This window comes from Streptomyces sp. P17, from assembly GCF_032436805.1.
Lineage (GTDB): Bacteria > Actinomycetota > Actinomycetes > Streptomycetales > Streptomycetaceae > Streptomyces.
Map to the genome: position 1 here is coordinate 54,995 of NZ_JAVRBF010000006.1, position 55,105 is coordinate 110,099.

The 55,105-nt window shown below is 70.9% G+C and carries 53 protein-coding genes and 5 pseudogenes (1 of these 58 only partly in view); 33 read left to right on the top strand and 25 right to left on the bottom strand.

All coding sequences use genetic code 11. The annotated features are described in order from the left end of the window. The 7 genes in view from RMT89_RS05430 to RMT89_RS05460 are tightly spaced (each overlapping or abutting the next) and all read left to right on the top strand, a layout consistent with a single transcriptional unit that may run on beyond the window. Nucleotides 1-144, top strand: partial view of a gas vesicle protein GvpG gene (locus RMT89_RS05430; protein ID WP_315882757.1) — the 3' portion only. 84 nt of this gene lie to the left of the window's left edge; 144 of the gene's 228 nt are visible here — the last part of the coding sequence; its start codon lies beyond the left edge, outside the window; its stop codon occupies nt 142-144. Further along, nucleotides 141-815, top strand: coding sequence for a DNA primase (locus RMT89_RS05435; RefSeq protein WP_315882758.1), 675 nt, complete (start codon nt 141-143; stop codon nt 813-815). The genes RMT89_RS05430 and RMT89_RS05435 overlap by 4 nt, the downstream gene beginning before the upstream one ends. After that, on the top strand, nt 812-1,819 hold the full coding sequence (locus tag RMT89_RS05440) for an SRPBCC family protein (RefSeq protein WP_315882759.1): 1,008 nt from the start codon (nt 812-814) through the stop codon (nt 1,817-1,819). Before RMT89_RS05435 ends, RMT89_RS05440 begins: the two co-directional genes overlap by 4 nt. Beyond that, complete coding sequence (locus RMT89_RS05445) at nt 1,816-2,139, top strand: gas vesicle protein (protein WP_315882760.1); 324 nt, start codon at nt 1,816-1,818, stop codon at nt 2,137-2,139. Before RMT89_RS05440 ends, RMT89_RS05445 begins: the two co-directional genes overlap by 4 nt. Beyond that, entirely contained in the window at nt 2,139-2,921 is a 783-nt protein-coding gene (locus tag RMT89_RS05450) for a GvpL/GvpF family gas vesicle protein (RefSeq protein ID WP_315882761.1), read from the top strand. Before RMT89_RS05445 ends, RMT89_RS05450 begins: the two co-directional genes overlap by 1 nt. Further along, complete coding sequence (locus RMT89_RS05455) at nt 2,918-3,106, top strand: gas vesicle protein (protein ID WP_315882762.1); 189 nt, start codon at nt 2,918-2,920, stop codon at nt 3,104-3,106. The genes RMT89_RS05450 and RMT89_RS05455 overlap by 4 nt, the downstream gene beginning before the upstream one ends. Continuing rightward, nucleotides 3,103-3,384 (top strand): gas vesicle protein K, encoded by a 282-nt coding sequence (locus RMT89_RS05460; protein ID WP_315882763.1) that lies wholly within the window; start codon nt 3,103-3,105, stop codon nt 3,382-3,384. Before RMT89_RS05455 ends, RMT89_RS05460 begins: the two co-directional genes overlap by 4 nt. 12 nt (nt 3,385-3,396) lie before the next feature. Here the strand turns inward: RMT89_RS05460 and RMT89_RS05465 are convergent, their stop codons facing one another. The 3 genes from RMT89_RS05465 to RMT89_RS05475 all read right to left on the bottom strand — a co-directional run bounded on the left by RMT89_RS05465 (nt 3,397) and on the right by RMT89_RS05475 (nt 6,017). After that, nucleotides 3,397-3,567: a hydrophobic protein gene (locus RMT89_RS05465; protein ID WP_315882764.1), complete on the bottom strand. Its 171-nt coding sequence runs from the start codon at nt 3,565-3,567 to the stop codon at nt 3,397-3,399. Between the two features lie 43 nt (nt 3,568-3,610). Continuing rightward, nucleotides 3,611-4,432: a methyltransferase domain-containing protein gene (locus tag RMT89_RS05470; RefSeq protein WP_315882765.1), complete on the bottom strand. Its 822-nt coding sequence runs from the start codon at nt 4,430-4,432 to the stop codon at nt 3,611-3,613. A gap of 91 nt (nt 4,433-4,523) precedes the next feature. Next, nucleotides 4,524-6,017, bottom strand: a complete 1,494-nt coding sequence (locus tag RMT89_RS05475) for a phosphatase PAP2 family protein (protein WP_315882766.1) — start codon at nt 6,015-6,017, stop codon at nt 4,524-4,526. A gap of 60 nt (nt 6,018-6,077) precedes the next feature. On the opposite strand from RMT89_RS05475, the gene RMT89_RS05480 reads away from it, so the two are divergent. Both RMT89_RS05480 and RMT89_RS05485 read left to right on the top strand, forming a co-directional pair. Beyond that, entirely contained in the window at nt 6,078-6,734 is a 657-nt protein-coding gene (locus RMT89_RS05480; RefSeq protein WP_315882767.1) for a histidine phosphatase family protein, read from the top strand. Nucleotides 6,735-6,776: 42 nt separating this feature from the next. Beyond that, complete coding sequence (locus RMT89_RS05485) at nt 6,777-8,396, top strand: ATP-binding cassette domain-containing protein (RefSeq protein WP_315882768.1); 1,620 nt, start codon at nt 6,777-6,779, stop codon at nt 8,394-8,396. A 12-nt stretch (nt 8,397-8,408) separates the two neighbouring features. Here the strand turns inward: RMT89_RS05485 and RMT89_RS05490 are convergent, their stop codons facing one another. Further along, nucleotides 8,409-9,500 carry a Vms1/Ankzf1 family peptidyl-tRNA hydrolase gene (locus RMT89_RS05490; RefSeq protein ID WP_315882769.1) on the bottom strand — a complete coding sequence of 364 codons (1,092 nt, stop codon included), beginning with the start codon at nt 9,498-9,500 and terminating at the stop codon, nt 8,409-8,411. A 91-nt stretch (nt 9,501-9,591) separates the two neighbouring features. Between RMT89_RS05490 and RMT89_RS05495 the strand changes: the two genes are divergently transcribed. Beyond that, complete coding sequence (locus RMT89_RS05495; protein WP_315882770.1) at nt 9,592-9,840, top strand: DUF6158 family protein; 249 nt, start codon at nt 9,592-9,594, stop codon at nt 9,838-9,840. A gap of 17 nt (nt 9,841-9,857) precedes the next feature. On the opposite strand, the gene RMT89_RS05500 is transcribed toward RMT89_RS05495, so the two are convergent. From RMT89_RS05500 to RMT89_RS05525, 6 genes are all read right to left on the bottom strand, one after another. After that, entirely contained in the window at nt 9,858-11,990 is a 2,133-nt protein-coding gene (locus RMT89_RS05500; protein WP_315882771.1) for a catalase, read from the bottom strand. Then, nucleotides 11,990-12,532: a type 1 glutamine amidotransferase domain-containing protein gene (locus tag RMT89_RS05505; RefSeq protein ID WP_315882772.1), complete on the bottom strand. Its 543-nt coding sequence runs from the start codon at nt 12,530-12,532 to the stop codon at nt 11,990-11,992. Before RMT89_RS05505 ends, RMT89_RS05500 begins: the two co-directional genes overlap by 1 nt. A 6-nt stretch (nt 12,533-12,538) precedes the next feature. Next, nucleotides 12,539-13,174, bottom strand: coding sequence for a diguanylate cyclase (locus RMT89_RS05510; protein ID WP_315882773.1), 636 nt, complete (start codon nt 13,172-13,174; stop codon nt 12,539-12,541). A gap of 4 nt (nt 13,175-13,178) precedes the next feature. Then, entirely contained in the window at nt 13,179-13,598 is a 420-nt protein-coding gene (locus RMT89_RS05515) for a CBS domain-containing protein (RefSeq protein WP_315882774.1), read from the bottom strand. 15 nt (nt 13,599-13,613) lie between these two features. Then, nucleotides 13,614-13,988 (bottom strand): DUF2795 domain-containing protein, encoded by a 375-nt coding sequence (locus RMT89_RS05520; RefSeq protein ID WP_315882775.1) that lies wholly within the window; start codon nt 13,986-13,988, stop codon nt 13,614-13,616. 237 nt (nt 13,989-14,225) lie between these two features. Further along, nucleotides 14,226-16,019: a thiamine pyrophosphate-requiring protein gene (locus RMT89_RS05525; RefSeq protein WP_315882776.1), complete on the bottom strand. Its 1,794-nt coding sequence runs from the start codon at nt 16,017-16,019 to the stop codon at nt 14,226-14,228. 242 nt (nt 16,020-16,261) lie between these two features. Here RMT89_RS05525 and RMT89_RS05530 point away from each other — a divergent pair, with 242 nt between their 5' ends. The 4 genes from RMT89_RS05530 to RMT89_RS05545 all read left to right on the top strand — a co-directional run bounded on the left by RMT89_RS05530 (nt 16,262) and on the right by RMT89_RS05545 (nt 20,265). Then, on the top strand, nt 16,262-17,053 hold the full coding sequence (locus tag RMT89_RS05530; protein ID WP_315882777.1) for an RNA polymerase sigma factor SigF: 792 nt from the start codon (nt 16,262-16,264) through the stop codon (nt 17,051-17,053). 163 nt (nt 17,054-17,216) lie between these two features. Then, entirely contained in the window at nt 17,217-17,912 is a 696-nt protein-coding gene (locus RMT89_RS05535; protein ID WP_315882778.1) for a hypothetical protein, read from the top strand. Between the two features lie 41 nt (nt 17,913-17,953). Continuing rightward, nucleotides 17,954-19,192, top strand: coding sequence for an aminotransferase class I/II-fold pyridoxal phosphate-dependent enzyme (locus RMT89_RS05540; protein WP_315882855.1), 1,239 nt, complete (start codon nt 17,954-17,956; stop codon nt 19,190-19,192). Further along, nucleotides 19,189-20,265, top strand: coding sequence for an MBL fold metallo-hydrolase (locus RMT89_RS05545; RefSeq protein ID WP_315882779.1), 1,077 nt, complete (start codon nt 19,189-19,191; stop codon nt 20,263-20,265). Before RMT89_RS05540 ends, RMT89_RS05545 begins: the two co-directional genes overlap by 4 nt. Here the strand turns inward: RMT89_RS05545 and RMT89_RS05550 are convergent. Then, complete coding sequence (locus RMT89_RS05550; RefSeq protein ID WP_315882780.1) at nt 20,219-20,839, bottom strand: VTT domain-containing protein; 621 nt, start codon at nt 20,837-20,839, stop codon at nt 20,219-20,221. The two genes, RMT89_RS05545 and RMT89_RS05550, sit on opposite strands and share 47 nt — an antisense overlap. Beyond that, nucleotides 20,836-21,609 (bottom strand): MBL fold metallo-hydrolase, encoded by a 774-nt coding sequence (locus RMT89_RS05555; protein WP_315882781.1) that lies wholly within the window; start codon nt 21,607-21,609, stop codon nt 20,836-20,838. Before RMT89_RS05555 ends, RMT89_RS05550 begins: the two co-directional genes overlap by 4 nt. An 85-nt stretch (nt 21,610-21,694) precedes the next feature. Here RMT89_RS05555 and RMT89_RS05560 point away from each other — a divergent pair, with 85 nt between their 5' ends. The 8 genes from RMT89_RS05560 (at nt 21,695) to dnaK (ending at nt 31,881) form a co-directional block, all read left to right on the top strand. After that, nucleotides 21,695-22,096 carry a hypothetical protein gene (locus RMT89_RS05560; protein ID WP_315882782.1) on the top strand — a complete coding sequence of 134 codons (402 nt, stop codon included), beginning with the start codon at nt 21,695-21,697 and terminating at the stop codon, nt 22,094-22,096. A 74-nt stretch (nt 22,097-22,170) separates the two neighbouring features. Then, on the top strand, nt 22,171-24,237 hold the full coding sequence (locus tag RMT89_RS05565; RefSeq protein WP_399497621.1) for an alkaline phosphatase family protein: 2,067 nt from the start codon (nt 22,171-22,173) through the stop codon (nt 24,235-24,237). 109 nt (nt 24,238-24,346) lie between these two features. Beyond that, nucleotides 24,347-25,408 (top strand): MoxR family ATPase, encoded by a 1,062-nt coding sequence (locus RMT89_RS05570; protein WP_315882784.1) that lies wholly within the window; start codon nt 24,347-24,349, stop codon nt 25,406-25,408. 53 nt (nt 25,409-25,461) lie between these two features. Then, on the top strand, nt 25,462-27,195 hold the full coding sequence (locus RMT89_RS05575; RefSeq protein WP_315882856.1) for a DUF2201 family putative metallopeptidase: 1,734 nt from the start codon (nt 25,462-25,464) through the stop codon (nt 27,193-27,195). Nucleotides 27,196-27,259: 64 nt separating this feature from the next. Then, nucleotides 27,260-27,688, top strand: a complete 429-nt coding sequence (locus RMT89_RS05580; RefSeq protein WP_315882785.1) for an OsmC family protein — start codon at nt 27,260-27,262, stop codon at nt 27,686-27,688. Nucleotides 27,689-27,788: 100 nt separating this feature from the next. Then, nucleotides 27,789-29,171, top strand: a complete 1,383-nt coding sequence (locus RMT89_RS05585; protein WP_315882786.1) for a CorA family divalent cation transporter — start codon at nt 27,789-27,791, stop codon at nt 29,169-29,171. 6 nt (nt 29,172-29,177) lie between these two features. After that, on the top strand, nt 29,178-29,927 hold the full coding sequence (locus RMT89_RS05590) for a glycerophosphodiester phosphodiesterase family protein (protein WP_315882787.1): 750 nt from the start codon (nt 29,178-29,180) through the stop codon (nt 29,925-29,927). A gap of 100 nt (nt 29,928-30,027) precedes the next feature. After that, nucleotides 30,028-31,881, top strand: coding sequence for a molecular chaperone DnaK (gene dnaK / locus RMT89_RS05595; RefSeq protein WP_315882788.1), 1,854 nt, complete (start codon nt 30,028-30,030; stop codon nt 31,879-31,881). On the opposite strand, the pseudogene RMT89_RS05600 reads toward dnaK, so the two are convergent. From RMT89_RS05600 to RMT89_RS05620, 5 genes and pseudogenes are all read right to left on the bottom strand, one after another. Beyond that, a pseudogene (locus tag RMT89_RS05600) lies at nt 31,882-32,450 on the bottom strand (respiratory nitrate reductase subunit gamma). A gap of 13 nt (nt 32,451-32,463) precedes the next feature. Then, nucleotides 32,464-32,958, bottom strand: coding sequence for a nitrate reductase molybdenum cofactor assembly chaperone (gene narJ, locus RMT89_RS05605; protein ID WP_315882789.1), 495 nt, complete (start codon nt 32,956-32,958; stop codon nt 32,464-32,466). Then, nucleotides 32,958-33,509, bottom strand: a pseudogene (locus RMT89_RS05610) (hypothetical protein); the annotation flags it as partial. The pseudogene RMT89_RS05610 and the gene narJ, both read right to left, overlap by 1 nt. Before the next feature lie 281 nt (nt 33,510-33,790). Further along, nucleotides 33,791-34,241, bottom strand: a pseudogene (locus RMT89_RS45865) (SAM-dependent methyltransferase). Next, nucleotides 34,153-35,016, bottom strand: coding sequence for a helix-turn-helix transcriptional regulator (locus RMT89_RS05620; protein WP_315882790.1), 864 nt, complete (start codon nt 35,014-35,016; stop codon nt 34,153-34,155). Before RMT89_RS05620 ends, RMT89_RS45865 begins: the two are co-directional and overlap by 89 nt. A 235-nt stretch (nt 35,017-35,251) precedes the next feature. On the opposite strand from RMT89_RS05620, the gene RMT89_RS05625 reads away from it, so the two are divergent. Beyond that, on the top strand, nt 35,252-35,677 hold the full coding sequence (locus RMT89_RS05625; RefSeq protein ID WP_315882791.1) for a hypothetical protein: 426 nt from the start codon (nt 35,252-35,254) through the stop codon (nt 35,675-35,677). Here RMT89_RS05625 and RMT89_RS05630 read toward each other — a convergent pair. Beyond that, nucleotides 35,659-36,459, bottom strand: a complete 801-nt coding sequence (locus RMT89_RS05630; protein WP_315882792.1) for a helix-turn-helix transcriptional regulator — start codon at nt 36,457-36,459, stop codon at nt 35,659-35,661. The genes RMT89_RS05625 and RMT89_RS05630 overlap by 19 nt on opposite strands. Nucleotides 36,460-36,589: 130 nt before the next feature. Here RMT89_RS05630 and RMT89_RS05635 point away from each other — a divergent pair, with 130 nt between their 5' ends. Both RMT89_RS05635 and RMT89_RS05640 read left to right on the top strand, forming a co-directional pair. Then, nucleotides 36,590-36,895 carry a 4a-hydroxytetrahydrobiopterin dehydratase gene (locus RMT89_RS05635; protein WP_315882793.1) on the top strand — a complete coding sequence of 102 codons (306 nt, stop codon included), beginning with the start codon at nt 36,590-36,592 and terminating at the stop codon, nt 36,893-36,895. A 7-nt stretch (nt 36,896-36,902) separates the two neighbouring features. Beyond that, nucleotides 36,903-37,646 (top strand): class I SAM-dependent methyltransferase, encoded by a 744-nt coding sequence (locus tag RMT89_RS05640; RefSeq protein WP_315882794.1) that lies wholly within the window; start codon nt 36,903-36,905, stop codon nt 37,644-37,646. On the opposite strand, the gene RMT89_RS05645 is transcribed toward RMT89_RS05640, so the two are convergent. Together RMT89_RS05645 and RMT89_RS05650 are read right to left on the bottom strand one after the other, a co-directional pair. Continuing rightward, nucleotides 37,615-38,091 (bottom strand): hypothetical protein, encoded by a 477-nt coding sequence (locus RMT89_RS05645; RefSeq protein ID WP_315882795.1) that lies wholly within the window; start codon nt 38,089-38,091, stop codon nt 37,615-37,617. The two genes, RMT89_RS05640 and RMT89_RS05645, sit on opposite strands and share 32 nt — an antisense overlap. Further along, entirely contained in the window at nt 38,091-38,567 is a 477-nt protein-coding gene (locus RMT89_RS05650) for a hypothetical protein (protein ID WP_315882796.1), read from the bottom strand. The genes RMT89_RS05645 and RMT89_RS05650 overlap by 1 nt, the downstream gene beginning before the upstream one ends. A gap of 40 nt (nt 38,568-38,607) precedes the next feature. On the opposite strand from RMT89_RS05650, the gene RMT89_RS05655 reads away from it, so the two are divergent. Together RMT89_RS05655 and RMT89_RS05660 are read left to right on the top strand one after the other, a co-directional pair. Continuing rightward, nucleotides 38,608-39,546, top strand: a complete 939-nt coding sequence (locus tag RMT89_RS05655) for a YafY family protein (protein ID WP_315882797.1) — start codon at nt 38,608-38,610, stop codon at nt 39,544-39,546. Nucleotides 39,547-39,587: 41 nt separating this feature from the next. Further along, nucleotides 39,588-41,462 (top strand): rhamnogalacturonan lyase, encoded by a 1,875-nt coding sequence (locus tag RMT89_RS05660; protein WP_315882798.1) that lies wholly within the window; start codon nt 39,588-39,590, stop codon nt 41,460-41,462. A 56-nt stretch (nt 41,463-41,518) separates the two neighbouring features. Here RMT89_RS05660 and RMT89_RS05665 read toward each other — a convergent pair whose 3' ends face one another. The 3 genes from RMT89_RS05665 to RMT89_RS05675 form a co-directional block, all read right to left on the bottom strand. Further along, nucleotides 41,519-42,127, bottom strand: coding sequence for a hypothetical protein (locus RMT89_RS05665; RefSeq protein ID WP_315882799.1), 609 nt, complete (start codon nt 42,125-42,127; stop codon nt 41,519-41,521). 131 nt (nt 42,128-42,258) lie between these two features. Beyond that, nucleotides 42,259-44,919 (bottom strand): cellulose binding domain-containing protein, encoded by a 2,661-nt coding sequence (locus tag RMT89_RS05670; protein WP_315882800.1) that lies wholly within the window; start codon nt 44,917-44,919, stop codon nt 42,259-42,261. Nucleotides 44,920-45,087: 168 nt separating this feature from the next. Next, a complete protein-coding gene (locus tag RMT89_RS05675; RefSeq protein WP_315882801.1) occupies nt 45,088-48,003 on the bottom strand; it encodes a glycoside hydrolase family 48 protein in 2,916 nt (971 codons plus the stop codon). A 251-nt stretch (nt 48,004-48,254) separates the two neighbouring features. Between RMT89_RS05675 and RMT89_RS05680 the strand changes: the two genes are divergently transcribed. From RMT89_RS05680 to RMT89_RS05690, 3 genes are all read left to right on the top strand, one after another. Further along, complete coding sequence (locus RMT89_RS05680; RefSeq protein ID WP_315882802.1) at nt 48,255-49,739, top strand: cellulase family glycosylhydrolase; 1,485 nt, start codon at nt 48,255-48,257, stop codon at nt 49,737-49,739. A gap of 29 nt (nt 49,740-49,768) precedes the next feature. After that, nucleotides 49,769-51,475: a glycoside hydrolase family 6 protein gene (locus RMT89_RS05685; protein WP_315882803.1), complete on the top strand. Its 1,707-nt coding sequence runs from the start codon at nt 49,769-49,771 to the stop codon at nt 51,473-51,475. 132 nt (nt 51,476-51,607) lie between these two features. Beyond that, nucleotides 51,608-52,501 (top strand): class I SAM-dependent methyltransferase, encoded by an 894-nt coding sequence (locus RMT89_RS05690; RefSeq protein ID WP_315882804.1) that lies wholly within the window; start codon nt 51,608-51,610, stop codon nt 52,499-52,501. Nucleotides 52,502-52,561: 60 nt separating this feature from the next. Here RMT89_RS05690 and RMT89_RS05695 read toward each other — a convergent pair whose 3' ends face one another. Continuing rightward, entirely contained in the window at nt 52,562-52,900 is a 339-nt protein-coding gene (locus RMT89_RS05695; protein WP_399497628.1) for a hypothetical protein, read from the bottom strand. On the opposite strand from RMT89_RS05695, the pseudogene RMT89_RS45870 reads away from it, so the two are divergent. The 3 genes and pseudogenes from RMT89_RS45870 to RMT89_RS05700 all read left to right on the top strand — a co-directional run. Further along, nucleotides 52,793-53,044: pseudogene (locus tag RMT89_RS45870) on the top strand (hypothetical protein); the annotation flags it as partial. The gene RMT89_RS05695 and the pseudogene RMT89_RS45870 overlap by 108 nt on opposite strands. Then, nucleotides 52,974-53,216 (top strand): annotated as a pseudogene (locus RMT89_RS45875) (hypothetical protein); the annotation flags it as partial. The pseudogenes RMT89_RS45870 and RMT89_RS45875, both read left to right, overlap by 71 nt. Before the next feature lie 159 nt (nt 53,217-53,375). After that, complete coding sequence (locus tag RMT89_RS05700) at nt 53,376-54,077, top strand: SDR family NAD(P)-dependent oxidoreductase (RefSeq protein ID WP_315882857.1); 702 nt, start codon at nt 53,376-53,378, stop codon at nt 54,075-54,077. 125 nt (nt 54,078-54,202) lie between these two features. Here RMT89_RS05700 and RMT89_RS05705 read toward each other — a convergent pair whose 3' ends face one another. Continuing rightward, nucleotides 54,203-55,039, bottom strand: coding sequence for an aldo/keto reductase (locus RMT89_RS05705; protein ID WP_315882806.1), 837 nt, complete (start codon nt 55,037-55,039; stop codon nt 54,203-54,205). Nucleotides 55,040-55,105 lie beyond the last annotated feature (66 nt).

Sequence of the window (55,105 nt, forward strand, 5' to 3'; positions counted from 1 at the left end):
GCGGAGCGCATCTACTACGACCCGGCCACGGTGCGGGCCGAACTCGCCCGCCTGGAAGAGCAGTTGGAGACCGGAGAGATCGACGAGGAGGAGTTCGACCGCCGTGAGGACGAACTCCTCGACAGGCTGGAGACACCACGATGAACAGAGCGGGACTGGGCCTCGCCGTAGGGGCCGGATATCTCCTCGGACGGACGAGGAAGCTGAAACTGGCGTTCGCCGTCGGCACGCTCGTGGCCGGCAAGCGCCTGCATCTGAGCCCGCGGGCGCTCGCGGACCTGGCCTCCCAGCAACTGCGGGACAACCCGCAGTTCAAGGAGATCGGGGACCAGTTGCGCGAGGACCTGCGCGGGGTCGGCAAGGCCGCCACCGGTGCGATGGTCGAGCGCCGGCTGGACGCGTTCGCCGACCGGCTGCACGGGCGTACCGCCGAGGTGCGTGACCGGCTGGCGGGCGTGGTGCCGGAGGTCGGTTACGAGGAGTACGAGGAGGAGGACGCGGAAGACGCGGACGAGGCCGAGGAGTACGACGAGGACGAGGCCGCGGGTTACGACGAGGACGAGGCCGACGAGGAGGCCGCCGAGCCGGAGCGACGGGCGCCGCGGAAGAAGGCGGCGCCCGCGAAAAAGGCGGCGGCGAAGAAGGCGGCCCCGGTGAAGAAGGCGGCGAAGAAGGCGGCTCCCGCCAAGAAGAAGGCACCGGCCGCCAGGACCGCGTCCGGCGGAAAGAAGGCCGCCCGCAAGGCCGTGACCAAGAAGGCGACAGCCGCCCGCGGTGCCCGCTCCCGTCTTCCGAAGGGCGGTGACGGGCGATGACCGGGAACCTCGGACCCGCGAGCTCCCTGGCCCGCAGCGAGGCCGGTGAACGGCTCAAGGCGGAGATTCAGGAGTACCTCGCCGTACAGGCCCAGAGCCTGCTGATCGGCGCCGGACGCAAGCTCGGCGAGACCACGCTGAAACTGAACGACATCGCCGAGGGCAAGAGCCCGGGCTTCGCCCGCCTCGCCCTCGACGGCGGCCGCAAGCTCGCCGAGGGCAAGGGGCCGCTGCGCAGCGCCCTGGAGATCGGCGCCTCACGCGCCAAGGAGAACGTGACCGAGGCGCTGCGCAACCTCGGCGGCAAGGGCGGGCGCAAGGGCGGAGCGGGCAAGAAGCCCACCGTCGTCATCGAGTACGCCGATGTCGGCGTACCGCTGCGCACCGCGTACGACCAGTGGACCCAGTACCAGGACTTCAGCTCCTTCGCCAAGGGCGTGCAGAGCGCGAACCGCGCCGACGACACGACCTCCGACTGGCGGCTGAAGATCTTCTGGTCCAGCCGCAGCTGGAAGGCGCACACCACCGAGCAGGTGCCGGACGACCGGATCGCCTGGACCTCGGAGGGCGCCAAGGGCACCACGAAGGGCGTCGTGTCCTTCCACCGGCTCGGCGACAACCTCACGCGCGTGCTGCTGGTGATCGAGTACTACCCCAAGGGGCTGTTCGAGAAGACCGGCAACCTCTGGCGCGCCCAGGGCCGCCGGGCCCGCCTGGACCTCAAGAACTACGTCCGGTACGTCACGCTGAAGGGCGAGGCCGAGGAGGGCTGGCGCGGCGAGATCCGCGACGGCGAGGTCGTCGTCAGCCACGAGGACGCGGTCGCCGAGGAGGAGGACGAGGCGGAGGACCGCTACGAGGACGACAATGAGGAAGAGGCGGAGGAAGAAGAACCGGAGGAAGAAGAACCGGAGGGAGAAGAACCGGAGGGAGAAGAAGAGGCGGCGGACGAGTACGAGAGCGAGCCGGAGGACACGTACGCCGAGACCGGGGACCGCCGATGACGACCCCCAGCCGGCTCCCCGAGCCGTACGGCCAGGGTGGCGGCGCCAACCTCGCCGACATCCTGGAGCGCGTCCTCGACAAGGGCGTGATCATCGCGGGTGATATCCGGATCAACCTTCTCGACATCGAACTGCTCACCGTCAAACTGCGTCTGATCGTCGCCTCCGTCGACAAGGCGCGGGAGATGGGCATCGACTGGTGGGAGGACGACCCGGCGCTGTCCTCGCGGGCCCGGCGCGACGAACTCGCCCGGGAGAACGCCGAGTTGCGTGAGCGGCTGGCCCAACTGGAGCCCGGCCGCTCACAGGAGGAGGCCTGATGCCAGGACTGCGCTATGTGTACGCCGTCTGCCGGCCCTTCCGGTCGGCCCTCCAGTCCCAGCTCACCGGGGTCGCCGGACAGCCGCCGCGGCAGCTGACGCACCACGGCCTGATCGCCGTCTACAGCGTCGTGCCGGAACGGGACTTCGCCGAGGAGCCGCTGCGCGCCCATCTGGAGGACCTGGACTGGCTCACCGCGACGGCCAGGGCCCACCAGGGGGTCATCGACGCGCTCACCGTCGTCACCACCCCGCTCCCGCTGCGGCTCGCCACCGTCTTCCGGGACGACAGCGCCCTGCGCATCATGATGGAGTCCCGCGAGGAGTACTTCCTGCGCACCCTCGACCGGCTGGAGGGCCGGGTGGAGTGGGGTGTGAAGGTCTACGTCGACCCGCGGCCCGAGGACACCGAGGCCCCGGCCGGAAAACCCGCGTCGGGACGGGACTACCTGCGCCGGCGGCGACAGAGCGTCCGCAACCATGAGCACACCTGGCAGGAGGCGACGGAATTCGCCGGCCGCCTGCACGCGACGCTTTCCTCCTACGCGGAGGATTCCCGGCTGCACGATCCGCAGAGCTCGGCGCTTTCCGGAGCCGCGGGACAGAACGTGCTGAACGCCGCCTATCTGGTGCCGCGCGGCGAATCCGAGGAATTCGTGGAACTGGTGGACCGTACGAAGGACGAGGCCCAGGGAATGCGCGTGGAACTCACCGGACCCTGGGCGGCCTACTCCTTCACCGGCGAGGAGACGGACGTGCAGAGGGGGGACGAGGCCACGTGACCGTCATAGAACGCCGTGAGGTCGCGCTGGTGGACCTCCTGGACCGGCTGCTGGCCGGCGGGGTGGTCATCACCGGCGACATCACCCTGCGCATCGCGGACGTCGACCTCGTACGCATTGACCTCAACGCGCTGATCAGCTCGGTGAACGCCAATGTCCCCTCGCCCTTCGAGGAGCTGACGTGAGCGCCCGCAACCGGCTCGACCTCGACCCCGACACCGTGGAGCGCGACCTCGTCAAGCTGGTGCTGACCGTGGTGGAACTGCTGCGCCAGCTCATGGAGCGCCAGGCGCTGCGCCGCTGCGACGAGGGCGCTCTCAGCGAGGAGCAGGAGGAGCGGATCGGGCTCACGCTGATGCTGCTCGACGAGCGGATGACCGAACTGCGTGAGCGCTACGGACTGCGGCCCGAGGACCTCAATCTGGACCTCGGGCCGCTCGGACCGCTGCTGCCCCGGGAATAGTCCCGGAGCCTGTCACCACCTGTACCAGCGGCCCCTGCTCCCGGCAGCCGTCGTGCCGCGCACCAGGAATCCCAGCAGCCACAGAACGAGAACTATGGCCGCAATCCACCAGAGCAATTCCACTGCGAATCCGGCACCGAACAGAATCAGCGCCAGAAGCAGCACCACCAGCAACGGAACCATAATGTGAACCTCCCTGCCGACCGAGTTACCAGAAACTCGGATTTCAGCCGTCCTTACGGCACAGAATTTCTCCGTGCAGCACGCTGAACCAGCCGTCCTCCCGGACGCCCCACTCCCGCCAGGCGTCCGCCACGGCACGCAGCTGCTCCTTCGTCGCGTGGCCGCCCTCGACGGCCCGGTCGGCGTACGCCGAGGCCACGGTCCGGTCCGCCCACAGCCCGCTCCACCAGGCCCGCTCCTCGGCGGAAGCGAAGGTCCAGGTGGCCGAGGTGGCCGTGATGTCGGTCAGTCCCGCCCGCAGCGCCCAGGACTTCAGCCGCCGCCCGGCGTCCGGCTCACCGCCGTTGGCGCGGGCCACCCGCCGGTACAGGCTCAGCCAGTCGTCCATCCCCGGGGACTCCGGGTACCAGGTCATGGCGGCGTAGTCCGAGTCGCGGACCGCGATGAACCCGCCCGGCCTGGTCACCCGCTTCATCTCGCGCAGCGCCCGCACCGGGTCGCCGACGTGCTGGAGCACCTGGTGGGCGTGGACCACGCAGAAGGTGTCGTCCGGGTAGTCCAGCGCGTGCACGTCGGCGACCGCGAAGTCCACGTTGGCCAGGCCCCGTTCGGCGGCCGTGGCGCGGGCCTGCTCCAGGATGCCCGGCGCGTGGTCGACACCGGTGACATGGCCGTCCGGCACCACCGCCGCCAGATCGGCGGTGATGGTGCCGGGCCCGCAGCCGATGTCCAGGATCCTCATGTGCGGCTTGAGTGAATCCAGCAGGTAGGCCGCGGAGTTGGCGGCGGTGCGCCAGGTGTGCGAACGCAGCACCGACTCATGGTGCCCATGCGTGTATACGGCGGTCTCACGCGGCTGCGACATGGCGTTCCCCTCGTCTCGTCGTGGTGGCGCCACCGTACGCCCGCATGTCGAATAATGAGACCCGCGTTCTGCATTCTGGACTGACGGGATGTCACTTCCCGGGCAGCGGCCGGTAGACGGTCAGGGCCTCCGGCAGCTTCTCCAGCGTCACCTCGCCCTCCACCTCGGTGACTTCGCCGTCGTAGGCGAGCAGCGAGTGCGGGGCGACGCCGGTCAGGCGCAGCCGCCCGACCTGGACCGCCGCATGGACGGGGGAGCGGGTCAGCGGGCCCGCCACGGCCGCGGCCAGCAGGCGGATCGCGGGGCGGCGGCCGCCGTGCACGACCCGTACGTCCAGCACGCCGTCGGCGAGGTCGATCCGGCGGCCGGGGGCCAGGCCCATCCGGTGGTAGGTGCCGTTCCCGGCGAACAGCAGCCACAGCGGCCGGGTGGAGGCGCCGATCCTCGCCTCCAGCGGGTGTCCGTCGGTGCGCAGGACGCGCAGGGCGGCGAGCACACCGGCCGGCCAGCCGCCGATCCGGTGCGACCAGCGGTCCCGCTCACGCACCAGCTCCGGGTACATGCCCAGGCTGCAGGTGTTGAGGAACACGCCCCGCTGCATGCCGCAGCGGTACTGGCCCACGTCCACCCGCACCCCGTGCCCGCGCACCAGCGCCCGGGTCAGATCGCGCACGTCCTCCACGCCCAGGTCGTAGGCGAAGTGGTTGAGCGTCCCGCCGGGCAGGACCGCGAGCGGCAGTCCGTGCCGCAGGGCGACCGCGGCGGCGGTGTTCACCGTGCCGTCGCCGCCGCACACCCCGAGCACCCGCGCGCGGCCCGCCGCCTTCTCCAGCTCCGCCCGCACCTCGGCCGGTTCGCACTCCACGACCTCGGCCTGGGGCAGGACGTCCAGCAGGGTGCGCACCCGGTCGGCGGTGCCCGAGGCGGTGTTCGCCACCAGGACCAGGCCCTCGCCCTCGGTCAGCACCGGCACCTCGGCGCGCGGCCGGGCCGGCGGGCGGAGCTGGGCGCGGGTCGGCACCAGGCCCCGTACGGCATACGCGGCGCAGGCGCCGAGGGCCGCGCCCGCCAGCACATCGCTCGGGAAGTGGACCCCGGTGTAGACCCGGGACAGCGCCACCGACCAGGCGGCCGGGGCCACCGCGGCCCCCCAGGCCGGTGACTCCAGCGCGACTCCGGTCGCGAAGGCCGCCGCCGACGCGGAGTGACCGGAGGGGAACGAGGTGGTGATCGGCTGCCGCTTCAGCTGCCGCACCAGCGGTACGGGGTCCAGGACCGGCCGGGGCCGGCGCACCGAGCGCTTGCCCAGCGTGTTGATCGTCAGCGAGGCGAGGCTCAGCGAGGCGAGACCGCGGACGGCGGCCCGGCGGGCCCGCGGGGTGCGGGTCGCCGCCATGAAGGCGCCCGTCGCGAACCACAGCACGCCGTGGTTCGCGCTCCGGCTCAGCCGGGGCAGCACCCGCTCGGCTCCGGGCCAGTGCTGCTCGGCGGCGAACTCGAAGAGTCGGAAGTCGAGGGCGAGGAGCCGGTCCCGCAGTACATGGCGGCCCGGCTTCGGCACAGTGAGGTCCACATCAGGGCTCATGGGGTCACGGGTACCCTGAAGTGGCTGTTTCTTGTCCGGTCCCGTCCCGGAGGGCCCTTGATGCGTCTGCTCCTCGTCCGCCACGGCCAGACCCCCACGAACGTCGACTACCTGCTCGACACCGCCGTCCCGGGACCAGGTCTGACCGCACTCGGCGAGGCCCAGGCGGCCGCGCTCCCCGAGGCCCTCACCGGCGAGGACATCGAGGCGCTGTACGTCTCCACGCTCCTGCGCACCCAGCTCACCGCCGCTCCGCTGGCCGCCGCCCGCGGACTCGACGTGATCGTCCGGGACGGCATCCGGGAGATCGCCGCCGGCGACCTGGAGATGCTGCCCGGCGACACCGATCAGGGCGAGCTGTACATGCGTACGGCGTTCTCCTGGGCCGCCGGGGACACAGGCCTGCGGATGCCCGGAGGCGAGAGCGGCGCGGAGTTCCTCGCCCGCTACGACGCCGTGATCGAGGAGGCCGCGCGCAGCGGCGCAGGCACCGTCGCGATGGTCAGCCACGGCGCGGCCATCCGTTCCTGGACGGCGGCCCGCGCGGACAACGTGGACATCGCCTTCGCCGCCGCGCACCGGCTGGACAACACCGGTGTGGTGGTCCTGGAGGGCTCGCCGACCGACGGGTTCAAGGCGCTGTCGTGGGCGGGCGCGAGCGTGGCGCCCGCGGGTGAGGGCGGTCCGACGGGCGAGGCGCTGGACGCAGCCGGATAACGGTTTGCCGCATCGGGCGGCCGACCCGCAGAATTCCACCCCATGGGACATCTGGAAGCCGCGCACCTGGAGTACTGCCTCCCCGAGGGGAGGCCACTGCTCGGCGATGTGTCCTTCCGGGTGGGCGAAGGGTCCGTGATGGCCCTGGTCGGGCCGAACGGCGCGGGCAAGACGACCCTGCTGCGGCTGATCTCCGGCGAGCTGAAACCGCACGGCGGCTCGGTCACGGTCAGTGGCGGCCTCGGGGTGATGCGCCAGTTCGTGGGGTCCGTACGCGACGAGACGACCGTACGGGACCTGCTGGTGTCGGTCGCGCCGCCGCGTATCCAGGAGGCCGCGCAGGCCGTCGACGCCGCCGAGCACGCGATCATGACGGTCGACGACGAGGCGGCCCAGCTGAAGTACGCGCAGGCGCTCGCCGACTGGGCCGAGGTGCGCGGGTACGAGGCGGAGACGCTGTGGGACATGTGCACCATGGCCGCCCTGGGCGTGCCCTACGAGAAGGCGCAGTTCCGGCAGGTGCGGACGCTGTCCGGCGGTGAGCAGAAGCGGCTGGTGCTGGAGGCGCTGCTGCGCGGCACCGACGAGGTGCTGCTGCTCGACGAGCCGGACAACTATCTGGACGTGCCCGGAAAGCGCTGGCTGGAAGAACGCCTGAAGGAAACCCGCAAGACGGTCCTCTTCGTCTCCCACGACCGGGAACTCCTGGCCCGCGCCGCGGAGAAGATCGTCTCGGTCGAGCCCTCGCCGACGGGCGCGGACGCCTGGGTGCACGGCGGCGGCTTCTCGACGTACCACGAGGCCCGGCGTGAGCGCTTCGCCCGCTTCGAGGAGCTGCGCCGCCGCTGGGACGAGAAGCACGCGCAGCTGAAGAAGCTGGTCCTGACGCTCCGTCAAGCCGCCGCCGTCAGCCATGAGATGGCGTCCCGCTACGCCGCGGCCCAGACCCGCCTGCGCAAGTTCGAGGAGGCCGGCCCGCCGCCGGAGCCGCCGCGCGAGCAGGACATCAGGATGCGTCTGAAGGGCGGCCGGACGGGGGTCCGCGCGGTCACCTGCGAGGGCCTGGAGCTGACGGGCCTGATGAAGCCGTTCTCCCTGGAGGTCTTCTACGGCGAGCGGGTGGCGGTCCTGGGCTCGAACGGCTCGGGGAAGTCGCACTTCCTGAGGCTGCTGGCCGGGGAGGAGGTGGCGCACACGGGCGCGTGGAAGCTGGGCGCGCGCGTGGTGCCGGGCCACTTCGCCCAGACGCACGCCCACCCGGAACTGGCGGGCCGCACCCTGCTGGACATCCTGTGGAAGGAACACGCCCAGGACAAGGGCGCGGCCATGTCCCGGCTGCGCCGCTACGAGCTGACCCAACAGGCCGAACAGACCTTCGACCGCCTCTCGGGCGGCCAGCAGGCCCGCTTCCAGATCCTGCTGCTGGAACTGGAAGGGGCGACGGCCCTCCTCCTGGACGAGCCCACGGACAATCTCGACCTGGAGTCGGCGGAAGCCCTCCAGGAGGGCCTGGAGGCCTTCGACGGAACGGTCCTGGCAGTCACCCACGACCGCTGGTTCGCGCGTGCGTTCGACCGCTACCTGGTCTTCGGCTCGGACGGCCGCGTCCGGGAGACGGCGGAGCCGGTGTGGGACGAACGGAGGGTGGAGCGGGCCCGCTGACGGGGGTGTCCGCTACGGCCACCGCAGCAGCGCACCCAGGCCCCCCACCGGCGCCTCGGCCGTCCCCACGGCCACCGCCTCCGCCCCCGTGGCCACCGCCGACCGCATCAGCGCGTCGTCCGCCCGCGCGGCCCACGACCGCTGCTCACCGAGAGTCTTCAGATCGGTGCGCCGGACCGCCACCTGGTCCGGATCCTCGCCGATCCACACCTCCCGGTGCGCGTCCGGCGAGTCCAGCCGGATCAGCAGCTCATCGATCCGGTGCTCGCGCGCCGCCTCGACCAGCGCCGGCACCCCCTCCACGGCCCGGCCGCCCTCGCCCGGATCCCGGGCCGCCAGGAACCGCGAGAGCTCCCGCTCCGCACGCTGCCGTACATGCGCCTGACGGACCGACTCCACGTCCTCGTCCAGCAGCCTGCTCCCGCCGCCGTGCGGCGCCTCGACCACCAGATCGTGCAGCCGCCGCGGCAGCCGTTCGTGCACGGCCCGCCGCTCCCGGTCCTCACCGACCAGAATCAGCAGGTCGGCCTGGGTCTCCTCCTGGCAGACGGTGAGCGCGTCGGCGATCTCGGCCGCGTTGTGCTCCCAGGTGTTCTCGACCTTCAGCTGGAAGTGCCGCTCCGACCAGTCCGCCGTGCTCGTCCGGTGCACCGGCCACTGCCGCCCGGTGACCCCGCCGGCATCCTGCCGCCCCAGCGCGGTGCGCAGCACGAAGTGGGCACCCCTGCGGTCGACGTAGGCCACCACGCACACGGGATCCTCCCCGGCCAGCTCCAGCAGCGGCGCGGTGTGCGGCAGCGGAGCCCAGTCGGCGCTGTCCCGCAGCGGTGGCCGGGCGAGCGGCGGATCCAGTACGACCTCGCCGGCCCGCGCGAACAGGGCCCGGCCGTGCGGCTCCGAGGAGTGCTCCAGTTCCTCCAGCGCATGCCGCACCGCCCGGCAGGTCGCCTCGTCGGCGCCCCGGTCGGCGAGGTCGCGGGCGAGCGCCTGTGCCGTCAGGTGCCGCTCGTGAGGGGTGTCCTCCGTGTGGCGGGAGGTGTCGACGTACACGGAGGCCCAGGGCCCCGGATGTTCGTAGAGTGGATGCAGAAAGGCGAGATCCATGGTCCCTCCCGGATGTCGCTCGGGGGTAGTGCTCACAGGGCGGGTACCCGGACCGCGGACTCGGACACGGATACGACGAGCGGGGCACACGATGACCGGAGTCGAACCCAGCCGGCTGGACGACCAGCAGCTCATGAAAGAGCTGGAGACCATCCACCGCACGCGCCACGACGCGCTCCTGCACGGCTCGAACGACGCGCTGCGGGCCCACAACGAACGCATGGCCCAGCTGGAGGGCGAGTACCTCCGCCGCAACCCACGCCGCCCCGTGGCCGCGGGCCGCACCCGCGAAGGCGCCCGGGACCGCGGCTCCGGCGAAACCGCGACCCCGGACACCTGACAGGTCCCGCGCCCCGGTCAGCGGCGCAGCGGCGGCCGGTCCCAGTGCCGGTGCGCCGCCAGCGCCGACACGAAGGCCCGGCAGAACTCCTCGCCGGCCGCCCCCGGCGAGGTGTCCGTCACCACGCCCTGGTCGTCGACCACCCGGTGGAACTCGGTGGAGACGTCGAGGCCCTCCGGCTCCAGCGCCGAAAGGATCACCACGCCCGAGCCGAGCGCGCCGACCGGCTTGCCGTGCCGGTAGGCGTCCCGCACGAAGCGCAGGACGTCCGGATCCTCCGCGCTCGGCGGTGTGCCCACCGGCCCCCCGGGCAGCAGTACCGCGTCGTACAGCACCGACGCCATGGTCGGCAGCGCCCGGTCCACGGCGACCCGCTCGCCGTTCGCGCCCGCGACGGTGCCGTCGGTGGGCGCGAGCGCCTCGACGACCGCGCCCTCGGCGGTCAGACTCTCGCGCAGTGACGTCAGCTGGTCGGCGTCGACGCCGTCGGTGACGAGGGCCGCGATCCGCCGGGTGCGGACGGAGCCGTCGCCGCGCAGTGACTCCAGGCTCAGCGCGGGGGAGAGCACCTTGTTGGTGGCCTCCGTGGCCCCGGAGGGCTCCGGAACACCGATCCCACGTGCCACCTCGGACGCCAACTCACCGTTCACCTTGGCCAGTTGCTCCACCGTCCGGGTGCGTACGGCCATCGTCCCCACCTTGCCGAGCTCGAACCGGAAGGCCGCGACGATGTGCTCCCGCTCCCAGTCCGCCATGCTGTGCCAGAACAGCGCGGGCTGGCTGTAGTGGTCCTGGAAGCTCGGGCTGCGCCGGCGGATCTTCGCGCCGTCCACGCGTTCGGCGAAGGGGGTGCCCCCGCGCGAGTCTGGTCGAGTGTGGGGGAGCGTGAACGCGCTGCCGTCGACGCCCGCGTGTGCGGGGCAGCCGCCGCCGAGGGAGTTGGGGAAGTAGTTCGTACCGCTGTGGATCGCGCTCTGGCCGTAGCCGTCGCGCTGGTTGGTGCGGACCGGGGCCACGGGCCGGTTCACCGGCAACTGGGCGAAGTTGGGGCCGCCCAGCCGGATCAGCTGGGTGTCGAGATAGGAGAAGTTACGGGCCTGGAGCAGCGGGTCGTTGGTGAAGTCGATACCGGGCACGACATTGGCCGTGTGGAAGGCGACCTGCTCGGTCTCGGCGAAGAAGTTCTCCGGATTGCGGTCCAGCACCATCCGGCCGATCGGCCGCACCGGCACCTGCTCCTCCGGGATGATCTTCGTGGCGTCCAGCAGATCGAAGTCGAACGCGAACTCGTCCTCCTCCGGCACGAGTTGGACGCCCAGCTCCCACTCCGGGTACTCGCCCGCCTCGATCGCGTCCCACAGATCACGCCGGTTGAAGTCCGGATCGCGGCCCTGGCACTCCTGCGCCTCGTCCCACACCAGCGAGTGCACACCGAGCCGGGGCTTCCAGTGGAACTTCACGAAGGTGCCGCGTCCTTCGGCGTTCACGAACCGGAAGGTGTGCACGCCGAAGCCCTGCATCATGCGGTAGCTGCGCGGGATGGCCCGGTCCGACATCAGCCACATGATCGCGTGCAGGGTCTCGGGCTGGAGCGACACGAAATCCCACAGGGTGTCATGGGCGGACGCCCCGGTCGGGATGTCGTTGTGCGGCTCCGGCTTCACCGCGTGCACGAAGTCCGGGAACTTGATGCCGTCCTGGATGAAGAACACCGGGAAGTTGTTCCCGACGAGGTCGTAATTGCCTTCCGAGGTATAGAACTTGGTCGCGAAGCCGCGCACGTCACGTACGGTGTCCGCCGATCCGCGGGGCCCCTGCACGGTCGAGAACCGCACGAAGACCGGGGTCCTGACCGACGGATCCTGGAGAAAGGCGGCGCGGGTGAACTCCGCGCAGGACTCGTACGGTTCGAAATAGCCGTACGCGCCCGCGCCCCGCGCGTGCACCACCCGCTCCGGGATCCGCTCGTGGTCGAAGCGGGTGAGCTTCTCCCGGAAGTGGAAGTCCTCCATCAGGGTCGGCCCGCGCTCGCCGGCGGCCAGTGAGTCGTCGGTGTGGTCGACCGTCACGCCCTGGTCGGTGGTGAGCGGCCCGCCCGTCGGGTCGTCCGCCCGAAACCTGTCGCGCTGCTGCTGCTTGCGGTCCTCCATCAGCCGGCCTCCTTCGCGAACACATCCAGGAAGGTCTCGCAGAACGCCTTCAGATCGCCCGGTTTGCGGCTGGTGATCAGCTTGTTCGGGCCGTGGTCGCAGACCTTCACCTGCTCGTCGACCCAGGTCCCGCCGGCGTTGCGGATGTCGGTGCGCAGGCTCGGCCACGAGGTGAGGACCCGGCCCCGCACCACGTCCGCCTCCACCAGCGTCCACGGGGCGTGACAGATCGCGGCGACCGGACGGCCCTGCTCGAAGAAGGCGCCGACGAAGGAGACGGCCTTGTCGTCCATCCGCAGGAAGTCGGGGTTGGCCACACCGCCGGGCAGGACGAGTCCGCCGTAGGAGTCGGCCGACGTCTGGCCGACGACCGCCTGCACCGGGAAGGTGTCCGCCTTGTCGAGGTGGTGGAACGCCTGGATCTTCCCCGGCTTCGTCGACACCAGCACGGGTTCGTGACCGGCGTCCACCGCCGCCTGCCAGGGCTCGGTGAGTTCGACCTGCTCGACGCCCTCGGGCGCGGTGAGAAACGCGATGCGCATGATGGTTCAGCTTCCTTTCTTCTCGCGTCGAGTCTTCTTCCTGCGCCGAGCCGCCCGCCGGCACCGCACCAGCTCCTCGCCGTACGGCAGCAGCACACAGGTGCCGATCGCGGCGGCGATGCCCGCGAGATACGCGGGGGACAGCGGGCGCCGGCGCGGCACCAGACGCCAGGCCTGCGGATCGCCCCGGCCGCCGCGCAGCAGGGACTTGACCTGGTCGGCGTGCAGACACATCAGTGAGGCCAGCGCCCCGAACGGCAGCGACTCCAGAAAGCTGTGGATGTGCTGCTCGATCGGCTTGACCTCACGGCCGCTGTCCTCGGCCGTGCGCACGTCCCACAGCGCGGTCGCCTCATGAGCCGCGGTGCTGGAGAGCTGCACGGCGAGCAGCATCGGGTTGACCTCATAGCGCAGGGTCAGCGCGATGGGCACGCCGACCTCGGCCATCATCAGGGAGTGGATGAGTGATTCCTTGGTGCCGGCGGTCTCCTCGATGCGGGTGCGCCGGTGCATCGCCCAGTCGGCGAGGCCGGGCAGAAACCAGCTCGGCAGCAGTCCGTACAGCAGATAGCGGACGGTCGCGTCAGCGACATCGACAGTGACGCCGGTGGAGGCGATCTCCGCCGCCTGATCCCGACCCATGCGCTCACCCGTCCTGCGCGGCACGGCTGATGTCGGCCAGCGCCGAGTCGGGGTCCTGGGCCTCGGCCAGATCACCGAGGCTCACCACACCGACCGGCAGGCCGTCCTCGACGACCGGCAGCCGGCGTACGGCGTGCTTCCGCATCAGCGCCACGGCGGCCACCACCGGGTCCTGCGGGGCGACCATCACCGGATCATGGGTGCACACCGACTCGGCGCTCACCGTCAGCGGGTCGAAGCCCTCCGCGACCGCGCGCACCGCGATGTCACGGTCGGTGAGTACACCGACGATCCGCTGGCCGTCGGCCACCAGCACATCGCCGATGTCCTGGGCGCGCATCAGCTGCGCCGCCTCGACCAGCGAGGCGTCCGGGCGGACGGCGACCGCGCCCGGGGTCATCACATCCCTCACGAAATCAGCCATCACGGTCCTTCCTGGCTAGCGGCGGGTGAGGGCTTCGGCGAGCTCCTGGACCGTGGCGTAGCGCGCCGAGCGGGGCAGCCGCTCCAGCGGCTCCACCAGGGCGTCGGGCGCGTATCCGCGGCGCAGGGCGCCCGCCAGCTCACGCGGGCCCGCCGGGAACACGCTGCGGCTCAGGTACCGCGCCAGCGCCTGGCGCACCGCCGCCAGCGAGGCCGTACCCCCGCCGGGTGCCACCGGGCCGCCCGCGACCTGCAAGTCGTCGTCGGCGCTCGGCTCGGGATCGTGCCACTCCTCGGTCCGCGTCGGATGACCGGACCTGAGCAGGCCCTGGAGTTCGTGTTTCATCTCGTCGTCGCGGTGGACGTTCAGCCGGTCGCTGCCTCGCTGCATGACTCCCTCCAGATCTTCGGGTGCGCACCGCGTACCCGAAGACCCGGCGCCGACACAGTCCGGCCGGGTTTGCCCTGCGTGTGCCGGGAGACCCGGTTTGCGCCCCCCCGCGTTTCTTCTCCGGGGAAGGACCGGCCATGGTGTTGCTCGCGGTGATCATTCCGTTGCTCATGCTCGGCGTCCTGCTGGCTCTGGGCCGCTACGAGGAGCTCCTGCTCCCCAAGGAGCCGAGCGAAGCTACTTCTTCTCACGCCCCGGCAGGAACTCCTGCATCTTCGCCTTGAAGCCCTGCTTGATCATGGAGCCGCGGTCCGCGTCGCCCTTGAGGATCGAGGCGGCCGTGGCCTCCATCTGGTCCCAGGTGGCGTGCGGCGGGACCGGCGGGACCGCGGGGTCGGTGAGGAACTCGATCACGGCGGGACCGTCCGCCTCCAGGCCGGCGCGCCAGCCCGCCTCCACGTCCTCCGGCTTCTCCACCCGGATCCCGGTCAGGCCCAGCGAGCGGGCGAAGGCGGCGTACTGCACGTCCGGGATCTCCTGCGAGGGCAGGAAGGACGGGGCGCCCTCCATGGCCCGCATCTCCCAGGTGACCTGGTTGAGGTCGTGGTTGTTCCACACGCCGACCACCAGCCGCGGATCCTCCCACTGATCGCGGTACTTCGCCGCCGTGATCAGCTCCGCCATCCCGTTCATCTGCATCGCCCCGTCCCCGACCAGCGCGATCGCGGGCCGGTCCGGGTGCGCGAACTTCGCGCCGATGGCGTACGGCACCCCGCACCCCATCGTGGCGAGCGTGCCGGAGAGCGAGGCGCGCATGCCGGGCCGCATCGACAGATGCCGGGCGTACCAGTTCGCCGCCGAGCCCGAGTCCGAGCTGATGATGGCGTTGGCGGGCAGCAGCGGGCTCAGGACATGGGCGACGTACTCCGGATTGATCGGATCGGCCGACAGGCTGGCCCGCCGCTCCATCACGTCCCGCCAGCGCATCACGTTGTCGCACACGGTGTCGTACCACTCGCGGCCCCGCTCGGGGTCGATCATCGGGATCAGGCGTTCCAGGGTCGCCCGCGCGTCGCCGACGAGATTCACCTCGTACGGATAGCGCATCCCGACCATGTGCGGATCCAGGTCGATCTGCACGCCCCGCGCCGAGCCGAAGTCCGGCAGGAACTGCGTGTAGGGGAAGGAGGATCCGATCGTCAGCAGCGTGTCGCAGTCCCGCATCAGCTCGTACGAGGGACGCGTGCCGAGCAGTCCGATCGCGCCCGTGACGTACGGGAGTTCATCGCTGAGGACGTCCTTGCCGAGCAGCGCCTTGGCGACGCCCGCGCCGAGCACCTCGGCCATCCGCTCCACCTCGGCCCGCGCTCCCGCGGCGCCCTGACCGACGAGGATCGCCACCTTGTCACCGGTGTTGAGGACCTCCGCGGCCCGCTCGATCGACTCCTGCGAGGGAATCGCCGTCCAGGAACTGCGGTCCAGGCTGGAGGGCACCATCTTGAACTCGTGCGTGGGCGGCGTGTAGTCCAGCTCCTGCACATCGCCGGGGATGATGATCGCGGTGGGGCAGCGCCGCGCGTACGCGGTGCGAATCGCCCGGTCCAGCACGTTCGGCAGCTGCTCGGGGACCGTCACCGTCTCCACGAAGTCCGAGGCGACGTCCTTGAAGAGGGTGTGCAGATCGACTTCCTGCTGGTACGAGCCGCCCATCGCCGTCCGGTGCGTCTGACCGACGATCGCCAGCACCGGGACATGGTCCAGCTTGGCGTCGTACAGACCGTTCAGGACATGGATCGCGCCAGGACCGGAGGTCGCCGCGCACACTCCGACACGGCCGCTGAACTTGGCGTAACCGACGGCCTGGAACGCCGACATCTCCTCGTGCCGGGACTGGATGAAACGCGGCTGGTTCTCCGCCCGGCCCCAGGCCGCGAGCAGGCCGTTGATGCCGTCGCCGGGATAGCCGAAGACATGGTCGACCCCCCACTCGCGCAGCCGCTGCAGTACGTGATCGGAGACCTTGGTGCTCATGCCGGACCTCCCGGACGAGATGAATGGGCAGCAGCACTACGAGTCACCCTGCGCGCCTGCCGAAAACCTGAGCAGGTGTTTGCGCCCCGGGGTCACGGGCAGGCGAATCCTCAGTGCTTCGGACAGGAGGCACGTCCGTGGGAGAGGCGAACCGTCGACACGGCTGCGTTCCGTCCGGTTCCGCCGCGCGCTCCCACGGTGACCGTCCAACCCAGAGCACAAGCAAGGGAGTTGCATCGCACATGCCCACACGAGTGAGCGCGAAGCACCACCCGCATGATGACGCCCCCGACACCGCGGAGGCGTTCCGCAAGCTCAACAAGCTGCCGGCGGGCCAGCAGCGCGACACACTCCGCGAGCAGATCGTGGAGGCCTGGCTGCCGATGGCGGACCGGCTCGCGGGACGGTTCCGCAGCCGCGGTGAGAGCTTCGAGGACCTCCGTCAGGTCGCCGCCCTCGGCCTGGTCAAGGCCGTCGACCGGTACGACCCCGAGCGCGGCAACGCGTTCGAGAGCTACGCCGTGCCGACCATCACCGGCGAGATCAAGCGGCACTTCCGGGACCACATGTGGACGCTGCATGTGCCGCGTCGGGTGCAGGATCTGCGGAACCGTGTGCGCTTCGCAGTGCAGGACCTTCAGACCGTGTCGGGGCGCAGGCCCACCGTGGCGGAGATCGCCGAACACGCGGACATGAGTGAGGACGACGTCAAGGTCGGTCTGGAGGCGCTGGAGAGTTTCACGGCGCTGTCCCTGGACGCCGAGCTGCCCGGCAGCGAGGACGGCTACTCGCTGAGTGACGCGCTGGGGTCCCCGGATCCCGCGCTGGACACGGTCGTGGACCGGGAGGCCGTGAAGTCGCGCCTTGCCGCGCTGCCCGAGCGGGAGCGGGCCATTCTCTACATGCGGTTCTTCGGGGACATGACGCAGAGTCGGATCGCCGAGCAGCTGGGGATCTCGCAGATGCATGTGTCACGGCTGATCAGCCGGTGTTGCGGGCGGGTCCGGGAGCAGGTGCTCCGGGACGTGGCGTAGTTCCTGCAACGGGGGACGCCCCTTCCCGGGGTTTCACCCGCACGGCCGCCTTTCGTCCCGCTAATGGTGTCCGGCCGCGCGCGGGTCTTCGCCGGGCGGGCTGTGATGGCTGCGGGGCGCGTGTCCGCGCGTCCCGCAGTCGTCCGGCTGAGGAGCCCGCGCCATGCGCCGTCGCGTCCGTGTCCTGTCCGCTCTCGCCCTGGGGGGTGTCCTCCTGGGGTTCGCCGCCTCGTCGGCCTTTGCGGAACCGGCCGCGGAGGTCAGCCCCAACAGCACTCGTCCGGGCGGGAGCATCACCGTCTCGGTCACCTGTGATCCCACCGGGGGGCCCGCGCCCGCCACCCTGGACGCCACCTCGCAGGCCTTCGAGGAGGGCACCGTCGCCCTGGCCAAGGTCGCCGGCGACCTTGGCCAGGGCGACGGTGCCGCCGGGCCCGCCTACCGGGGCACCGCTCGGATCGCCTCCGCCGAGGAGCTCGAAGGCGGTGTCGAACCCGTGGGACCGGACACCGCGTGGACCGTCGACGGGACCTGTCCTGCCGCGCCCGGGGGCCAGGGCAAGCAGTGGAGCGCGACCTTCACCGTCGCCAAGGGCGGTGACACCACCCCGCGGCCGTGTGTGACCGAGGAGGACCGGGAGTCCTGCCCGCCGGCGGTCGTCAGCCCGCGGCCCTGCATGACCGAGGAGGACCGGGAGTCCTGCCCGCCCGCGGTCGTCCAGAAGGGTGTACGGGCTGGGGAGGGGGGTACCTTCACCGACTCCGTGCCCGCCCTGGTCGCCGGCGGGGTGCTGATCGCGGGCGCGCTGGGAGGTGCCGGGTACCGGCTGCGGCGCAAGGGATCAGCGGCCCGCGTCTGATCTCGTACCGTACGTACCAGGAGGGAGTCAGGGTGGCGCGGATGGTTCCCGAGAGCCATGGCCCCGTCCGGTACGGGCCGCCGCTGCCCGGGGACGGGCTGCCCGTGCTGCCCGAGCTGTCCGCCGTGCTGGCCGCTGCCGCCGCCCGCGCCGAGAGCGAGCCCGTCGGCGGGGGAGGGGCCCTGATCGACGCCGCCTGCGGCCACTGGGACCGGCGTGGGCTGCCCGCCGTGCCCGACCGTGTGGTCGCCGCCCCGGGCGCGCCCGCCCTGCTGCTCGCGCTGACCGCCGCGCTCGGCGGCGACGTCCTGGTGCCCCGGCCCTGCGCGGCCTGGTGGGCGCCGTACGCACGCCTGTTGGGCAGACCCGTCTTCCATGTCGCCACCCCGGCCGAGTGCGGCGGGGTGCCCGATCCGTACGCCCTGCTGGAGACCGTGCGCCGGGTCCGCGCCGAGGGCGGTGATCCGCGGCTGCTGGTGCTGTCGGTCGCCGACGATCCCACCGCCACCGTGGCGCCGCCCGAGGTGCTGCACGAGACCGTCGAGGCCGCCGCGGGCGAGGGCCTGCACCTGGTCAGCGACGAGACCTGGCGGGACACCCGGCACGCCCCGCACGACTCCGTGCTGCTCAGCCCCGCCGAGATGCTGCCGGAGCGGGTCACCGTCGTCACCGACCTGGCTGGCGCCCTGCTGCCGCCGGGCTGGCCGGCCGCGGTCGCCCGGTTCCCCCCGGGCGACGTCGGCGAAGGCCTGCACGCGCGTGTGCTCGACGTGCTCACCGCGCTCGGCGCCCGGGTCGCGGGCCCCGTCGCCGCCGCGGCCGGGTACGCCCTCACCGAGCCCGAGCCGGTCACCGCACGCCGGGCGGCCGCCGTACGCCTGCACGCGCGCATGGCCGCCGCCCTGCACACGACCGTCGTCGACGCGGGAGCCGTGGCCCGCCCCCCGCAGGCCGGCCGCCATCTCTACGTCGATCTGGGCCCCCTGCGCACCGCGCTCGGCGCGCACGGCGTCGGGGACGCCCAGGATCTGGAGGACTTCCTCACCGCCCGGCTCGGCATGCCCGCGCCCGGCGGTCATCGCTTCGGCGACGACCTCGGGGCACCACGCGTGCGGCTGTCCACCGGGGATCTGCTGGGCGGCACGGACGAGGAACGCGCGGAATGCCTCGATTCACCCGCGCCGTTGGAACTGCCACATGTGCACCGCGCGTTGATCCATGTGAAGTCGGTCTTCGACGATCTCCGCGACGACGCTCAGCGATGGGAGTCTCCTCGATGACGCAGCAGTCCGAGTCGACCACGAAGGAAGTCGACAGCCCCGCGCCCACATCACCGTTTCCGCCGCTCGCCGCACCCCGCCCGCTGGGCGAGCGACGGGTGTGGCCGCGCACCTTCCACGACCGGCTGACCGCCCCGCTGCCCGGCCTGAAGGCCATGGCCCGGTTCGCCCGCGAGGGCGCCGTGCGCCCCGGCCGCGAAGGCCTCGCCGACCTTCCTCTGCTGCCCTTCGAACCCGGTCCACTGCCCCGCGTCGATGCCCGCGCGGTCGCCGTCTCCTGGGCGGGGCACGCCAGTTGGGTCATCCGGATCGGCGGACTCACCGTCCTCACCGACCCGGTCTGGTCCCGTCGCATCATCGGCACCCCGGCCCGTATCACCCCGGTCGGCATCGACTGGGACGCGCTCCCGCGCGTGGACGCGGTCGTCATCAGCCACAACCACTACGACCATCTGGACGCCCCCACCCTGCGCCGACTCCCGCGCGACACCCCCGTGTTCGTGCCCGCCGGCCTCGCCCGCTGGTTCCACCGCCGCCGGTTCACCTCCGTCACCGAACTGGACTGGTGGGAGGCGTCCGAACTGAACGGCGTCCGCTTCGACTTCGTCCCCGCCCACCACTGGTCCAAGCGCAGCCTCACCGACACCTGCCGCAGCCTGTGGGGCGGCTGGGTCCTCACGGCCCCCAAGGGCCGACGCGTCTACTTCGCGGGCGACACGGGCTACGGCCACTGGTTCGCCCGCATCGGCCGCCGCTACCCCGGAATCGACCTGGCCCTGATGCCGATCGGCGCCTATGACCCCCGCTGGTGGCTGAGCGACGTCCACTGCGACCCGGAGGAGGCGGTGAGGGCCACGCTGGACGTGGGGGCGCGCAGGATGGCCCCGATGCACTGGGGCACGTTCGTCCTGTCCGCGGAGCCGGTACTGGAGCCGCTGAAGAGGGTGCGGGCGGCATGGGAGAGGGCGGGCTTGGAGCGGGGGGACCTGTGGGACCTGCCGGTGGGCGGCTCACGGGTACTGGAGTTCACCCAGACGTCCGAACCCGCCGCCACACACTGGGCGCCGCGCTGATGAGCAGCGTCAGCGCCACCGCCGCGACCACCCCCTCCCAGGGCTCCGGAAACAACGACCCGCCGAGAATCCCGATCAACTGATACGTAACAGCCCACGCCAGGCACGCCGGAAGGTTCCCCCGCGCGAACCTCCGCATCGGCCACTTCGCGACAAGGCACGCCAGCATCACCGGGAGCCGGCCCGCCGGCATCAGCCGGGACAGCACCAGCACCGCCACACCGTGATCCGCGAGCTTCTGCTGTGCCTGTGCCAGCCGCTCCTCCGGTGCCCGCGACCGGATCGCCTCCAGCCACCGCGACCCGTTCTTCGACCCCATCCCCCGCCGCCCGAGCCAGTACAGCGTCACATCGCCCAAAAACGCGGCCAGCGACGCCGTGACGAAGACCATCGCCAGCGCGAACGGCGCCGTCTGATGAAACGCCACCACCGCAGCCGTACTCACCAACGCCCCCGTCGGCACGACCGGAACCAGCGCCCCCAGCAACACCAGCACGAACAGCGTCGGATAGCCGATCGCCTGCTGAGTGGACTCGGTCGACACCGTGTCCGCCGCCGCCGCGAGCCAGCTCACGCGGCCACCCCCAGCCGTACGCTCTCGCCGTGCCCGAGCCGGTGCACGGCGACGTCCGGAGCGCGCTCGGCGGCGAGCCGGACGAACTCGTCGCCCGGCGCGTGGAACTCATGGGGGCGGACGGCGTCCATGCCGATCGGCCAGTACGTGCCGTAGTGCACGGGCACCGCGCTGCGCGGGCCGAGCCTGGCCAGGGCCTCCGCCGCGCGCCCCGCGTCCAGGTGGCCCTCGCCGAGATATGGCCCCCAGCCGCCCACCGGCAGCAGCGCCACATCGACCGGCCCGACTTCCTCGGCCATCTCGTCGAACAGGCCGGTGTCCCCGGCGAAGTAGGTGCGGGCCTCGCCCTCGATGACGTAGCCGAGGGCGGGGGAGTGGTGGCGTCCGACGGGCAGCCGCCGTCCGTCGTGGCGGGCGGGCACGGCGCGCACCCGCAGGGCGCCCACCCGCGTCACATCGCCGGGCTCCACCTCGGTGACCCGTAGCCGGGTGAGCCGGCGCAGCCCCGGCACGGCTCGGGGTGCGCCCCGGGGCACAAGCAGGCGCGTGCCCTCCGGGAGCCGCGCCAGGGAGGGAACGTGCAGGTGGTCGGCGTGGAGGTGGGAGACCAGCGCGACGTCCGCACGCCAGGCGCCGGGTGGGGGGAGCGCGCCCCGGCGCCGGCGCAGATGCGCGAGCCGGCGTGCGAACAGGGGGTCGGTGAGCACGCGTACGTCCGAGTCGGCGACCGTGCAGGTGGCGTGCCCCCACCAGGTGATCTCCACGGGCACCTCTTTGCCTCCTTCGCGCGACTCCCCCGAAGCCTACGGGCAGGAGTAGTGTCGGCGCCTGAAACCCGGAGGTGAGGGGGACGCCATGGGACCGGTGCGGGTCACGGCGATCGCGAGTCTGACGCCGCTTGAGGAACTGGACGCCGATCCCTTTCTGGTGGACTCCCGCAGCCAGCACGCGATCTGCGCGCGGTGGGCGGCGGAGCGGGGATACACCGTGAGCCGGGAACTGCTGGTCCGCAAGCTGCGGCCCGACCACTGCGTGCTCTGGGACGGGGTCCGGCCCGGCGTCGACCTGTTCGTGGTGCCCAGCCGGCGCGTGCTGGAGAGCGCTCTGTCCTCCGCCGAGGAGTTCACCGCGGAGTGCGCGCGGCGCGGGGTGCGGATGGAGACGGTGGGCTGCGAGGAGCCCCGGTACGACTCCCAGATGAAGGCCCGGGTGCACCGGAGACTGTCGCTGCCGACGGCGGGTTACGACGGGCGGTAGGTCCCGCACGTCCATATGACAAGGTGGAGACAGGCCCGCCTGGCTGTCGGGTCGGGACGTGAGGTGTGCGGGGCGTGCTTGGGCGGCGTTGGCGGCGGGTTACCCGCCAGGTCGGGCGCAGCGTCGCGGTGTGGGCGGTGTCGACGCTCACCATGCTGGTGCTCGCCGGGATCCTGCCGGACTTCCAGTTGCAGTCGGCGGACGGTGACAGCGCGACCCGGATCGCCGTCACCGCCGCGTTCGGCGCCGGTGCCTTCGGTGTGCTGTCGGCCCTCGTCTGGCCGCTCCTCGTACGGCTGCTGCTGCTCGTGCCCGCGCTCGTCCTCGGCCTGCTGGTCTTCTTCCTCAACGGCGCCCTCCTGCTGGTCGCCCTGCGGCTGAACCCCGCCGAGCGCGGCGCCGCAGCCTGGGAGACCGCCGTGGTGGTCGCCGCCGTGATGTCCGCGGTCGCCTCCGCCACCGGCGCCGCCCTCGCCGTACGCGACGACGACGCCTACCGTCGCCGGCTGTACCGCCTGGCCGACCGCCGGCGTGGCACCGGGCCGCCGTGTCCGTCCACCCCGGGCACCCTCTTTCTGCAGCTCGACGGGGTGGGGCATGACGTGTTGCGGGACGCCGTCGGCACGGGGCTGATGCCGACCCTCGCCCGCTGGACCGGCGGCGAGCGCCCCACCCACCGGCTCACCCCGTGGCGCACCGACTGGTCAAGCCAGACCGGCGCCAGCCAGCTCGGCATCCTGCACGGCAGCAACCACGACGTCCCGGCGTTCCGCTGGTACGAGAAGGACAGCCGGGAGGTGATGGTGTGCAACCGCCCGACCAGCGCCGCCGAACTCCAGCGCCGTGCCGTCAGGGCGTCCGGCGACGGCGGACTGCTCACCGCCGACGGCGCCAGCCGCGGCAACCTGTTCAGCGGCGGCGCCGACGAACAGGCCCTGGTGCTGTCCATCGCCACCAAGCGCCGCAGCCGCGAGAACCGCTCCCGCGCGGGCTACTTCGCCTACTTCTCCGACCCGGCCAACGCGGTGCGCACCGCGCTGTCGTTCATCGCCGAGGCCGGCCGTGAGATCGGCCAGTCCACCGGGGCCCGGCTGCGCAAGGCCCGCCCGCGGGTCTCGCGCGGCGGTCTCTACCCCTTCGTACGGGCCTTCGCGACCGTCGTCGAACGGGACGTCGTCGTCGCCGCGGTCATGGGCGACATGCTCGCCGGGCGCACCGCCGTCTATGCCGACCTCGTCGCCTACGACGAGGTGGCCCACCACTCGGGCCCGGTGAGCCGGGACGCCGAGAAGGTCCTCGAACGCCTCGACCGGGCGCTGGAACTCATCGAGAACGTCGCCGAGCACGCCCCGCGGCCGTACCGGATCGTCGTGCTCTCCGACCATGGGCAGAGCCCCGGCGAGACGTTCCGCTCCCGCTACGGCCTCACCCTCGGCGACCTGGTACGCGCCGGCTGCGGACTGCCCGTGCCGCGCAAGGCGCAGCGCACGCACAGCGGCGCCGAGGCCCGCGCTGCCGTGCGCGCCGCCCTGCGTATCCCGGTGGAGGAGCGCGGCGAGAAGTACCGTCCCATCCGCCGCTCCGAGCCCATCGTGCTGGCCTCCGGGAACCTCGGCCTGATCTCCTTCCCCGATGTCCCCCACCGGATGACCAAGGAGGAGATCGACGCCCGCCACCCCGCCCTGCTGACCACGCTCGCCAACCACCCCGGCATCGGCTTCCTGCTGGTCCGCAGCGAGCCGCACGGCGGGGTCGTGCTCGGCCCGTTCGGCACCGAGATCCCCCTGGACCGCCTCGACCAGGACCCGGGCCCGCTCGCCCCCTTCGGGCCCGGCGCCGCGGACGCCGTGCGGCGCACCCACTCCTTCCCGCACACCGCCGACATCATGGTCAACTCCATGTACGACCCCGCCGACGGCGAAGTCCTCGCCTTCGAGGAGCAGATCGGCTCGCACGGCGGACTCGGCGGCGCCCAGGGCAAACCCTTCCTGCTCTCCCCCCTCGCCCTGTCCGCGCCGGCCGAGGAGGGGGCGGAGCTGGTCGGCGCCGAGCAGATCCACCGTGTACTGCGCCGCTGGCTGGAGGAGGCGGGCGGGCCGCAGGTGCCGGTGGAGAGGGCGGCCGAGGAGCGGGCGGCCTGAACCGGATAAATCAGGTGACTACGCCAGCCTTCAATTGAGAACCTCGACGGCGAGCAACCACCTACGCGAGAGCGGCGCCGGTTCAGGCGCAAAGAAGGGAGCCTCTGCTTTGCAGGCTGCTGTGACCGTCACCCCCGCCCGTCTTCCGGAACTTCTCCTCGGCCTCGCCACCGTGCGGCCGGTGTTCGTCTGGGGTGCTCCCGGCATCGGAAAGTCCTCGCTGGTGCGGGACTTCGCCGAGTCGCTGGGCCTGGAGTGCGTGAGTCTGCTCGGTACCCAGCTCGCGCCCGAGGACCTGATCGGCGTGCCGCAGATCCGCGACGGGCGGTCGGTGTTCTGCCCGCCGGAGACCATCGCCCGCGACGAGCCGTACTGTCTGTTCCTGGACGAGCTGAACGCGGCCACCCCGGATGTGCAGAAGGCGTTCTACTCGCTGATCCTGGACCGCCGTATCGGCAACTACGAGCTGCCCAAGGGGTCCATCGTCATCGGGGCCGGCAACCGCGCCACCGACAACGCGCTCGCCCGCCCGATCGCCTCCGCGCTGGTCAACCGGCTCACCCATGTGCATCTGGAGGCCTCGCCCAAGGACTGGCTGGTCTGGGCCGGGAACAACGGCGTCCACCCCTGGGTGGTGGACCATCTCACCGACCGGCCCGACCAGCTGTGGTCCAAGCCGCCCAAGACCGAGGAGCCGTTCTCCACGCCGCGCTCCTGGCACATGCTCTCCGACGCGCTGCACTCCTTCGGGCGCGGCCTGGACGAGGAGACCCTGAAGGTCCTCGCCCACGGCACGCTGACGCCCGCCCACGCGACCGCGTTCTGCGGATACGTCAAGATCGTCCGCAGCCAGTTCGGCATCGAGGCGATCATCAAGGGCGACGCCCGCTGGCCGAACCGTCTTGAGGACCGCGATCTGCTCTACTACCTCGCCGACTCCTTCCGCGGCCGGCTGATCAAGGAACTGCCCGCGAGCAAGGAGCACATGTCGGCGAACGGCCGTCAGACCGCCTACCGCGCCAAGTCGCTGCTCGTGCAGCTCGCGGAGATCTCCGTCGAGGTCGCCCAGACCGTCATCGCCTCCGACGCCGACGGCAACCCCGTACTGCCCTCGTGGTTCCTCGTCGAGGCGGCCCGGGACATGCCGCGGCTGGTGGAGGCGCGCCGGTGAGCCGTCAGCGGCCCAAGAAGCGGGACCTCGCGGCGGAGGCCTTCGCCGAGGGAATGCGCCTGGTGAAGGCCAACCCGGCGCTGGCGGCCGTGGAGTTCGACGTCTGCCGCCAGGAGAACTGCGTACTGGCCCCGCGTGAAGGGCTCGTACGCGTCTGTTCCTCCGCCACCCTGCACGTCCATCCGGACCGCCTGGCCGACCCGGCCGCCTGGGCCTGGGCCCTCGCCCACGCCGTCCTCCACCTCGGCTTCGGTCATGTTCCGGCGGCCAAGGGCGAGCGCGTCCAGCCCGACGCCTGCGAGCTCGCCGCCCGCTGTGTCGTCGTCAACCGCTTCCTGCTCGGCTTCACCATCGGCAAGACCCCGGAGAACCTCCCGGCCTCCTACCCCGACGGTGACGAGGAGCAGCTCACCGCGCGCTGGCGCCGCGACGGCATCCCGGCCGCGTACGAGCGCTGCGGCACCGCGGGCGGCGAGCCCGACCTGCGCCTCGTGGAGTGGCACGGCTGGTACGGGCAGCCGCCGGACCACCAGCTGGCCTTCGCCACCGCGCTGACCCGGACCGTGTCCGCGGCGATGGACATGGCGGGCGGCCGCCGCGAGGGCCTGGACGGTGAACCGGCCCGGCAGCGCCCCTGGCAGCGCGCCCTGAGCTGGTTCATCGCCTCCTACCCGCTGCTCGCCGGGATCGCGGCCGGCGTCAAGCTGGTCGCCGACGCCGAACTCGCCCGCGCGCACGCCATCTCCGTCGCCGCGGTGAACGCCGAGGCGGGCGAGATCTACATCAACCCGCTCTCCTCCTTCGAGGACGAGGAGTGGCGGTTCATCCTCGCCCACGAGATGCTGCACGCCGCCCTGCGCCACGGCGACCGCTGCGGCTCCCGTGACCCGTACCACTTCAACGTCGCCTGCGACTACGTCATCAACGGCTGGCTGAAGGAGATGGACGTCGGCACCATGCCCGAGGGCCTGCTGTACGACGCCCGGCTCGCGGGCCTGTCCGCCGAGGAGGTCTACGACCGGCTCGCGGGCGACCCGCGCCGGATGCGCCGCCTTGCCACCCTGCGCGGCAAGGGCGTCGGAGACATCCTCGGCGGCCCGCTGTGCCCGCCGGGCGACTTCGTCGACCTCGACGAGTTCTACCGGCGCGGCCTGTACCAGGGCCTGGATCTGCACCAGCGGCAGGAACGCGGCTTCCTGCCCGGCGGCCTGGTCGAGGAGATCCGCGCGCTCAGCCATCCGCCGCTGCCCTGGGACGCGCAACTGGCCCGCTGGTTCGACGAGTTCGTGCCCCGCCCGGAACCGGTACGGACGTACGCGCGCCCGGCGCGCCGCCAGGCGTCCACGCCCGACATCCCGCGCGCGGGACGGTACTTCCCGCCCGAGGAGATCGCCCGCTGCACCTTCGGCGTGGTCCTGGACACCTCCGGCTCCATGGACCGGGTCCTGCTCGGCAAGGCGCTCGGCGCCATCGCCTCCTACGCCGACGCCCGGGACGTCCCCGCCGCGCGGGTCGTGTTCTGCGACGCGGCCCCGCACGACGCGGGATATGTGCCAGTCACCGACATCGCCGGGCGGGTGCGGGTGCACGGCCGGGGCGGCACGGGGCTCCAGCCGGGCATCGATCTGCTGCACCGGGCGGACGACTTCCCGCCCGGCGCGCCGGTCCTGGTCATCACGGACGGCTGGTGCGATGTCCTCAGGGTGCGGCGCGAGCACGCCTACCTGATCCCGCAGGGCGCCCGGCTGCCGTTCACCGCACGCGGGCCGGTCTTCCGGGTGAGCTGAGCCGGAATGTGGTCGGATGGTGCACACGGACCCCGAACACGGGACCTCACTGAAGGGATTCATCGTGGCAACCACGCGCTCCGCACACACCGTGTGGGAAGGCAACCTGTTCCAGGGCAACGGCGTCGTCACCTTCGACTCCTCCGGCGCAATCGCCGCGCAGCCGGTGTCGTGGCCGTCGCGTGCCGAGGCGGCGAACGGCAAGACCAGCCCGGAGGAGCTGATCGCGGCCGCGCACTCCAGCTGCTACTGCATGGCCTTCTCCAACGGCCTCGACAAGGCCGGCACCCCGCCCACCAAGCTGGTCACCTCCGCGGACGTGACCTTCCAGCCCGGTGAGGGCATTACCGGTATCCACCTCACCGTCGAGGGCACGGTGCCCGGCATCAGCGAGGAGGACTTCCTCGCCGCCGCCGAGGACGCCAAGGCCAACTGCCCGGTCAGCCAGGCCCTCAAGGCAGTCCCGATCACCCTCACCGCGAAGCTCGCCTGAGCGTCGGGGATCATGGCTCGCGCAGGCCGCCCGTCCGGGGCGGCCTGCGCGACGTCCGTTCGGGGTATGACATGGACGCCGACGAGTCGGAAGGACCGCGATGGTGACGGGAACGGCAGGCAGCGCCACGGTGCTTGACTCCGCCACTCGGGAACTCACCCGCATTCTCCTGCTGTTCAGCCTGGGCTGCCGCATCCGCCCGCCCGAACCCGCCCCCGAGGGCCTCGTCGACCGGTTCCCGTTCGGCCGGTTCCGGCCGCACCTGGAGTCCGGCGAGGCGGTGCTGCCCGTACCGGTGCTCACCGAGCGCATAACCCCCGGCGACCTCAGGCTGCCCGACGGGGACCACGGCCTTGCCCTCGCCTCCGTCGACCTCCTCGTCGCCGCCACCCCGCGCGGGGACGCCACCCTGCTTCTGGACTGCGAGTTCGCCGGGGACACGGACGCGCTCGCCGTCGCCTCCTGGCTCGCCACCACCTGCTTCGAGCGCGAGTACCTGCGACTCGGGGACCGGGCGCTGCTGGACGTGCTGCAGGAGCGCCTGGGCCTGACGGATCCCCTCACCTTCGGGCTCAACGTGCACCAACTCGTCTTCCCCGGCGGCCGCTTGCGCGAGGAACTCCTCGCCCACGACGACGAGGCCCGTCAGTCCGCCCTGCTCAACGGCATCATCTACCGCGGCAAGATGCCGGCCCGGGCCGCCGACCGGCTCACGGTCAGCGTGCCGCCCAACCTCAGGAACCACGGCGTCACCCTCTCCGCCCACGGCCGCGGTGTCTCCGTCCAGGCGGGCTGGGCCGTCCACGTGGAGAACGGCCTGGCCGTGGTCGCCCTCGGCATGATGTCCGCACTGGCCGTCCTGCAGCGCACCCGGCTCGCGGCCTTCGCGATGATGAAGCAGAACGAACAGGCCCTGACCGACTCGCCCTCCGAGATCCGCCAGCTGATCTCCCGCCTGTCGGACGGCGTGAACGAGCTCCAGCTGGACCTCGCCTTCGGGGTCGAGGCGTACGTCGACAGCCTGCTGATCCCGGAGATGCTCACGGAGGGCTTCCAGTCGTCGCTGCGCGACACCCTCGGTATCCGCGACAGCCTCGACAACTCGGCGCGCATGGTCGAGCGCCTGACCTCCGTCATCAACGCCCGCTCGGCCGCCCTGGACGCCGCCCTCGCGGAACGGGACGAGCGGCAGAACCGCGTCATCTCCGCGCTGGTCGCGGCGGCCACCCTGATCGCCCTGCCACCGACCCTGCTGCTGGCGTTCTTCGGCGTGAACGCCACGAACGTGGACGAGGGCCGCTCCATCCTCGACCTCGGCCGGTACGGCCCCGCGTACGCTCTGGCCTGGCTGCCCTTCGTCGTGCTGGTCGTGATCGGATACTTCCTGCTCCGGAAGGTCAGCAGACGGCCCGGCACCCTGCTGCCCGCGTCCGACCCGCCGACCGCTCCGGTGCCCGCACCTCGTACCTCGACCGGGAGTTGACCGATCATGCCGCGACGACCCGCCGTCTCCGCCCACCGCGGCGGCTCCGAACGCGCCGGCGCCGCCACCTGGGAGGCGTACGAGGACGCGCTGCTCAGCGGCGCGGAGTACGTCGAGTTCGACATCCGGCGGACCGCGGACGGCGTCCTCGTCGTCTACCACGACGCCCGCGCCGACCACACCGGGCCGCCGCTGTCGACGATCACCCACGCCGAGCTGAGCGAGCGGACCGGATACGCGGTACCGGTCGTCGACGAGGTCATGGAGCTGATCGCGGGCAGACTCGCCGGCCACCTCGACCTCAAGGAGGTCGGCTACGAGCGCGAGGTGATCGACCGGGCCGTCGCCCTGCTCGGGGAGGACGGCTTCGTCGCCACCACCCTGGAGGACCGTTCCGTCGCCGCGATCTCCCGGGCCTTCCCCGGGGCGCGCACGGCACTGTCGCTCGGGCGGAACCGCGACGAGATCGGCTGGGCCCGGCTCCCCGGGACCCGGCTCAGCGAGCTGCTGCCGATGCGGCGCGTGCGGGCTTGTGGGGCCGGCGGAGTCGCGGTGCACCAGCAGCTCGCGCGGGCAAGCGTGCTGCGGGAGGCGACCCGGCACGGCCTGTTCTCCATGGTGTGGACGGTCAACGACGACACCCTGATGCGGACCTTCCTCGACCACCCGCGCGTGGACGTGCTGATCACCGACCGGCCCCGGCGGGCCGTGGCCCTGCGCGGCGAGCCGCGGGAGCCGGAGCGGGTGATCGGCTGAGTGTCCGCACCCTGGGTACCCGCACCATTGCACCATTGACAAGAGCGCACTCAAGTTTTGTGCTGGAGTTCCGGAAGTGCCCTGGCGGAAGGGGACAGCGATGGGACGTGCGGTCGGTATCGATCTCGGGACCACGAACTCCGTGGTGGCCGTGCTGGAGGGCGGCGAACCCACCGTCGTCGCCAATGCGGAGGGGGCCAGGACCACACCGTCGGTCGTGGCCTTCGCCAAGAACGGCGAGGTGCTCGTCGGCGAGGTGGCCAAGCGGCAGGCGGTGACCAACGTCGAGCGGACCGCCCGCTCGGTCAAGCGCCACATGGGCGACGGCGACTGGCGCTTCCCGCAGGAAGGCTCCGTCGACGGCACCCGCTACCGCGCCCAGGAGCTGTCGGCGCGGGTGCTGCAGAAGCTGAAGCGGGACGCCGAGTCCTATCTCGGCGAGGACGTCACCGACGCCGTGATCACCGTCCCGGCCTACTTCGACGACGCCCAGCGGCAGGCGACCAAGGAGGCCGGGGAGATCGCGGGCCTGAACGTGCTGCGGATCATCAACGAGCCGACCGCCGCGGCCCTGGCCTACGGCCTGGACCGGGGCGAGGAGCAGACCGTCCTCGTCTTCGACCTCGGCGGCGGCACCTTCGACGTCTCCCTGCTGGAGATCGGCGACGGCGTCATCGAGGTCAAGGCCACCAACGGCGACACCCACCTCGGCGGCGACGACTGGGACCAGCGGGTCGTCGAGCATCTGGTGAAGAAGTTCAAGGGGCAGTACGGCATCGACCTCGGCAACGACAAGATGGCCCTGCAGCGGCTGCGCGAGGGCGCCGAGAAGGCCAAGATCGAGCTGTCCAGCTCCTCGGAGACGACGATCAACCTGCCCTACATCACCGCCTCCGCCGAGGGCCCGCTGCACCTCGACGAGAAGATGACCCGGGCCCAGTTCCAGGAGCTCACCGCCGATCTCCTCGACCGCTGCAAGACGCCCTTCCACCAGGCGGTCAAGGACGCCGGGATCAAGCTCGCCGCGGTCGACCATGTGATCCTCGTCGGCGGCTCGACCCGGATGCCCGCCGTCACGGAACTGGTGAAGGAGCTGACCGGCAAGGACCCGCACAAGGGCGTCAACCCCGACGAGGTCGTGGCCGTCGGCGCCGCCCTGCAGGCGGGTGTGATCCGCGGTGACGTCAAGGACGTGCTGCTGCTCGACGTGACCCCGCTGTCCCTCGGTATCGAGACCAAGGGCGGCATCATGACCAAGCTGATCGAGCGCAACACCACGATCCCGACCCGGCGTTCGGAGATCTTCACCACCGCCACCGACAACCAGCCCTCGGTCGGCATCCAGGTCTACCAGGGCGAACGCGAGATCGCGGCCTACAACAAGAAGCTCGGTGTCTTCGACCTCACGGGCCTGCCGCCCGCGCCCCGGGGCGTTCCGCAGATCGAGGTCGCCTTCGACATCGACGCCAACGGCATCATGCATGTCTCCGCCAAGGACCTGGCCACCGGGCGCGAACAGAAGATGACCGTCACCGGCGGCTCGGCCCTGCCCAAGGACGACATCGACCGGATGATGCGGGACGCCGAGCAGTACGCGGAGGAGGACCGCAAGCGCCGGGAGGCCGCCGAGACCCGCAACCAGGCCGAGCAACTCGTCTACCAGACCGAGAAGTTCGTCCGCGACAACGAGGAACAGGTCCCCTCCGACACCAGGTCCGAGGTGGAATCCGCGATCACCGAGCTCAAGGGTCTCCTGGAACGCAACGCCGACACCGGCGAGTTGCGCACCGGCGTCGAGAAACTCGCCACCGTCAGCCAGAAGATGGGCCAGGCGATGTACGCCCAGGCCCAGTCGGAGCCGACCGGCCGGCAGGCCACGCCTCCGGACGAGGAAGGCGTGGTGGACGCGGAGATCGTCGACGACGAGAAGGACCAGAAGGGAGGAGCCGCCTAGTCAGGACTTCGCGCGCTCCCAGCCCCGTCGCTCCGGACGCGGGCCGAGCTGCTCGGGGTCCCGGGTGCGGTACACCACGTACGGCCGGAAGAGGTACTGCGCCGGGGCGCTGAACATGTGCACCAGCCGGCGCCATGCCGATCACGGCGTGGACCTGGTACAGCACCGGGACGCCTTCCATCAGGCCGGTGTCCGGGCTGAGGTGAACAGGCTGCGGGACCACGGGGCGATGGAGTGACGGTAGTGGTAGCCGTCGCCGGAGGCGTGGGTCAGCTTGGCGATCATGCCCATCACGATCGCCGCGACCAGCTCCGCGGTGCCGCCGTAGAGGGAGAACAGGTGGCAGGTGTGCTCGCTGACGGCGACGGCGTCCGTCCATGACTCCGGGATGACGGGCCGACGACATGGCCGGCCGGCACGAACAGGATGCCGTAGTGGAAGGCCGGGGAGGCGATGTTGAGCAGCTTCGACCCGCAGAGCCGGGAGGAGCGGGTGGTCCAGCCGTACTTGTCGTAGCGGTAGCGCCGGATCAGGCCCGCGACGAGCAGGGCGAGGACGACGTACGGCAGGACGCCTCAGAGGTCATCGGCGCACCCCGGGGCGTGCGGTCGGCAGCGCGGCGCACACGGCGTCGAGGACGGAGGCGTACGGTGTGCCGAAGTCGGTGAGCCGGGAGCGGAGTTGCTCCAGGCCGTCGCGGTGCTCGGTGAGCAGGTCGGTGTTGCCGGTGCGGGCCGCGAACTCCAGGACCGCGGGCAGGAAGTCGGGCAGCTCCTCGCCGCTGAACTCCAGGCCGTGCTCCCGGTAGACGTCCTTGAAGCGCACCAGCGACATCCCGCGGCTCCGGGTGTCCCCGTCCCGCCACCGGGTCAGGTACAGACTGTGCCGGTTCTTGAAGTCGAAGACCCGCACATAGTGCGCGGCCAGCTCCTGGGCGTCGGTCACCGCAGCGTGATCGGTGAACTCCCTCAGCTGGGGGGCGGCTTCGCGCAGCAGCGGCAGCCGGGCGCGGAAGTCGTCGTCGGGGTAGGTCAGGCAGAGCGCAGCCGCCTGGTACAGCACCGCATCCGAGGGCATCAGGCCTCCTTCGCTTCGTCCGACGTCTGCCTCTTGCGCAGGGCGTGGAAGTTCTCCACCGACACCAGCGGCAGCAGCGTGCGGCCCGAGTCATGGCCGAACGAACCGTCGCCGCCCATGCCGGGACCGCCGTCGTACTTCAGTGTGCCCGCGCGGAGTTCGGCCACCGCCTTGGCCACCGGATCGCCGAACGCCGCGCCGAGCTCCAGCAGATTGCGGCCGAAGGTCGGATACGACGGCATCCAGCCCGAGCGCGCGGACAGCGCGAGGCAGTCGGCGCCCGTCATCCCCTCGAACCGCCCCTCGCCGAGCGGCCACGCGAGCACACCGGCGGTGAAGCGGTCGTAGCGCCACTGGTCGGTGTTGAGGAACCAGTACGCGGTGCCGATCATCTGGCGCGGCGGACGCGACCAGTCGGAACCGGCCGCGAGGGTGGCCCAGCCGGTCACCGGCCGGCACTTCTCCTGGCCCACGTAGTGCGCCCGGCCGCCGCCGTTGCGGCCCTGGCAGCCGGTGAGCTGGAGCAGGGCGAGGAAGGCGCGGTAGATCGTTGTCGGTCACGTGCGCTCCCTTGCTTGCCCGTGGCTTCGAACCTAGGGCGGAGCCGGGGGGCGCACCTGCTGACGGCACCCGAACGGGTCAGGGCTTGCGGGCCACCGCCGCGTACCCGGGCACGAGGCCCTCGGCCTGGGCGGCCATGTCCTCCATGTCCTCCGGCTCCGGACGCCGGCCGGAGACCGGGATCACGCCGGGACCGCCTCCGGGCTCGGATCGGGCGTGACCTGCGACAGGACCAGGAAGCCGACGGGTGCGAGAGCGTCGGTGTACCGCTTCAGCAGGCCGTGGGCCTTGTCGCCGAGGTCCAGATCCTCGGCCGCGCCCGGCCGAGGATGGTGTCGGGGTCACGGACGTCCGCCTGCAGATGACGCGCGGCGCCCTCGGTGGAGCCGCGCAGCAGTGCCTCGGCGTGCCGCAGCACGATCGGGTCGTTGTCCACGTACACCACGGTTCAGGTTCGGCTCGGTGGGAATGCCCGTGCCGATGTCCAGGAACTGACGGATCCCCGCCTCGGCGGCGGCCGGATCGCCCGGTGCATGAACCTGCGGTTTGCGCGCGCGCCGCGCAGGACCGTGCCGTAACAGGATGCGGGCGGCTGGTGTCGACGTCCGTCGTACGGTGTCGTCGCCTCGGGGCTCAGAAGTCCGCGCGGCGCGCCCTGAGGAGCTTCTTCGTGCGGTCCGCGGAGGCCGCGCCCGTGGACATGTGGTCCAGGACCTCCAGATGGGCCGCGACCTCCGTGCGGGAGTCCAGGTAGAGGGCGCCGGTAAGGTACTCGGTGAAGACCATGTCGGGCAGTTCGGGCTCGGCGAAGCGGAAGAGGGTGAAGGGCGCGTAGGTGCCGGGGTGCGGGCCGCGGGCGAACTCGGCGACCTGGAGGGTGACACGGTCGCGCTCGGCGAACTCCAGGAGCCGGTCGAGCTGTTCGCGCATCACCGAGGTGTGGTCGCTCACCGGCCGCCGCAGCACCGTCTCATCCATGATCACCCAGACGTGCGGGCGGTCCGGGCTCTCCAGCAGCCTCTGCCGCTCCATGCGCAGGGCCACATGGCGCTCTATCGCCGCGGGCCCTGTCTGCCCTATCGTGCCCGCCTCCAGCACGGCGCGCGCGTAGTCCTCGGTCTGGAGCAGGCCCGGCACGAAGTGCGGCTCGTAGGAGCGGATCATCCGCGCCGCGCCCTCCAGGCTCACATACAGGCTGAACCAGTCCGGCAGCACATCGTGGTACCGCTGCCACCAGCCCGGCTGGTTCGCCTCCTCGGCCAGCGAGACGAACGCCGCCGCCTCCTCCTCGGGCACCTCGTACGTGTCCAGCAGCACCTGCACGTACGGGATCTTCAGGGAGACCTCGGCCATCTCCATCCGCCGTACCGTCGCCGGGGCCACGCGCAGGACCTTCGCGGCTTCCTCGCGCTTGAGCCCGGCCGCCTCCCGGAGCTCCTGCAACCGCTTGCCGAGCACCACCTGACCCACGGTCGGCGCAGGCCGCCGCTCACTCACGCCACGCCTCCCCTACGCGCCGAAGTACCCGTGCAGTGTGCCACGTTCCGCTTCCACGCTCACCGGTTCGGCGGTGAGGCGCTCGCCACGGCCGGGCCCGGCATTACCCGGGAGGTAATCGACCCTGTCCGGCAGGCGCGGGATCGTTGCCTCACCGGGCTCCGGATCGGCGCACTCCGATCCGGAACCCGGGTTCCAGCACCGTGGATCCGAACCCGGCGGAGGGTGATTCGTCATGTCCGCGACCCAGCTTGCCTCGCTCGCCCGGACCTTGGACCCGCAGGCCGTGCTCCGCCGGTTCCTCGCCCTCGACGCGGTGGTGACGGGCGCCAACGCCCTTGCCTACCTGGCCGCTTCCGGCCCGCTCGGGCGGCTGCTCGGGGTCGACTCGACGCTGCTGCTCGAACTCGGCGTGTTTCTGGCCGTGTACGCCGGCGGCGTCGGATGGCTGGCCTCCCGCGCCCGGCCCGCCACCTTCCCGGTACGGGTCGTCATCGAGGCCAACTTCGCCTGGGCCGCGCTGAGTCTGCTCGCCCTCGCGGTGTGGCTGTCGCCGACCGCCACCGGCGCGGTGTGGACCGTGATGCAAGCGCTCACCGTCGCCGGGTTCGCCGCGCTCCAGCACCTGGCGCTGAAGGGCCGTCAGGGCATCAGTGACTGAAGGTACTTGACCGTCGCCGGGTCGGCAGGGAGCAGTGTCTCGATGGCCAGTTCGGCGACGGTCACGTCCATCGGGGTGTTGAAGGTGGAGATCGAGGAGATGAAGGACAGCGTCCGACCCCCGTGCTCGATCCGGAGCGGGAGCGCGAAGTACGGGACCGGGTCGGCGGGTTCCTCGCTCGGGTCCTCCTCCGGCACCGGGTAGGCGGCGACCTCCTCGTACAGCTTCCGCAGCGGTTCCGAGCGGTGCAGGGCGATCTGCCGCTGCATCTGCTCCAGCAGATGGCCCCGCCACTCACGGAGGTTGCGGATGCGCGCTGCCAGGCCCTCGGGGTGGAGGGTCAGACGCATCGCGTTCAGCGGCGGAGCCAGCAGGTGCTCGGGGATGCCGTCGAGCAGCATCAGGATGCCCCGGTTGGCCGCGAGGACGTTGTACATCGCGTCCACCACGATCGCCGGGTAGGGCTCATAGCCCTGGATCAGCCGCTCCATGCCCTGGCGTACGGCGTCCAGCGCCGGGTCGTCCAGCGGGGTCTCCGGGTAGCGCGGGGCGTAACCGGCGGCCAGCAGCAGGGCGTTGCGCTCCCGGACCGGCACGTCCAGGTGCTCGGCGAGCCGCAGCACCATCTCCTCGCTCGGCCGGGAACGGCCCGTCTCGATGAAGCTGATGTGCCGGGCCGAGGAGCCGGCGCGCAGCGCCAGCTCCAGCTGGCTGACCCGGCGCTGCTCCCGCCAGGCCCGCAGCAGCGGCCCGACGCCCCGGTCGGTGGAAGTGACGGTCATGACACGACCGTAGACGACACACCGGCACGCAGGGGAAGCCACCCTTCTGACCAGGGCTTCGGCAGTGTCTGTGTGGCAGTCTTGAAGGGAACCCGCCGATGGTGTGGCGCAGCCCAGGAAGGAGCGGCGTATGGCCGTGGAACCGCTGTCGCAGAAGGAGATCGAGGACCGCCTCGCGGAACTGCCGGGCTGGTCCCTCGACGGGGACCGCATCGCCCGTTCCTACCGTCTTTCCTCGCACTTCGCGGCCACCGCGATGGTCGTCCACATCGCCCAGGTCCAGGAGGAGCTCGACCACCACTCCGACCTCACACTCGGCTACAACACCGTCTCCCTGACGGTGAACACCCACAGCGTGGGCGGCGCGGTCACCGAGAAGGACTTCGAGCTGGCCCGCAGGGTCGAGGAGCTGGCTCCGGGACACGGGGCCGAGTGAGGGGCGCGTGCTCGACTACGACAAGGAAGCCGACGCCTACGACTCCTCCCGCGGCGGCGAACCCCGGGCCGCCGCGGCGGCCGACGCGGTCCTCGGTCTGATCCCGGACGGCGCCGGGAGCCTGCTCGACGTGGCCTGCGGCACCGGCATCGTCACCCGGCGGCTCGCCGCGGCACGGCCCGCGCTGCGGGTGACGGGCGCGGATCTGACGTACGGGATGGCCCGGATGGCCGCCGCGCGGCTGCCCGGCGCGATCGTGCTCGCGGACAGCCGCCGGCTGCCCTTCCCCGACGGGACGTTCGACGCGGTGACCAGCGTGTGGCTGCTGCATCTGCTGGACCGGGGCGACGACATGGGCGCGGTGGTCGCCGAGTGCGCCCGGGTGCTGCGGCCGGGCGGGGTGTATGTGACCACCGTCGACAAGGCGGCCGCCCACGACGTCGGCAGCGACATCGACGCCGTGCTCGAACCGCGTCCGCGCCGCGCCGCCCCGGACGCCTCGCCCCGCGTCGAGGCCCGCGCCGCCGAGCAGAGCCTCCGCCTCGTCGGCGGCGCGAGCTTCACGGGTCTCGGTCAGGGCCGCAGCCCCCGTGGCACCGCGGCCGACCTGCGCCGGGGCTGGTTCACCCAGCTCCCGCCGGGCGCCCCGCTCACCGAACGCTTCGCGGCCGAGCTGGAGACGCTCCCGGATCCGGACCGCCGCCGCCCCGACCCGGTGTTCAGCCTGCGGGCGTTCCGGAAGCCCGTGTGAACTCCATGACCCAGTTGGTCAGCCAGGTCTGACCGCCGTCGAGGGAGAACGCCTGCTCCCAGCGGGCCATGGCCGGGGAGATACCCGACCACACGAACCGCACCCGCACGTCCTTGCCGTCGTGCGTGTCGTCGCCGTAGAACGCGCCGCGCTCGCCCTCGAAGCGGCCGAACACGGGCGGGAACAGCTTTCCGCTGCGGCTGGAGGACCAGTTGAGGGACCACTGCTCGGTCTCGCGGTCGAACAGGCGCAGCGTCAAGCCCTTCGAGCCCAGGTGCGGCATGTCGATCTCGTCGATGTTCGCGGCGCCGTCGAACAGGCTCCAGCAGCGCGAGGTGCCCCCGAACTCCTCCCAGCCGCTGTCCGGGTCGAGGAAGTCGGTGCGGCGGCGGTGCCGGACGTCCCAGTCGCCGTGGAAGAAGTCGAAGTCGTGCGGGGTGCTCATCAGCGGTCTCCTGTTGTTCCTTCGGGCAGGGAATCGGCCAAGTAGGCCTCGATGTCGGGGGTTTGGGGCGCGAGGATGTGCCGTACCCAGGCGTCCCGTTCGTGCAGGATCGGCGGCAGCTCCCAGACGCAGCCTGTCCACGGCAGTTCGGGGGTGATGAAGTGCGCCGGGTCGCGGTCCGGGCAGCCGAGGACCGGCTGGCCCGCCGCCGCGCCCCGGAAGTGCAGGACGTTGTCCCACACCCAGCTGTAGGCGTTGAGATAGGCGCCGTCGTCGCCGCCCCGGTGCAGGACGACGAAGGTCGCCGGGGGTGTGCCGTCCGGCTCCGGCAGCAGCTTCGGCAGGATCGCGTACGCCGCCTCCGCCACGTCCGGCGCGATACCCGTCGGGTCCGCGGTGACGTGGTAGCGCTTGATCCGCCGTCCCGCCACCTCGATCGGCGGCGGCACGGTCAGCAGTTTCTCCGTGAAGGGCATGCGGTGCACGGTAGGGCCGCTTCGCTGACATCCTGTGTCAGTGAAGTCCAGCCGTCTCGTCTCGATCCTCCTGCTGCTCCAGACCCGCGGCCGGATGACCGCCGCCCAGCTCGCCGAGGAGCTGGAGGTCTCCGTCCGGACCGTCTACCGGGACGTGGAGGCGCTCGGCGCGGCCGGAGTCCCCCTCTACGGCGACGCAGGGCACGCCGGTGGCTACCGGCTCCTGGACGGCTACCGCACCCGGCTCACCGGAATGACCGCCGACGAGGCCGAGGCCCTCTTCCTCGCGGGGCTCCCCGGACCCGCCGCCGAACTGGGCCTCGGCTCGCTGCTGGCCGCCGCCGAGCTGAAGGTCCGGGCCGCACTCCCCGTCCAGGCCGACCGGATCAGCGCCCGCTTCCACCTCGACGCCCCCGGCTGGTACACGGACGGCGACCTGACCCCGTTCCTCCCGCAGGTCGCCGACGCCGTCTGGAACAGCCGGGTCCTGCATGTCCTGTACCGCCGCTGGCGCGAGCCCACCGATGTGGAGCGCCGCTTTGAGCCGTACGGACTGGTCCTCAAGGCGGGCCGCTGGTATGTCGTGGCCGGACCGGGACCGCGCACCTTCCGGGTCGACCAGATACTCGAACTGACGGCGGGATCAGAGGAGTTCAGCAGACCGGACGGCTTCGATCTCGCCGCGTACTGGGCGGCGTACCAGCGGGATTTCCAGGACCGGCTGCACCGGGGAGAGGCGGTGGTACGGCTGGCGCCGGGGCGGACGCTGCCCAGGGCGCGCAACGCACGTGCGGAGGAGGACGGTTGGACGCGGGTCACCGTCCCCATCGAGTCCGTCGATCACGCGCAGGGGGAGTTCCTGCGCCTCGGTACGGACGTCGAGGTGCTCCAGCCCGTGGAACTGCGGGAGAAGATCGCCCGTACCGTCGCCGAACTGGCCGGGAAGTACGGCAACTTCACGGCCGACGGCGGCGACTGAGGGGGAACGGAACCCGTCCGTCCTCCCAGGAGGTACGTCTCGTGCAGCACCCGCACAAGCACCGCAGACGCAGGGTCGTCCTGTCCGCACTCGGCGCCGCCACGGCCCTGTTCGCCGCCGGGCTGACCGCGCTCACCGGCGCCGACGCGGCCGAGGCCGCCACCGCACGCCAGGTCGAGGCCCTCGACCGGGGCGTGGTCAGCGTGTACACCGGCAGTGGCAACCTGGTCAGCTGGCGCTGGCTCGGCACCGACCCCGACAACGTCTCCTTCAACCTCTACCGCGCCGGTACGAAGGTCAACTCGACCCCGATCACCGGCTCCACCAACTACTTCCACTCCGGCGCCCCTTCGCAGGCCGACTACACGGTCCGCGCGATCGTGAACGGTGTGGAGCAGGGCGACTCCGTGCACGCGATCCAGTTCCGCACGGGCTACAAGGACGTCCCGATCAGCCCGCCGGCAGGCGGCACGACACCCGACGGGGTGGCCTACACCTACGAGGCCAACGACGCCTCCGTGGGCGACCTCGACGGCGACGGCGCCCTCGACCTGGTCCTGAAGTGGCAGCCCACCAACGCCAAGGACAACTCCCAGTCCGGCTACACCGGCAACACCGTCGTGGACGGCATCAAGCTCGACGGCACCCGGCTGTGGCGGATCGACCTGGGCCGCAACATCCGCTCCGGCGCCCACTACACGCAGTTCCAGGTCTACGACTACGACGGCGACCGCAAGGCCGAGGTCGCCATGAAGACCGCCGACGGCACGGTCGACGGCGGCGGGACGGTGATCGGCAGTTCCTCGGCCGACCACCGCAACTCCAGTGGGTACGTCCTGTCCGGCCCCGAGTACCTGACCATGTTCAACGGGCAGACCGGCCGGGCCATGCAGTCCGTCGACTACGTCCCGGCTCGCGGCGCGGTCTCCTCCTGGGGCGACTCCTACGGCAACCGCGTCGACCGCTTCCTCGCGGGCACGGCGTATCTGGACGGCTCCCGCCCCTCCCTGATCATGGCCCGCGGTTACTACACCCGTACGGTCATCGCGGCCTGGGACTGGCGCAACGGCTCCTTCACCCGCCGCTGGACCTTCGACACCAACTCCTCCACCAACTCCGGCAAGGGGTACGACGGTCAGGGCTCCCACAGCCTGTCCGTGGGGGACGTCGACAAAGACGGCAGGGACGAGATCGTCTACGGCTCGATGGCCGTCGACGACAACGGCAACGGCCTGTGGACCGCGAGGACGGGGCATGGCGACGCCCAGCACCTCGGCGATCTCGATCCGTCGACCTCGGGCCTGGAGTACTTCAAGGTCTCCGAGTCCACGTCCCAGCCGGCCGAGCTGTACCTCAACCCCGCGAACGGGGCGATCCGCTGGCAGTTGGGCGCCTGCTGCGACAACGGGCGGGGCGTGGCCGGCGACATCTACGCCGGGAACGACGGAGCGGAGGTCTGGTCGGCCTCCGACTCCGGCATCCGCGACGAGGGCGGCGCCACGAAGGGCCGTGAGCCGTCCTCCGTCAACTTCCTGTCCTGGTGGGACGGGGACACGGTCCGTGAACTCCTCGACGGTACCCGGATCGACAAGTACGGCACCTCGTCGGACACCCGGCTGCTGACCGCCGCCTCGGTCCACTCCAACAACGGCACGAAGGCGACGCCGTCCCTGTCCGGCGACATCCTCGGCGACTGGCGCGAGGAGGTCATCTGGCCGACCAGCGGGAACACGGCCCTGAGGATCTACTCGACGCCGTACGAGACGACCACGAAGATCACGACCTTGCTGCACGACACGATGTACCGCACGGGGCTGGCCTGGCAGAACACCGCGTACAACCAGCCCCCGCACCCGAGCTTCTTCCTCGGCAGCGGCATGGCGACCGCGCCCCGGCCGGTGGTGTACGCGCCGTGAACGAAGGCGGGTGCCCACCTCACAGGATGGGCACCCGCCGACCCGGTGAGCGCTGTCTAACTGAAGCCGCCGGAGAAGTCGCCGTTCAGCTGGGCAGAGCAGATGTTGTATCCGCCCTGGGCCCGCCCGCTCTTCGTCTCGCCGTCGATCGTGACGGAGCACTGGATGTCGCCGCCGCCCATGAGCTGAGCCGTCACCTGGTAATAGAGGGCTTCGTCCTTGACCGCCAAGGTCTTCTCCATCGGGAGGCCGCTGCCTTGCAGGTTGGTGCCGTCGCTGCCGTAGGTGATGTCGACACCCGAGGGAGCCGAGCCCCACACCTTGAACACCGCCTTGCCCTCGGGAGCGGCGTCGGCGGTGTCCTCCTTGGCCTGCGCCTTGGCCGTGGCCGTCTTGGTGACAGTGACCGTCGGCGCGGGCTCGGGCTCGGCCACGTCGTCGGACTTCGGCTGGGCGGTGAGGGTGACCGTGGCGGTGGGTTCGGCGCTCGCCTTCCCGTCACCGTCGCCGTTTCCGGCGGAGCCGATGCCGGCACCGACGAGGAGGATGCCCACGGCGACCGGGACGAGGACCCGTTTGCGTGCCCAACTCGGCCTGGGAGCAGGCGGAACAGGCGCCGGTCCGAAGCCGGGCGGTGGCGGTGGTGGCGGCTGGCTGTACGACATGGGCCCCCCTTGAAGTTGCTTCGCGCCGAGTGCGCACTAAGGGGAGTGTGAAGGTCTGGTGAGGTGAATGTGTAGGCAGTGACGCAGTTGTGACCACGGGGGTGTACCGGAACCGGCACACCCCCGTCGCCTCAGCTCACCGTGCAGTTCTGGTCACCGACCTTGAACGCCGTCGGTTTGCCGTTCGTGCCTGTCCAGTTGCCCGTGAAGCCGAAGCTCACCGACGCGCCGGCCGCCACATTGCCGTTCCAGCCCACGTTCCTCGTCGTGACCGAGGAAACCGACTGGGTGTGCTCGGCGTTCCAGATCTGGGAGATGGTCTGGCTGTTGGGGAAGGCCCAGGCGAGGGCCCAGCCGGACCAGGCGCTCGTCCCCGTGTTGGTCAGCTGTACGTCCGCCTGGAAGCCGCCCTGCCACTGATTGGTGATCTTGTACGTCACCGCACAGGCGCCCGTCGGTGTGGGGCCGGGGCCGGGATCCGTGCCGCCGCCGCTGTCGGAGGAGTCGCCGTAGATGATCCCCCGGCCGTTGGTCGCGATGTAGACGCGGCCGTAGACCCGAGGGTCACCGGTGATCGCCGCGCCGGTCCAACCCCACTGGTGGGCGTCGTCGTTGATGCGGGTCCAGGTCGCGCCCTGGTCGGTGGAGCGGAAGATCCCGCGCACACCGCCGATCTTCGCGCTGGTGTAGAGCGTCTGGTACGAAGCTCCCGTCGCCGCCTTGCCGAAGCCGATGGTGTCGGCCTGCTCGACGCCCGGCAGCTTGGTGAAGCTCGTACCGCCGTTCGTCGAGTGCCACAGCCCGTACGCGCCGTCACTCGCGCCGCCGGCCAGCCACACATCGCCCTTGGTGCCGGGCAGCGCCTTGAAGCGGACGCTGTCGCCGCTCGGGAGCCCGGTGGCGGCGGAGGCGGTGAAGGTGGCGCCGCCGTCCGTACTGACGTAGAACTTCCCGGACTTGAAGCCGTAGAACACCTTCGGGTCGACGCGGTCGGACTCCACGATCGCGTCCGCCGGGATGCCGGAGGACGCCGACCAGGAGGTGCCGAACCCCGTCGCGTAGTGGACCCCGGCGCCCTGCGGACTCCATACGAACCTGCTGCCGTCGGCCGCCGCCGCGACCGTACCGCCTCCGCTGACGCCCGAAGGGTCGGTGCCCGCGAACCAGTTGGCGCCGTTGTCGGTGGAGAACGCGATGTGCGGGCCCGAGTCCAGGTTGCCGACCCGGACCACCGTGTTCGGGTTGGACTCGGCGAAGTCGAGGCTGGTCGTCGTGGTGAAGTTCGGCTGGGTGAACATCATCGAGGGGACCTTGGTGAGGTCCGTGTGGCGGAAGCCGCCGATGTCACCGAGGGCGCTCAGCAGCGGCGCGCCCGACGGGGGAGAGGCCAGGTCGTTGACCGCCGTCTCCTCCAGGCCCTGCACCATCGGCTTGATGGTGAACCGGGAACCGCTGTCCCAGTTGGTGAGGTTCTCGGTGCCGTAGATCGTCGCGCCCGTGCCGTACATCATCCGGTTGGAGTCGAAGGGGTCGATCTCCAACGCCTCGGTCATCCAGCCGAGTTTGGGTGTCTGCTCCGGCGGCGCCGGGTTCGCGTTCCAGGTCAGCCACGGCGAGGACGAGACGTCCATCGTGTAGCGGTTGGCGCGGTTGGGGTACGACGTGTAGTCCCAGGCCTTCGTCCAGGTCGCGCCGCTGTCGGTGGAGCGGAAGATCTGGGTGTCCGGCCACCAGGAGCTGTACGCCGTCGCCATGACCGTGCCGGGGTCCTGCCGGTCGATCGTCAGGCCGCTGAAGCCGTAGTAGGTGTCGGCCTCCGCCACGGGGCTGATGTCCGTCCAGGTGCCCGTCGCTGTCGCGTACCGCCACAACTGGCCCTTGCCGCCGTCGTAGGGGCCGCCCTTGTCGCTGTACGACAGATAGAGGTAACCGTTCTCGGCGTCCAGGACGCCCTTGTGGGCGAGATAGCCGGTCGGCTGCCCGGCGACGCGCGACCAGGTCGCGCCCGCGTCCGTCGAGCGGTACACCGCGTTGTCCTTGTCGGCGACCCCGACGTAGATCGTCCGCGTGGCGTTGCCCGAGGTGCCCGTGGACTCGTCGAAGGTGACCCAGACAATGCCCTGGTTGTCGGAGGCGTAGCCGCTGGTGTCGCTCGGATCCTGGGCGTAGGTGCCGACGTTGGGGAAGTTCGCCACCTGCGACCAGCTCGCCCCGGAGTCCGTCGACCGCCACAGGCCCTTGCCGCTCGGCGCGCCCAGATACAGCACGCTGTTCTTGTTGGGGTCGATGGCGAGGCGCTCGCCCATGCCCCGGCCCGGCATGTTGCCGCCCAGCTTGAACGGCAGGTCCGCCTTCCGCCAACTGGCGCCCCGGTCCGAGGAGCGCAGCACGGCGCCGTTGCCCGGGTCCCAGCTGTTGGTGTAGGTGCCGACGGCCGCGTACACCTTGTCGGGGTCGACGGGGTCGGAGGCGAGACTGACGACGCCGGTGTGGCCCCAGTTGTCCCAGCCGACCGAGTCCAGCAGCGGGGTCCAGGTCTTCGACGACTCCACCCAGCGGTAGGCGCCGCCGATGTCGGTGCGGGCGTAGGCGAGGTTCTTCTCGGTGCGGTTGAAGACGATGCCGGGGACGAACCCGCCGCCGTCGACGCGGGCGTTCTTCCAGGTGTAGGTGTCGGCCGTGATCGACACGGACGGCTTCGAGGGCTCGGCGGCGGCCAGTGCGGGCGGGGTGCCGGCGAGCAGCCCGGCCGCGAGCGCCAGGACGGCCGTGAGGACGCGGGTTCTTCGCACGGGGTGTCCTTTCCGGAGTGGGGGGCAAGCGCTTTCCGTGGGCAACGAGAGGTGCCGGGCGGCCCTCAGTGCGGGTGAGGACCGCCCGGCTGGCCGGCCTCGCCGTCAGGTGACGAGACCACGCACGCGGAGTTCATCAATCGGCGCGGAGCGCCTGACGGGGGCTGGTTATTCGAGAAGCTCCGCGTACGAACCCATGGCCAGGGCGATGTCCGCCTGGGCCCAGAACCGGTGGTACGTGAACGACGGCACCGCGCCGCCCGCGAGGTACGACTCGATCTTCGACCACGCCGGGTCGTCCTCGTAGAAGGAGCGGATCGACTCGAACGTCGACGAGGAGTTGATCGCGTCGCCGTTCGGCATCGTTCCGGTCCAGCCGCTCGGGATGTAGACCGGGTCGTCGAAACGGTTGTAGTCCGCGCGGTTCTCCGGAACGGCGATGCCGAGGTCGTCCTGGTAGTTGTCCCACATGCCGTCGAGGAGCGCCTTCGCCGTCGTCGCCGCCTGGGTGTCACCCGAGCGGTCGGCGTAGTACGTCAGGGTCTTGGCGTACGCGGCCGCCACACCGACGTCGTTGGTGTAGTCCGCGACGGTGACGTGCAGGCCCGCGTTGGCGCCAGGGTTCGTGGCGTTCCAGGTGTCGGGCTGGCCCGACCACTGGAGCGTCGACGGGATCCGGTAGGTGCCGTCCGGGTTGATCGTGGTGTTCTCCAGCGCCCAGTCGACCCACTTGTCGAGGACCGCCTTGGCGGAGGCGTTGCCCGTCTGCTGGTAGTACTCGGCGACCCGCTCCATCGACCACGCCTGGAAGCCGAACCACTGGTTGGACGGCGGGTCCTGGTAGACGGGCTGCTGGTCGTAGTACATGCCGTAGAAGGTCGACTTGCCGGCCGGCGGAGACGCGTAGCGGCCCGCCCAGCTGTTGGTCGCCCCGCCCGCGATGGCACCCTCGTTCGACTGGAGCCAGCGGTAGAACTCGATCTGCCGCTCAAGGGACTTGGACCAGTCCGCCTGCCCCGTCGCCGACTTGGGCTTCAGGTCGGGGTAGCTGGCGAGTGCGTACGCGGCCATCGGGTTCTGGTAGCCGCTGTGCGCGGAGCTGGAGCCGATGCGCCAGGCCCAGCCCGCCGAGGTGTCGGTGGCGCCGCCCCAGGCGTAGTACCAGGACAGCAGGTAGTGCGAGGAGTCCTTGCCGGTGCCGGCCGGGCAGGACGGGCTGGTGCAGTTGCCGATCTTCTTGAAGTACTTGTCGTACATGGCGTAGCGCAGATAGTCACCCATCTTCGCGGCCTTGGCGACGGTCGCGGAGATCTGGCCGCCCTTGCCCTGCGCGTCCGCCCACTTGTCGGCCCAGTACGCGGCCTGCACCGCACGCGCGTCGGCGTCCGGGGCGTTGGTGAACTTCCACTGCTTGGCGTAGGAGGCGTCACCGGTGAACAGGTCCAAGTACCCGTTCGTGCCGCCGTACTTGAAGGCGTCGCAGGTCGGCTGCGGCACTGTCTCCCACACCGACTCCTGCGCGCCGCGCTGGAAGGTGTTGATGTACGAAGGGCCGGTGTCCGAGGGACCCGCCTCGCACTTGCCGGGCGAGTTGCCGTAGCCGTAGACGTTGTCGACGTCCTGGAGCCAGTGCATGCCGTAGATGTCGTCCGTGCCGTACGCGCTCTTCAGCTCCGCAGCGATCGGGTCGGATCCGACCGAGACCCCGGTGTCCAGCTTGGCCGGGTACTCGTTCGGGGTGTCCAGCTCGGGTGCGTAGGTCGCGGGCTTGGACGCGTTGTAGAACGAGTTGGTCGGCTGGTCGGCCCTGGTCGGGATCATGTACTTCTCCATGATCTCCCAGGCGCCGTTGAACTTGGTCCAGTCGCCCGTGACCTTGCCGTACATGGCCTGCAGCCACAGGAGGTAGCTGTAGGCCTCCGACGTGGTCTCGTGGCCCTGGTCCGGGGCCTCCACGATCAGCGTCTCGACCGAGTGGTAGGGGATGCCCTCGGGTGAGAAGTAGCCGTTCGCCGGGTTGGTGATCTTTCCGTACAGCTCCAGGAAGCGGGCGTCGTACTCACCCGACGCCTCGATCTGGGTGACGGTCACCGCTGCCTTCGCGTGGCCGTTCGCGGTCGACTCGAAGGTCGCCGCGCCGGTCCCCGAGGAGTCGGCGGTGATGGTCACGCGCTGCGCGGTGTTCCAGTTCGACGGGGTGAAGGTGAGCGAGGCCCCACCGGTCACCGCCAGACCCGAATTGCCGCTCGCGCGGGCGGTGGTGACGGTCACGTTGGCCGACGGCTGCGTGGACAGCTTGATGTCGTAGGTGCCCGTCTCTCCCTGCTGCACGGCGAGTTGGTTGGTCGAGGCCACCACGGCGGGACCCGACGCGACCGTGATACCGACCGGGATCGACTCCGCCGACGCGCCCAGGCTGTCGTACGCCTTCGCCAGCAGGGAATGACTGCCCACGGTCAAGTTGGAGACGGAGAGCGAGTAGGGGGCGCTCGTGTCCGTGCCCAGCAGCGTGGTGTCGTTGTAGAACTCCACCTTGCTGATCGTGGCGTTGTCGGCGGCCGCCGCGGTCGCCGCGAGCGGCACCGCGTCCCCCTGCGAGTAGACGGCACCCGCGGCCGGGCTGGTCAGCACCGTGATCGGGGGCTGATGGGCGCCGGTGCAGGTGGTGCCGTTGATCGCGAAGGAGGCCGGGGCGGCGTTGGTGCCGCTGTAGCTGAACTGCGCCCCGGTGGAGACCGCGGCGCCGGCCGCGATCCGTCCGTTGTACGAGGCGTTCTTCACGGTGATGTTCTGGCCGGACTGCGACCACGTCCCGTTCCAGCCGTTGCTGAGCTTCTGGTTGCCGGTGTAGGCGTACGTCAGGGTCCAGCCGTCGATCACGTCCGTGCCGCGGTTGGTGATCGTCAGATCCGCGGTGAAGCCGGAGCCCCAGTCGTTGGTCTTGTAGTCGACGCTGCATTGCAGCGGCGCCGCCTGCGCGGGTGTGGTGCCCGTCGCGAGCAGCGTGAACGGAAGCGCCAGGGCGGCGACGACGGCCGTCCAGACGCGTCGTACCACTCTTCGTCTCCGGGGTGGGGGATGCATGTGCTGGTTCCTCCTTGCGGCTCGGAGAAGTCAAGGCTTGAACCAGTGGGAGCGCTCCCATAGTGGGGACGGGGGTGCAAGGGGTCAAGATGCTTGAAGAGTCGAAAAGATTCGACGAACCGGGTTGAGTAAAAGTCAAGGAACTCCCCTGTCCTTTACCGTCACTTGGCGCTAGTTTCGTTGACACCAGTGGGAGCGGTTCCATCAGTCGACGCGTCCGTCGCGGCGCGCTGATCTGCAAGGAGTCGCTCATGCGACACCCCCCGCGTTCAGTACTCTTAGCCGCCGCCGGAGCGGTCGTCCTTGTCACGGGCATGACCATTCCGGTCGTCACGGCATCGGGAGCCACACCCGCGTGCACGGTGGAGTACTCCGTCACCGGACAGTGGGACACCGGCTTCCAGGGCGCCGTGAAGATCACCAACCATGCGTCCGCACTGAGCAGTTGGAGCCTCGGCTTCGACTTCGCGGCCGGTCAGAAGGTCAACCAGGGCTGGAACGCCAAGTGGTCCCAGTCCGGTACGACCGTGACGGCGGTCAACGAGAGCTACAACGGCACACTCGGCACCGGGGCGAGCGTCAGCGCCGGGTTCCTCGCCTCCTGGTCGGGGAGCAACCCGGTACCGACGGCGTTCACGCTCAACGGCGTCGCCTGCAATGTCGACGCCGAGCCCACACCCACGCCTACGCCCACGCCCACCGATCCACCCGTCCCGGGTGACAACCCGCCCGCACTGCGCGTCTCCGGCAACAAGCTCGTGGATGCCGACGGCACCGCCCGTCGCCTGCTCGGTGTCAACCGTTCCGGCGGCGAGTTCATGTGCGTCCAGGGGCGCGGAATCTTCGACGGACCGGTCGACGACGCCTCCGTGAAGGCGATCGCCGACTGGAACGCCAACACGGTCCGCATCCCGCTGAACGAGGAGTGCTGGCTGGGTCTGGACAACATCGACGCCCGGTACCGCGGCAGCGCCTATATCGACGCCGTCGAGGACCTGGTGGCCCGGGTGAAGGCGTACGGCATGACGCCGATGCTCGAACTGCACTGGACCTGGGGGCAGTACACCGGCAACTCGGCGGGCTGCTCGGACGTGCATGCCAGCTGCCAGAAGCCGATGCCCAACATGCAGTACACACCGGCGTTCTGGACGTCGGTGGCCAACACCTTCAAGGACGACCCGAGCGTCGTCTTCGACCTGTTCAACGAGCCCTATCCGGACCGCGCGACCGCCACGACCAGCCAGGCGTGGCAGTGCTGGCGGGACGGCGGCACCTGCCCCGGCATCGGCTACGAGGTGGCCGGGATGCAGGACCTGATCGACGCGGTGCGCTCGACCGGCGCCGAGAACGTGATCCTGGCCGGCGGGCTCGCCTACTCGAACGACCTGAGCCAGTGGCTGACGTACAAACCCACTGATCCCACGGGCAATCTCGCCGCGGCATGGCACGTCTACAACTTCAACTCCTGTGTGAACGAGAGCTGCTGGAACTCCACGCTCGCCCCCGTCGCGGCCCAGGTGCCGCTGGTTGCGGGCGAGATCGGGGAGAACACCTGCGGCCACTCCTTCATCGACCAGGTCATGAAGTGGTTCGACGACCGCGGCCTGTCCTACCTGGGCTGGACCTGGAACACCTGGAACTGCAACTCCGGTCCCGCCTTGATCAGTTCCTACGACGGAACTCCCACGTCGTTCGGCATCGGACTGCGCGATCACCTGCGCGCTGTGAACCCCTGACCCGTATCGGAAGAAGGACACCCGCACTCATGAGTCGTACCAGAACAGCGATGCTCGCCACCCTGGCGCTGGTCGCCGCGGCCTCCGGGACGGCGCTGGCCGCCGTGCCCGACGACGTCGGCACCGCCGCCGTACCCTGCACCGTCGACTACAAGGTGCAGAACCAGTGGGGCACCGGCTTCACCGCCGCCGTGACGGTCACCAACAACGGTGCTGCCAAGAGCAGTTGGGCGGTCAAGTGGTCGTACGCCGGTAACCAGCAGATCACCAACGGCTGGAACGCCAAGCTCAGCCAGAGCGGTACGGCCGTCACCGCCGCCAACGAGTCCTACAACGGCACCCTGGGCACCGGCGGTTCGGTCAGCTTCGGCTTCAACGCCTCCTACAGCGGCACCAACGCCATCCCGGCCACCTTCACGCTGGACGGCGTGACCTGCAACGTCGACGGCGGTGGCGGCCCCGGGCCCGGTCCCGACCCGACCGGGCGGGTGGACAACCCGTACGCCGGCGCCAAGGTCTATGTGAACCCCGAATGGGCCGCGAAGGCGGCCGCCGAGCCGGGCGGCAGCCGGATCTCCAACCAGCCGACGGGAGTGTGGCTGGACCGGATCGCCGCGATCAACGGCGTCAACGGCGGCATGGGGCTGCGTGACCACCTCGACGAGGCCCTGACGCAGAAGGGCAGCGGCGAGCTCGTCGTCCAGCTGGTGATCTACAACCTTCCCGGACGCGACTGCGCGGCCCTCGCCTCCAACGGTGAGCTCGGCCCGACGGAGATCGGCCGGTACAAGACCGAGTACATCGACCCGATCGCCGCGATCCTCGCCGACCCCAAGTACGCCGGACTGCGGATCGTCACCACCGTCGAGATCGACTCGCTGCCCAACCTCGTCACCAACACCGGAAGCCGCCCGACGGCCACCCCGCAGTGCGATGTGATGAAGGCCAACGGCAACTACATCAAGGGCGTCGGCTACGCGCTGAGCGAGCTCGGTGACGTGCCCAACGTCTACAACTACGTGGACGCAGGGCACCACGGCTGGATCGGCTGGGACGACAACTTCGCGTCGTCCGCCCAGCTCTTCAAGGAGGCGGCGACGGCCGAGGGCGCCACCGTCGACGACGTGCAGGGCTTCATCACCAACACGGCCAACTACAGCGCCCTGAAGGAGAACAACTTCACCCTCAACGACAACGTGGCCGGCAAGTCCGTCCGCGAGTCCAAGTGGGTCGACTGGAACCGGTACGTCGACGAGCTGTCCTTCGCCCAGGCCTTCCGTAACCAGCTGGTCTCGGTCGGCTTCAACTCGAACATCGGGATGCTGATCGACACCTCCCGCAACGGCTGGGGCGGCACCGCCCGGCCCGCCGGTCCCGGTGCGACGACCTCCGTCGACACCTACGTCGACGGCGGCCGATACGACCGCCGTATCCACATCGGCAACTGGTGCAACCAGGCCGGAGCCGGACTCGGCGAGCGCCCGCAGGCCTCCCCGGCCGCCGGGATCGACGCCTACGTGTGGATGAAGCCGCCGGGTGAGTCCGACGGCTCCAGCACCGCCATCCCGAACGACGAGGGCAAGGGCTTCGACCGGATGTGCGACCCGACCTACACGGGCAACCCGCGCAACGGCAACAACATGTCCGGCGCCCTGCCCAACGCGCCGCTGTCCGGGCAGTGGTTCTCCGCCCAGTTCCAGCAGCTGATGCAGAACGCCTACCCGCCGCTGCCGTAAGCGGCTGACCCGCCGGGGCCCGGAAGCGCCGGGCCCCGGCGTAGGTCAATTTTTGCGGTTACGGCAACGTCGATTGCCTCCCGACGGTGCGTCGGCGCACGCTGGCGGCACCCGGAGGAGAGGCTGGCCACCATGGCGCACGAACACGCACAGGTACGCAAGCACGCGCACCACCACGACCACACCGACATCGACTGGGCCGCGATGGCCGAGCACCTTCAGACCCAGGCCGAGCTGTACACGCCGCTGACCGAGCACGCGCTCGCCTGGCTGGGCGGAAAGCAGTCCGAGCCGGGTCTCATCGTCGACGCGGGCAGCGGCCCCGGCGTCGTCTCCTGCATGCTCGCCGACGCCTTCCCCGGCGCCCGGGTCGTCGCCGTCGACGGCTCCGAGCCGCTGCTGGAGCTGGCCCGCGCCCGCGCGGAGCGGCTCGGCGTCGCGGACCGCTTCGGCACGCTGTGCGGTGAACTCCCCGAGGTCATGGCCGACTTGGAATATCCCGCCGATCTGATCTGGGCCAGCCACAGCCTGCATCACCTCGGTGACCAACAGGCCGCCATCGCCGCGTATGCCTCGCGGCTGACTGTCGGCGGGACCCTTGCCCTGGTGGAGGGCGGTCTGCCCACCCGTTTCCTGCCGCGCGACTTCGGCATCGGGCGGCCGGGGCTGCAGGCGCGGATCGATGCGGTGCAGGAGGACTGGTTCGCGGAGATGCGGGCCGGTTTGCCGGGGAGTGTGTCGGTTCCCGAGGACTGGCGTGCGCTGATGGCTGCCGCCGGGTTGAAGCCGACGGGTACGCGTACCTTTCTGCTCGACCTGCCTGCGCCGGCTCCTGACCGGGCCCGTGTGGTGGCCGCGGACACGCTTGGGCGGTTTCGGGAGGTCCTGGGGGATGTGCTCGATGCGGAGGATCGGACGACGCTTGATCGGCTCCTTGATCCGGATGACAAGGCGAGTGTGCATCAGCGGCCCGATCTGTTTGTCTTGGACGCTCGGACTGTGCATACCGCTGTGCGTACTGGCTGAGCGGTTCGGTGCGGCGCCGTTGCGGCTGGGCGCGCGGTTTCCCGCGCCCCTTCCCGGCGTTCAGCAGCCGTCCGGTCGGGCGTACACCGTGACTCGCGCGCCCTGGAGCTGCCGGGTGCCGCACTCCTCGAAGTAGTGGTCCAGCACCCAGCGCCTGGTGATCTCCCGGGCGGTCTGGTCGACGGGCCGGCCTGCGGGATCGCGGAGCGCTACGACGCGTTCCGAGGCCAGGAGCCGGGTGCGGATCTCGGATGCCGTTGCCTCCGGATCGCGTGCGGCGGCGATCCGGGGGTGTGGGCGCGGCGGTTGCGGGAGGCGCTCGCGCAGACGCCTGCGCCCGACGAGGGCGCTGGTCCCTATCCGGGCCTCGCCCGCTTCGGGACCGGCGACGGAGAGCACTTCTACGGCCGGGACGACCTGAGTGGCGAACTCGTCCGGCTCACCGCCCGGACCCGCTTCGCGGCGGTCGTGGGTGCGTCGGGCAGCGGCAAGTCCTCGCTGCTGCGGGCCGGTCTCGTCCCCCGCCCTGCGCGGTACCGACGGCGAAAGGCCCGCCGTCATCCGGCTGCTGACCCCGGGCCCCCACCCGGCCAAGAGCCACGAGGAGTTGTTCACCCCGCACGACGGACCCGGGGGCACCCTCCTCGTCGTCGACCAGTTCGAGGAGCTCTTCACCCTCTGCACCGAGCCCGGCGAACGCGACCGCTTCCTCGGGCAGTTGCTCGCCGCGACCGACCCTGCCTCCCGGCTGCGCGTGGTGATCGCCGTACGTTCCCTCGGTGCCGTACCGCGCGACCTGCGACGGGCCTTGACTTCGAGAGCGCTCCAACTGATGAACTCCCCGTCACACACCGACACACAGGGGGGAACCACCATGACCGACTCTCCGGTCGCGCTCATCACCGGCGGCGGCAGCGGCATCGGCGCCGCGGCGGCACGGCAGCTGCTGGACGCCGGGCACCGGGTGGCCGTCACCGGCCGCGGGGAGGCGAGGCTGCGCGGCTTCGCCGAGGAACTCGGCCATCCCGAGGGGCTGTTGACCATCGTCGGCGACGCCTCGGACTACGAGCAGATCAAGGGCGCGGTCGAGACCACGCTGAAGGAGTTCGGCCGGCTCGACACGGTCGTCGCCAACGCGGGTATCGCCACCCATGACACGGTGGCCGAGGGAGACCCGGCCGGCTGGCCCGAGATGATCCTGACCAACGTCCTGGGCCCGGCCCTGCTCATCCGGGCGTCGATCGACGCCCTCAAGGAGACCCGGGGCCGGATCGTGCTGGTCGGCAGCGTCGCCGGGTTCGTGCACACGCCGGGCAACATCTACGGCGCGACCAAATGGGCGCTGACCGGGCTCGCCGAGAACACCCGCCGTGAGGTGACCGAGTGGGGCGTCGGCGTGACCCTGATCGCGCCGGGCCGTGTGGAGACCCCGTTCTGGGACAGCTACGGCAGCCTGCCGCCCGGGCAGCTGCTCACCGCCGGCCAGCTCGCCGACTCGATCGTCTGGGCGATCCGGCAGCCCCACGGGGTCGACGTCAACACCGTCGTCATACGGCCGATCGGGCAGCCCAACTGACGTGCGCGGGCGGCCCAACTGACGTGCGCGGGCGGCCCAACTGACGTGCGCGGGCGGCCCAACTGACGTGCGCGGGCGGCCCTATGGACCGGGCCGCCCGCGCAGGCTGTGTCGGAGGACGTGCGTCAGACGATGTCGAACGTCGCCGGGTCGGGACCGATCCGCCGGTCCTCGTTGAGCGCGCTGATCGCCGCCAGGTCCTCGTCGTCCAGGCTGAAGTCGAACACGTCGATGTTCTCCCGGATCCGGGACGGCGTGACGGACTTCGGGATGACCACATTGCCGAGCTGGAGGTGCCAGCGCAGCACGACCTGGGCCGGGGTGCGGTTGTGCTTCTGGGCGATGGCCACGATCGCCGGGACCTCCAGCAGTCCCTTGCCCTGGCCGAGCGGCGACCAGGCCTCGGTGGCGATGCCCTGCTCCGCGTGGAACTCGCGGGAGACGCGCTGCTGGAGATGCGGGTGCAGCTCGATCTGGTTGACGGCCGGGACGATCGACGTCTCGCCGATCAGCCGCTCCAGGTGCTCCGGAAGGAAGTTGGACACGCCGATCGCCTTGACGCGTCCGTCGGCGTGCAGCTTCTCGAACGCCTTGTAGCTGTCGACGTACTTGTCCGCGGACGGAAGGGGCCAGTGGATGAGGTACAGGTCGACGTAGTCCAGGCCGAGCTTGGCCAGCGACTCGTCGAAGGCACGCAGTGTGGCGTCGTACCCTTGGTCGGCGTTCCAGAGCTTGGTGGTGACGAAGACGTCCTCGCGGGGGAGGCCGGAGGCGGCGATGGCCTTGCCGGTGCCCTCCTCGTTGCCGTAGATCGCCGCTGTGTCGATGCTGCGGTACCCGGCCTCCAGCGCCGTGCTGACCGCCTGCTCCGCCTCGTCGTCCGGCACCTGCCAGACGCCGAAGCCCAGCTGGGGCATCTCGACGCCGTTGTTGAGGATGATCGGGGGGACCTTGCTGCTCACGAGCTCTTGATCCTTACGGTTGTCGTCAGGTGGTACTCCCATCGTCAACGATCACGGGCCTCGATG

What these genes read in the sequence shown, in the direction of transcription:
- RMT89_RS05435 (WP_315882758.1), top strand. Translation starts at nt 141, where the DNA reads ATGAACAGAGCGGGACTGGGCCTCGCCGTAGGGGCCGGATATCTCCTC.
- RMT89_RS05440 (WP_315882759.1), top strand. Translation starts at nt 812, where the DNA reads ATGACCGGGAACCTCGGACCCGCGAGCTCCCTGGCCCGCAGCGAGGCC.
- RMT89_RS05445 (WP_315882760.1), top strand. Translation starts at nt 1,816, where the DNA reads ATGACGACCCCCAGCCGGCTCCCCGAGCCGTACGGCCAGGGTGGCGGC.
- RMT89_RS05450 (WP_315882761.1), top strand. Translation starts at nt 2,139, where the DNA reads ATGCCAGGACTGCGCTATGTGTACGCCGTCTGCCGGCCCTTCCGGTCG.
- RMT89_RS05465 (WP_315882764.1), bottom strand. Translation starts at nt 3,567, where the DNA reads ATGGTTCCGTTGCTGGTGGTGCTGCTTCTGGCGCTGATTCTGTTCGGT.
- RMT89_RS05470 (WP_315882765.1), bottom strand. Translation starts at nt 4,432, where the DNA reads ATGTCGCAGCCGCGTGAGACCGCCGTATACACGCATGGGCACCATGAG.
- RMT89_RS05475 (WP_315882766.1), bottom strand. Translation starts at nt 6,017, where the DNA reads ATGAGCCCTGATGTGGACCTCACTGTGCCGAAGCCGGGCCGCCATGTA.
- RMT89_RS05480 (WP_315882767.1), top strand. Translation starts at nt 6,078, where the DNA reads ATGCGTCTGCTCCTCGTCCGCCACGGCCAGACCCCCACGAACGTCGAC.
- RMT89_RS05485 (WP_315882768.1), top strand. Translation starts at nt 6,777, where the DNA reads ATGGGACATCTGGAAGCCGCGCACCTGGAGTACTGCCTCCCCGAGGGG.
- RMT89_RS05490 (WP_315882769.1), bottom strand. Translation starts at nt 9,500, where the DNA reads ATGGATCTCGCCTTTCTGCATCCACTCTACGAACATCCGGGGCCCTGG.
- RMT89_RS05495 (WP_315882770.1), top strand. Translation starts at nt 9,592, where the DNA reads ATGACCGGAGTCGAACCCAGCCGGCTGGACGACCAGCAGCTCATGAAA.
- RMT89_RS05500 (WP_315882771.1), bottom strand. Translation starts at nt 11,990, where the DNA reads ATGGAGGACCGCAAGCAGCAGCAGCGCGACAGGTTTCGGGCGGACGAC.
- RMT89_RS05505 (WP_315882772.1), bottom strand. Translation starts at nt 12,532, where the DNA reads ATGCGCATCGCGTTTCTCACCGCGCCCGAGGGCGTCGAGCAGGTCGAA.
- RMT89_RS05510 (WP_315882773.1), bottom strand. Translation starts at nt 13,174, where the DNA reads ATGGGTCGGGATCAGGCGGCGGAGATCGCCTCCACCGGCGTCACTGTC.
- RMT89_RS05515 (WP_315882774.1), bottom strand. Translation starts at nt 13,598, where the DNA reads ATGGCTGATTTCGTGAGGGATGTGATGACCCCGGGCGCGGTCGCCGTC.
- RMT89_RS05520 (WP_315882775.1), bottom strand. Translation starts at nt 13,988, where the DNA reads ATGCAGCGAGGCAGCGACCGGCTGAACGTCCACCGCGACGACGAGATG.
- RMT89_RS05525 (WP_315882776.1), bottom strand. Translation starts at nt 16,019, where the DNA reads ATGAGCACCAAGGTCTCCGATCACGTACTGCAGCGGCTGCGCGAGTGG.
- RMT89_RS05530 (WP_315882777.1), top strand. Translation starts at nt 16,262, where the DNA reads ATGCCCACACGAGTGAGCGCGAAGCACCACCCGCATGATGACGCCCCC.
- RMT89_RS05535 (WP_315882778.1), top strand. Translation starts at nt 17,217, where the DNA reads ATGCGCCGTCGCGTCCGTGTCCTGTCCGCTCTCGCCCTGGGGGGTGTC.
- RMT89_RS05540 (WP_315882855.1), top strand. Translation starts at nt 17,954, where the DNA reads ATGGTTCCCGAGAGCCATGGCCCCGTCCGGTACGGGCCGCCGCTGCCC.
- RMT89_RS05545 (WP_315882779.1), top strand. Translation starts at nt 19,189, where the DNA reads ATGACGCAGCAGTCCGAGTCGACCACGAAGGAAGTCGACAGCCCCGCG.
- RMT89_RS05560 (WP_315882782.1), top strand. Translation starts at nt 21,695, where the DNA reads ATGGGACCGGTGCGGGTCACGGCGATCGCGAGTCTGACGCCGCTTGAG.
- RMT89_RS05575 (WP_315882856.1), top strand. Translation starts at nt 25,462, where the DNA reads ATGCGCCTGGTGAAGGCCAACCCGGCGCTGGCGGCCGTGGAGTTCGAC.
- RMT89_RS05585 (WP_315882786.1), top strand. Translation starts at nt 27,789, where the DNA reads ATGGTGACGGGAACGGCAGGCAGCGCCACGGTGCTTGACTCCGCCACT.
- RMT89_RS05590 (WP_315882787.1), top strand. Translation starts at nt 29,178, where the DNA reads ATGCCGCGACGACCCGCCGTCTCCGCCCACCGCGGCGGCTCCGAACGC.
- dnaK (WP_315882788.1), top strand. Translation starts at nt 30,028, where the DNA reads ATGGGACGTGCGGTCGGTATCGATCTCGGGACCACGAACTCCGTGGTG.
- narJ (WP_315882789.1), bottom strand. Translation starts at nt 32,958, where the DNA reads ATGCCCTCGGATGCGGTGCTGTACCAGGCGGCTGCGCTCTGCCTGACC.
- RMT89_RS05625 (WP_315882791.1), top strand. Translation starts at nt 35,252, where the DNA reads ATGTCCGCGACCCAGCTTGCCTCGCTCGCCCGGACCTTGGACCCGCAG.
- RMT89_RS05630 (WP_315882792.1), bottom strand. Translation starts at nt 36,459, where the DNA reads ATGACCGTCACTTCCACCGACCGGGGCGTCGGGCCGCTGCTGCGGGCC.
- RMT89_RS05635 (WP_315882793.1), top strand. Translation starts at nt 36,590, where the DNA reads ATGGCCGTGGAACCGCTGTCGCAGAAGGAGATCGAGGACCGCCTCGCG.
- RMT89_RS05645 (WP_315882795.1), bottom strand. Translation starts at nt 38,091, where the DNA reads ATGAGCACCCCGCACGACTTCGACTTCTTCCACGGCGACTGGGACGTC.
- RMT89_RS05650 (WP_315882796.1), bottom strand. Translation starts at nt 38,567, where the DNA reads ATGCCCTTCACGGAGAAACTGCTGACCGTGCCGCCGCCGATCGAGGTG.
- RMT89_RS05665 (WP_315882799.1), bottom strand. Translation starts at nt 42,127, where the DNA reads ATGTCGTACAGCCAGCCGCCACCACCGCCACCGCCCGGCTTCGGACCG.
- RMT89_RS05675 (WP_315882801.1), bottom strand. Translation starts at nt 48,003, where the DNA reads ATGCATCCCCCACCCCGGAGACGAAGAGTGGTACGACGCGTCTGGACG.
- RMT89_RS05680 (WP_315882802.1), top strand. Translation starts at nt 48,255, where the DNA reads ATGCGACACCCCCCGCGTTCAGTACTCTTAGCCGCCGCCGGAGCGGTC.
- RMT89_RS05685 (WP_315882803.1), top strand. Translation starts at nt 49,769, where the DNA reads ATGAGTCGTACCAGAACAGCGATGCTCGCCACCCTGGCGCTGGTCGCC.
- RMT89_RS05690 (WP_315882804.1), top strand. Translation starts at nt 51,608, where the DNA reads ATGGCGCACGAACACGCACAGGTACGCAAGCACGCGCACCACCACGAC.
- RMT89_RS05700 (WP_315882857.1), top strand. Translation starts at nt 53,376, where the DNA reads ATGACCGACTCTCCGGTCGCGCTCATCACCGGCGGCGGCAGCGGCATC.